We start from the raw sequence: 54,958 nt of genomic DNA, 5'->3' as shown, positions 1-54,958 counted from the left end.
GAGGCGGAATTATCGGTTCCGCGATTGCTTATCATTTGGCAAAGGAAAACAAAAGCACCGCATTGTTTGAAAGCGGAACAATGGGCGGCAGAACGACAAGAGCCGCTGCCGGAATGCTGGGCGCCCATGCCGAATGCGAGGAACGTGACGCGTTTTTTGATTTCGCTATGCACAGTCAGCGTCTGTACAAAGGTCTTGGAGAAGAGCTTTATGCATTATCCGGTGTGGATATCAGGCAGCATAACGGCGGTATGTTTAAGCTTGCATTTTCTGAAGAAGATGTGCTGCAGCTGAGACAGATGGACGATTTGGACTCTGTCAGCTGGTATTCAAAAGAAGAGGTGTTAGAAAAAGAGCCGTATGCGTCTGGTGACATCTTTGGTGCATCTTTTATTCAGGATGATGTGCATGTGGAGCCTTATTTTGTTTGCAAGGCATATGTGAAAGCAGCAAAAATGCTTGGGGCGGAGATTTTTGAGCATACGCCCGTCCTGCATGTCGAACGTGACGGTGAAGCCCTGTTCATCAAGACCCCTAGCGGAGACGTATGGGCTAATCATGTTGTCGTTGCCAGCGGGGTGTGGAGCGGAATGTTTTTTAAACAGCTTGGACTGAACAATGCTTTTCTCCCTGTAAAAGGGGAGTGCCTGTCCGTTTGGAATGATGATATCCCGCTGACAAAAACGCTTTACCATGATCACTGCTATATCGTACCGAGAAAAAGCGGAAGACTGGTTGTCGGCGCGACAATGAAGCCGGGGGACTGGAGTGAAACACCGGATCTTGGCGGATTGGAATCTGTTATGAAAAAAGCAAAAACGATGCTGCCGGCTATACAGAATATGAAGGTGGATCGTTTTTGGGCGGGACTCCGTCCGGGAACAAAGGATGGAAAACCGTACATCGGCAGACATCCTGAGGACAGCCGTATTTTATTTGCGGCTGGCCATTTCAGAAACGGGATCCTGCTTGCTCCCGCAACGGGCGCTTTGATCAGTGATCTCATCATGAATAAAGAGGTCAACCAAGACTGGCTGCACGCATTCCGAATTGATCGCAAGGAGGCGGTTCAGATATGATGCTACAGCTGAACGGTAAAGACGTGAAGTGGAAAAAAGACACAGGTACAATTCAAGACCTGCTGGCGTCGTATCAGCTTGAAAATAAAATCGTTATCGTGGAAAGAAATAAAGAAATAATCGGGAAAGAACGCTATCACGAGGTTGAGCTTTGTGATCGTGATGTCATTGAAATTGTCCATTTTGTAGGAGGCGGATGAGCATGTTAACAATTGGCGGAAAATCATTTCAATCAAGATTGCTGCTGGGCACGGGGAAATACCCATCGTTTGACATTCAAAAGGAAGCAGTAGCTGTTTCTGAGTCTGATATTTTAACATTTGCTGTAAGGAGAATGAACATTTTTGAAGCATCTCAGCCGAATTTTCTGGAACAGCTTGATTTATCCAAATATACGCTTTTGCCGAATACAGCGGGCGCCAGTACTGCTGAAGAAGCGGTTCGGATTGCAAGGCTGGCGAAAGCTTCAGGCCTTTGTGACATGATTAAAGTTGAAGTCATCGGATGCAGCCGTTCCTTGCTGCCTGACCCTGTTGAGACATTAAAAGCGTCTGAACAGCTTCTTGAAGAAGGCTTTATTGTGCTCCCGTACACGTCGGATGACGTTGTGCTGGCGAGAAAGCTGGAAGAGCTCGGCGTTCATGCCATCATGCCGGGTGCATCTCCGATTGGATCAGGACAAGGAATCTTAAATCCTTTGAATCTGTCGTTTATTATTGAACAGGCGAAAGTACCGGTCATCGTGGATGCGGGAATCGGCTCGCCTAAAGATGCGGCATACGCAATGGAGCTTGGAGCGGATGGCGTACTGCTCAATACGGCTGTATCTGGCGCTGACGATCCCGTGAAAATGGCTCGTGCCATGAAGCTCGCAGTGGAAGCAGGGCGCCTTTCTTATGAGGCGGGCCGAATCCCGCTTAAGCAATACGGAACGGCAAGCAGTCCGGGAGAAGGTCTTCCTGTATGACAGGCAGGTATTCAAGGCAGGAGCTGTTTGCTCCGATCGGCCCATCCGGCCAGAAAAAATTGAAAGAAGCGCGCGCCGTGATTATCGGCGCCGGCGCGCTCGGAACAGCCAGTGCAGAAATGCTGGTGAGAGCGGGAGTCGGCTCTGTGAAAATTGCCGACAGAGATTATGTTGAATGGAGCAACCTCCAGCGCCAGCAGCTTTATACAGAAGATGATGTCAAAAAAGAAATGCCGAAAGCAGCCGCTGCGGAGCGCCGTCTCCGTTCGATTAACAGCGATGTTGATGTGACCGGCCTTGTCATGGATGTGACAGCAGAAAATATCTTCGAGCTGATTAGGGATGCATCGATTATTGTGGATGCGGCTGATAATTTTGAAACCCGCCTGATCGTAAATGATGCTGCGGTAAAGGAAGGGATTCCTTTTCTTTACGGTGCCTGTGTAGGGAGCTACGGTCTTACCTTTACCGTGGTGCCGGGTTCTACTCCTTGCCTGCATTGCTTGCTCGATGCACTTCCGATTGGCGGAGCAACATGTGACACAGCTGGCATCATCAGTCCGGCTGTTTTGCAGGTAGCAGTCTTTCAGGTAACAGATGCACTGAAACTGCTGACGGGAGAGGAGTGCGAGCCGGTGCTGCGCTCCTTTGATTTGTGGAAAAACGAGCGGTCAGAAGTGAGAGCGGCCAGTCTCAAACATGACGCATGCCCAAGCTGCGGCACAAAGGATTTTCCGTTTTTGTCTTATGAAAATCAAACAAAAGCGGCTGTATTGTGCGGCAGGAACACGGTGCAGATCAGATCATCTATTACGAAAGAAGCGGATCTTGAAGCGCTTGCCGGTCAGCTGAGGCAGGCCGGGCTTGAAGTAGCTGCGAACCCGTATTTAATTTCCTGCCGCTCGGATGATATGAAAATGGTGCTGTTCCGGGACGGCAGAGCTTTGATCCATGGAACAAATGATATTGCCCGGGCAAAATCCATTTATCATAAATGGATTGGGTAATAAAAGGAGTGTAGTGTAATGAGTATATATAAAGCATTGACAATCGCCGGATCAGATTCAGGCGGCGGCGCAGGGATACAGGCTGATATTAAAACCTTTCAAGAGCTTGATGTATTCGGAATGTCTGCGATTACGGCGGTAACCGCTCAAAATACGCTTGGCGTTCACGGGGTGCATCCGCTGACTGTAGAGACGTTGAGACAGCAAATTGACGCTGTTGCTGAGGATTTGAGACCGGATGCAGTTAAGACGGGAATGCTCTGGAATGCCGACATGATTGAAGAAGTGGCAAGAAAAATTGACGAGTACGGATTCAATCGTGTAATTGTTGATCCGGTTATGATCGCAAAGGGCGGGGCATCCTTGCTGCGTGATGAGTCAGTTGCCACCTTAAAGGAGTTGCTCATTCCAAGAAGCTACGCGATTACGCCGAATGTCCCGGAAGCAGAAACGCTGACAGGAATGACAATCAGCTCGCTGGATGACCGGAAAAAAGCAGCGGAGCAGCTCGTCAAGATGGGTGCGCAGCATGTCATTATCAAAGGCGGGCACCAGCCTGAGGACAATCACATTACTGACCTTCTTTTTGATGGCAGCATGTTTATGCAAATCACCCATCCTTATATCAATACGAAGCATACGCATGGCACAGGCTGCACCTTTGCTGCGGCTTTAACGGCCCAAACGGCTAAAGGAGACAGCATCCATCAGGCATTTGAGGTTGCGGCCAACTTTGTCCGTGAAGCGGTGGAAAATACGCTCGGCATCGGATCGGGACACGGGCCGACAAACCATTTCGCTTTTAAACGAAACAGCTTAAATACAAGCCGATGAGATCACCAGCTGATGGTGATCTCTTTTGCGTTTGCTACGGTATGCGCTTTTCATCTGGACAAGGTTATGATATGATAGGAATTAAGATCAGGTACTAATACTATGTCTTTATTAAATATAGGAGGCTTTATACATATGAATTTTTCACTTGAAGGCCGTAACATTGTTGTGATGGGGGTAGCCAACAAACGCAGCATCGCCTGGGGCATTGCGCGTTCTTTACATGAAGCGGGTGCACGTTTGATTTTCACATACGCTGGTGAACGCCTGGAGAAATCCGTTCACGAGCTTGCCGGAACATTAGACCGCAACGATTCCATCATCCTCCCTTGCGATGTTACAAACGACGCAGAAATCGAAACTTGCTTCGCAAGCATTAAGGAGCAGGTCGGTGTAATCCACGGTATCGCGCATTGTATCGCGTTTGCCAACAAAGAAGAGCTTGTCGGCGAGTACTTAAACACAAATCGTGACGGCTTCCTTTTGGCTCATAACATCAGCTCATATTCTCTGACTGCTGTTGTCAAAGCGGCACGTCCGATGATGACTGAAGGCGGAAGCATTGTCACTTTGACGTACCTTGGCGGAGAGCTTGTGATGCCAAACTACAACGTCATGGGTGTAGCAAAAGCTTCTCTTGATGCAAGTGTGAAATATTTAGCTGCTGACTTAGGAAAAGAAAATATCCGCGTCAACAGCATTTCTGCCGGCCCGATCAGAACATTATCTGCTAAAGGCATCAGCGATTTCAACTCTATCTTAAAAGACATCGAAGAGCGTGCACCGCTTCGCCGCACGACAACACCTGAAGAAGTGGGCGATACAGCTGCGTTCTTGTTCAGCGATATGTCCCGCGGGATTACAGGTGAAAATCTTCACGTTGATTCTGGTTTCCATATCACTGCCCGCTAAGCAGGATCTATATCAAGCAATCCCGAATAGGGATTGCTTTTTTATTTCTTCTGATTTTCAGCTTTCTGTCATATAGATAGAATATGACACAATCGGAGGGATGAAGATGTCTAATAAGAAAAGAAACGCGGATAAAAAACCGCTCATGTATATTGTTCAGCCGGATTATGCAGAAACTACAAGGTCATCCATGCAGGAGATTGTCATCAAAAGAAAGGCCGACAAACCCGCTCCGCCAAAAGCTGAGGAAAAGCCGGCTCACCATGAGAAGCAGCAGGAGGAAGCCGTGGCACAGGATGTCCTGCAAGAAGACCAAAAGCCTGCAGCCGAACCAGTGAGTCAGCAAACACAAGAGGCGAGAGAGCCAGAGAACATAAAAAGCCAAGAGGAACAGAAGGCAGAGCCGCAGGCCGTAGAAGAAACCGTTGAACACGAGCCCCCGAAAGCAGAAAAAAAGGAAGAGCCTGCACTTGAGGCCCGGAAGCCTGAGAAAGAACCGGAAGCTGTCCATAGTGCTGATAAAGCGGAGGAAAAAGCACCGCCGGCACGAAAAGTGAAAAAACCGATGAGCAAGATGACGATCCACGAAAAAATTGATTTTTTAACAAAGCTGCCTCATAACATGCCGAGAGCGCTTTGTTTGATTGAAGCCAATGGAAGAACGTACAGGGGCGTGATTGTCGGAAGAAGAAATGATTCCGTCCTGCTTCGAACAACCGGAAACGGAGCCCCAACCGAACTGGCAATCGATGATATTACCTCTTTGCACCCGCTCGGTTTTTAACGAAAAAGAAAAAAGCTGCCCGGCTGATGTTGCCGGACAGCTTTTTTTACATAGAGAAAAGCCTGCAGGCCTGCAAGCTTTTCCAGCTTATGATTAATGATGATGTGTACGATTGATTAATCGAGGATTTAAGCAGTTGATTGCGCAGAAGCAGTCTAAGTCAACTTCAATACAGTAGTTCGTTTTTTCGAGTCGGAACACTTCACACACCGTATCTTTATCGGTGAAGTCCAAAATGTGTTTGTGTTCGTCAAATGCGATTAATAATGACAGTGTTGCACAGCTTCCATGCACTCTTTCGACCCTGAAAAATACTGTATTAAAGCAAGGGCCGTTATCGAGTTCGCCGACATTTCCGAAGGCGACTAATGGCGTTGATTTTGATGTAAATATTGCAAAAGGCACTGTGTCGCCTAACGAATGGCTTACAGATAAAAGCTTAGAGTGGCAGCCGGTCGGGCAGTCTTCTTCAACAGCGTTTTGCAGATCTTCAATATTTTCTACAGCTTCACGCACGCAGCTTGATGTTTTCTGGCTCATATTATCCCTCCTGCCTTATAAATTTGAGACTGGCGAAATGATGGAGAGTCAGCTGCCTCACGCTGGAAGCAGCTGAATGATTTGCACCTGTAATAGAGTTTGGAAGGGGATTCCTCTTTACAAGTGTTTATCCATTGTGATGATGCTTTTTATCTTTGTGAGGCGATGTTCTGTCAACTAGCTCTGGTGACAGGCACTGAATCGCGCAGAAGCATCCGAGATCCACTTCAATGCAGAAATCTGTTTTTTCTAGCCCGAAGAAATCCGGGTCGCAAGGGTGGCAAACACTTAAGGTATCGCCTTTGACATCGACCGGGCGTAAAATAGACAGTGTTGCACAGCAATCGCATAATTTTTCGACGCGGAAGAAAATGGATTCAAAGCATTGCATATCATCCACAAATCCCCCTACGTTTCCGAATGTGGAGAACAATCCGCCTTTTTTATCAAAAACGAGAAACGGAATTGTGTCTTTTCCAGCAATCGTAGGGTTTAAAAGGTTGGTATAGCAGCCAGTCGGACACTGTTCTTCAACTGCCTCCTGCTCTGCTAAAATCTTTTCCACTGCATCGCATACACAGTTCTCATGCCGGCCATGGGTTTTTCCGCAGCTCATTGATTTCAGCTCCTTCTTTATAGGGTATTTGACTTTAGTCCTTAACAACATATGTACCCGTGCCCCACTTGGTGTGGGTGAACGTCTATATATTCATCATATGCTTGGAAAATAAGAAAAAGCAGAGCGTTTTTAGCTCTGCTTTTAGGTCCTAGAGGACAAGAGTGATAACTAGGATGGCTACGAGTGTATTTGTTGCTGTAGAAATAAGGGTTGCGATATCGGCATCTACTGTTGTGACGTTTACGCCGCGGGAACATTCGATGAGAAGTTTTTGGCGGTTTACTTGTTTGTTAGCTGTAAGCTGTAACAAATCTTGTGCGACTAATTCGGCAATTACGCCGTCTGCAATTGATGTCAGAGTTGCCGTTACGACAGCGGCATTAAGTGCTGTTACAACTGATGTTACGGCTTGAACGTCTGTAGATGTAACATTGATGTCACAAGAATCTCTAATAATAATCGTTTCATCTGAAACTTGTTTGTTGAGATTTGCTTGAGCTAGATCTTGGTCGATGAAGGCGTTGTCGTTGCCAAAAAAACCATTGCCATTACAGCAAACGTCGCAATGACATTTTCTTTCGTGTTTTTCTTTATCTTTCTCTTTGTCATCTAACGGATGGTCACAGTCAGGATCAAGTGCAACCCAAGAATATGGTCTGCTTTCCATATCTATTCCTCCTTTTCTTTTACTGTTATTAAATGAGCGAGCCTCTTATTTTGACTGAGTCATATATCCTGATGAAGAACCCTATTTTTTATGATTGGCTAATTGTTATCGTTTTTCCGTCTTTGTCTGATCTGTTCAATGAGCTGCTCTCTGCGGCTTAACGGTTTTGTGTTCTTTTGCTCTTGTGCGGCTGCTTCTTCTTTTTTCTTCTTTTGGTTTTCTATTAGCGCTTGTGATTTAGCTTGTAAGTCTTTTACAAGATTTAAGAGCATTTCTTTTTCTTCGTCTGATACTTTTTTCATTTTGTCTTTTGTGACCCCATGTTTAGAAAATATATTTTGGACCAGCATTTTCGTCATTGGATCAACTTCTGGAAGCTTTGCAAGCTCTTCTTTGAATTTATCGTTATCTGACATTTGTTTTCACCTCGTCTTTTAAGTTTGTGAAAAGAAAGGGTTAAAGGACGTCAAGTTCACTAAGAATGCTGTTTAACACCTGAAGCAAGATTTGTACAAAGGTTATTATCTCGTCGGCAGACAAAGTAATTTTGATGTTGCGGCTGTTGATAATTTTAATGATGGTTCTTTTTTTGATTTGGGAGCTATCGAGAATAAGAATTTCACTTGCCACTGCGTCAGCCAAATCCTCGTCGGCGATGACGAGCTGAGTCGCCACGATAATCATGGTTGTCACAAAGGCTTGTATAGAAAGGGCAGCTGTTATATGTGACGTGTCAATTGTGATATTTTCGCAATCAATCACTTCGATCTGCTGTTCGAATTCGCTTGATAATTGCTCAAATATTGCAGGGTGCAGGGATTCGACTTTTTCTTCAAATGACATAACCTTCACTCCTTTCTTATCCATACTCTATATAATGCAAATGGGGTGCAGAGCGGAATAATAAAAATAACCAATTTTCTGCCGGACAAGATACAATTCATGAAGAATAGGGTTTTGGCATATATGTGAAGGGATCATGATTGGCAAAGGAGTGAACGAGTGGTTATAAATGGGCTGACAATTGTTCTTCTATCGCTTGCGGTCTTTCGGCTCGCCCGCCTGCTGGTGTTTGACACGATTATGGCGCCGCTTCGCAGTCTGTTTCATGAAGAGAAGGAAGAAAAGGATGCGGACGGGAACATTGAAACCTATATCGTGATTAAGGGAACCGGTGTCAGGGCGTTTATTGGTGAATTGCTGAGCTGCTATTGGTGCACAGGCGTGTGGTGTGCCGGCTTTTTGATTTTATGCCAGGCGGTGATCCCGCAAGCGGCGCAGTGGCTGATTTTACTTTTGGCGATCGCCGGCCTTGCCGGCATTATAGAAACGCTCGTATCAAAATGGCTGCAAGAATAAGGCGTTACCACCAGCAACTTTCTGTCAGAATACGCATAAAGTAGCATATATGACATAAGGAAAGGAAGGGGACAAAAATGAATCAGCATCATAAACCTTCCCAAAAATCTCCATATACAGATTCATCGTATCAATCAAAAAAGATAAAAAAGAAAGGCTGCGGGTGCGGAAATAAAAAGAAAAAGCCTCAATAGCCTGGCAAAGAAACCGGAGAACTCCGGTTTTTTGTTTTTTTAACGAGGCGGTCTCGCTCAGCATATATCATAAGCGGGGGGATAAAAGTGAATGAGTTTGAAAAATGGATAGAAGGAAGATATGAACCACATGAACAAAAGCAAAAAGAGCATGAAGACACGATGGGCAGTATCAGAAAAGACTTGGATGCATTTGATAAAGCCGGTCTGGAATTTGAAGATGAGATTGAAGAGCTGGCTGAAAAAACGGAGGCCTTACTTAAAAAACATCAAGCTCAATATGATCAATCGTAAATCCGCAAACGCCCTATGCGAATATCCAAGCCGATCCCAGCAGCTCACATAGTGTATAGAGAGTAAAGGAGGTGCTTATCTATGGGCTTTGGATACGGATTCGGCGGCGGCTACGGCGGCGGCTGTTATGGCGGTTATGCTGGCGGTTACGGCGGCGGCTATGGTTCAACATTTGTTTTGTTGGTCGTATTATTCATTCTCCTCATCATCGTAGGTGCATCTTTCTTTTAAGATGTATTGAGGAAGTACGGGTTATAACCCGTACTTCCTTGCCTTGTGTTTATTTTTAAAAATGTTGGAAAAGCACATTGTATTATGTGCATTCATACAATACCGTATTACTCCGCCAAAAGGAGGCGCATTATGGATAATCAATTTTTTAAGAACATCGAAAAGAAAACAGGTGTGAAGATGCAGGATGTAATGAATCTTGCCGGATCACTCCAAAACGCTAATTTTAAAGATGAAAATACAGTGCGCAGTGTGATTAACCGCGTAGCGCAGATGGCAAACAGACGCGTGCCAAAAGAATTAGAAGATAAAATTGTGGAATCTATTACAAGCGGAAAAGAAAAGCTTGATTTTGGCACGATTTCTAAAATGATGGATAATAAATAAGTGGATGGCCTGGCTGACTCACTGCAGCGGGCCTTTTTTTACAGTAAAAACCCGGCAGTAATCTGCCGGGCTGTTAATGATGCAAGGGCTGTCTTGCTTTCTGTAGCAGGGGATACAAAAATCTTGAGCGGTTGGCTGTTTTGCCGCGCCTGTTAGCAGGGCAAGACAAATATAAATGCTGTTTCGCCCGGGTCATGGCTACATATAAAAGGCGTCTTTCCTCCTCAAGAGCGGCCTCGTCTCCTTTTCTTGCCGTTTCTAATGAGAAATCGTGCGGAATCGAGCCATCTACAGTGCCTAACACGTAGACTGTTTTGAATTCAAGGCCTTTTGACCGGTGAATGGTCATCAGCTGAACGCCATGTTCATCCGTTCTGTTTTTCTCAGCGGCCCTCATATGGTCTACGTGGGCAAGAAAGTCAGGAATCGTTTTGAACTTCTTGGCGACAACCTTGATGTCGCGCAGGTCATCAGAGCCTTTTTCCAGCTTGTTGCCCTCATTGCCCCGCTTTTTTAAATACTCGGAGAAGCCCATTTTTCCTTCTGCAAAGGTGATGGCTTCTACGGGTTTCATTGTGCGGAGGCTTGCAAAAAACGGTACGATTTTCTTGATTTTGTCCAGCTGGAATGGCTTCAGATCAGGCAATTTGGCCAGCGCTTTGATCATGGTACAGTCCTCTGTAATCGAGAGCGCCTTCAGCGTATTCAAAGCGGACTGTTTTAAAAACAAGGCGGGAAGCAAGTGTTTAATCGCCTCGGTGTCATCCTCATTTTGGCTGGCGTACAAGTAGGCGAGAATCTGGCGGACGATCCGTCTGCTGTAAAACGATTGGACGCCGCGGTCAGCTGTATACGGAATTGACGATTGATGAAGCCTTTCATATATAGCACGGCCTCCGCTGTTTGTGCGGTAAAGAACCGCAAAGTCTTCTGGACTGGCTCCATTTTGAATTTTTTCTTTGATATCGGAAACGACCATTGTGGCTTCTTCCTCTTCATCATAAGGATAAAACAGCACAGGGACCTGAATGTCATCGCGGGCCGCTTCAAGCGTTTTGGCATATCTGTTTTTGTTCTTTTTCACAACGATATCAGCACTAGAGACGATCGGGTGCGTAGACCTGTAGTTCGCAGTTAAATAGATCGTCTTCGCTCCCGGATAATCCTTTTGAAAATCAAGAATGAAAGACGGATTGCTTCCGCGAAACGCGTAGATGGACTGGTCATCGTCTCCGACACAGCACAGGTTTTGCTCCGGGCTGGCGAGCATTTGCATGATTTTGTATTGAACCGGATTAATGTCCTGAAACTCATCAATTAAGATATACGTAAACCGAGATTGATATTGTTCCAGAAGGTCAGGCCGCTCGATAAACAATTCATAGCAGGCTGAAGCCATGTCATCAAAATCAAATTGGCTGTGTTCTTTTTTCTGGCGTTCATAATGTTCATATAAACGATAAACTTGTTTTTCCCACTCATCTTTTAGAGGGATGCGTTCATTTGGGACATAAGTGTTTTTCCAAAAACCGATCTGCTGCAGGGCTTGGTCAACTGGGAATTCTTTCTCATCGATGCCTTCTTCATAGAGTGCTTTTTTGATATATTGTTCCCGCTGCCACTCCATTTTCAGCAGATGCTCACCGTTCCATTTAGCAGAATTAGAGTGATACAAGATCTTATAAAACAGACTGTGGAATGTTCCTGTCACAATTCTTCTGACTTTTGCCGGCTGTAATCCGTACTGGTTCGCCATACGCTCTTTCATTTCAGCGACAGCTTTTGTTGTAAAGGTGACAAGCAGCATATTTTCAGGCGGTATGCCTAAGTGTTCGATCATGTGGGCGGCACGGGCTGTCAGTACCCGTGTTTTTCCGCTCCCCGCACCTGCAAGCACGAGGAGCGGGCCCTCTGTTTCCGTGACAGCTTTCAGCTGATCCGTGTTTAAACCGACAGACGGAAAAAGGCTCGTATCGGGTTCTATTGTTTTTGGCACAAATGGTGTTCCTGGTTTAATGCTTCTAGGACGGTGCCATTCTGTAACAGCTGGGGACGGGTCAGCGGCGATCGCTTTTCCCTTGGGTAAACGAATGACACCAGATTCCTGATCATCTTCTTTTTTCCCCTCTTTAGAGGGCTTCGGTTCGCACGCCTCCTCACATGCCGGAAAATCGCCTGGCTGGCGATGGATAAACTCTGGCGGATCGGCGATGTTAAGCCGTAACAAAACGGGCTTTCCGCAATGAGAACAAAATAAATGTCCTTTTATTCCCTCTTCAAAGAGGAATTGATAATGTTCTCTCGAATATGTATGTAAATGTATGATTCTATCATTCAGTCGGGCGCATTTCAAAAAGGGGTCCTCCCAATCAAAAGGTGTTCATTACAGACAATGACTATCATATCAAAAGAAATGTGTTTCAAAAAGTAAGTTTAAGGGAAAAGAGACAGCAGAGGGGTGGGTATTGTATGATATATGCAGGTCAAATTCAGAACCAGCAATACGCTCAATATGCTAATAGAACGATTGGACATAAGCAGGATTATGCCGGAACCGAAAAAATCAGCTATGTCCCGTTTCAGCGGGTATACAAAGAACTGGAAAAGCAGCAGGAGAATCAAACGGCAGCTGAAAGAAAAGTAAACGAGATGAAACGTAAGCGCTCTCTTTATAAGAGATTGCGAGAAAAAGGAATGGGCACATATATTAATCGATATGTATAAAAAACCGTTCATACCAGAGAACGGTTTTTTTATATGCAGTAAAAATCCGGATCTCAAAAGATCCGGATGCGTTCAGTCCTTCATCATTTGTAAGTGCGGAATGCCGGCATCGAGGAATTCTTTTTCAGAAAGCACGCGATACCCGTGTTTCTTGTAAAACGGCACAGCCTGTGTTTGCGCGTTTAAAATGAAACCGGAAGCGCCTCCGTCTGCCGCGGCTTTTTCGAGCGCTTTCATAATGATGCCGCCGACACCGGCTGAGCGGTGGCTTTTCAGTACGCAAATCCGCTCTAACTTGCCGTAGCCGTCCTTCATGCGCCATCTTCCGGCACCGACAGGCTTTTCACCGTCATACACGACGATATGCTCTGACTCATTTTCAAGTTCGTCAATTTCTTCTTCAGCAGGCACGTTTTGTTCTTTGACAAAGACTTCTTCTCTTACATAGAATGCATCTTTCAGTTGTTCTTCATTTTTTGCGATAACTGCTTTCAAACATTATTCTCCTCTGCCTAGCAAGAAGGTTTCATATACTGTCCACGATCCGTTTTCCAACTGGTAGAGCAAGTGGAAACGGTCAACGATTTCTTCATGCGACACTTCCTGCATTTTTAATTGTCCCAGCACATCTGAATGCTCATCGTCGGAAAGATTTTGGCCGACCGTCACATGCGGAACGAAATTATATTCCTGTTCTCCTGCCAACACACCGGTGTATAGCTTTTCATTGAGTGTTTTTAACTCTTCCGTCGGTTCTGCTTTGATGTAAATGACATTATTGACAGGCGCAAATGAGCTGTATTTTGTCATTTTGAGAACGAGTGGGTGGGACTCTTTTGCGATGTTTCTTAAATGTGATACGAGCTGATCCGCTTTCTCCTCCGCGCATTCAAAGGATGCTCTCAGCGTCAAATGAGGCGGGATTAGAGAGTAGCTTGGGTCATAGCGCTTTCTGTAAGAGTTTGCAAGGTCTTGGAGCTTTTTTGATGGAAATAAAACGATTCCGTATTTCATATTATGTCCCTCCTGGAAATAAAGTATGATAGAGTGTTAAAGCATTTTTTTCAGCGCCGGGGTGATGAGCGGCTGCCAGTATGTCCATTTGTGGTCTCCGTCAAATGGCTCGAAATCATAATCGGAAAGCTTTTTCTCCAGCAGCTGTTTCAGCTCCCGGTTCGGTTCTGTAAAGTCCAGAATGTTCCCGTCTGTCGTGTGGACGTCAGTTTCTTTTGTTCCGATTTGGTGATAAATAGAGAGGTGTTTGATATCGCCTGACTGTTTCACGGCTTCTAGTACATGTTTGTCAACATAGGGAGACTGCATGATGATGTTGCCAAACATATTCGGATAATCAAGCGCTGTCATAAGTGACACGGTCGCTCCGAGTGAATCACCGATCAGCGTTCGGCCGTAACCGATCTGATAGGTTGGATACTCATCATCTGCAAAAGGAACGAGCTCATGGGCGATGAACCGTTTATAAGCCGAAAATTTTGAACCCTCCGGATGATAAGTGTTTCTGCGCTCTTTTACATCCTTATAAGGAACACCGATAATAATGCTCCGGTCTATTTCGCGTTTCGACAGCAATTCCTCAACCTGTCTGCCGATCCTCCCCAGCCTGAAATAATCGTGGCCGTCCTGCGCGATAATAACATGGTATTTATAAAGCGGGGAGTAGTTGGACGGCAGGTAAACAAGCAAGGTCATTTCCTCGTTAAGCTCTTTTGAAAAGAATTTCTTTTCTTGCACTGTGCCGTTTTTCGGTGCCATAAAAACATTCCTCCAGGACATCACTATACTTTCTTGCATTTTCAATTATTGTACCATGAATTATTAGAAATTTCTCTCTTTAAACGGTTCGGCACACGAAGAAAAAAGTGTTGAAATAAACTGTGAATTGCGCTAATATAAAACAATCAGAAAATTGAAATCGATATTTCTTATCGTGAGAGGTGGAGGGACTGGCCCTTAGAAACCTCAGCAACCGGCTTGTTTTGCATGTGCAAAGCGCCAAGGTGCTAAATCCAGCAAGCGTTTTTTATGCTTGGAAGATAAGAAGAAGCGTTAAACCCCTTCTTCTTATGAAGAAGGGGTTTTTATTTTGAAAAGGGAAGGTGTCAGCTATATGTCACAGCACGTTGAAACGAAATTAGCCCAAATTGGGAACCGTAGCGATGAAGTCACGGGAACAGTGAGTGCTCCTATCTATTTATCAACAGCATACCGCCACAGAGGGATCGGAGAATCTACCGGATTTGATTATGTCCGCACAAAAAATCCGACACGCCAGCTTGTTGAGGACGCCATCGCTAACTTAGAAAACGGCGCGAGAGGGCTTGCTTTTAGTTCGGGAATGGCTGCTATCCAAACGATTATGGCGCTGTTTAAAAGCGGAGATGAACTGATCGTTTCATCGGACCTATATGGCGGCACGTACCGTTTATTTGAAAATGAATGGAAAAAATACGGATTGACTTTTCATTATGATGATTTCAGCGATGAGGACTGTTTACGCTCTAAGATTACGCCGAATACAAAAGCGGTGTTTGTGGAAACGCCGACAAACCCCCTCATGCAGGAGGCGGACATTGAACATATTGCCCGGATTACAAAGGAGCACGGTCTTCTGCTGATCGTAGATAATACATTTTATACACCGGTCTTGCAGCGGCCGCTTGAGCTGGGAGCTGACATTGTCATTCACAGCGCAACCAAGTATTTAGGCGGGCATAACGATCTGCTTGCTGGACTTGTCGTGGTGAAGGATGAGCGGCTCGGAGAGGAAATGTTTCAGCATCAAAATGCGATCGGTGCCGTCCTGCCGCCATTTGATTCGTGGCTTCTGATGAGAGGAATGAAGACGCTGAGCCTCAGAATGCGTCAGCATCAGGCAAACGCGCAGGAGCTTGCGGCGTTTTTAGAAGAGCAGGAAGAAATTTCGGATGTGCTGTATCCCGGAAAAGGCGGCATGCTGTCCTTTCGTCTGCAAAAAGAAGAATGGGTCAATCCGTTTTTAAAAGCACTGAAGACCATTTGTTTTGCAGAAAGCCTCGGCGGGGTGGAAAGCTTTATTACATACCCTGCGACCCAGACGCACATGGATATTCCTGAAGAGATCCGCATCGCAAACGGGGTGTGCAATCGGTTGCTGCGCTTTTCTGTCGGTATTGAACATGCGGAAGATTTAAAAGAGGATCTAAAACAGGCATTATGTCAGGTCAAAGAGGGAGCTGTTTCATTTGAGTAAACACAATTGGACGCTGGAAACCCAGCTCGTGCACAATCCATTTAAAACAGACGGCGGAACCGGGGCGGTCAGTGTACCGATTCAGCACGCCTCGACTTTTCACCAATCTTCATTTGAAGAGTTCGGGGCATATGATTACAGCCGCTCTGGCACGCCGACAAGAACAGCTCTCGAAGAAACAATTGCCGCATTGGAAGGCGGAACAAGAGGATTTGCTTTCAGTTCAGGCATGGCTGCCATCTCAACAGCATTTTTACTGCTGTCACAGGGTGATCACGTTCTTGTGACAGAAGATGTATACGGCGGAACCTTCCGTATGGTGACAGAGGTGCTGACCCGGTTTGGCATTGAGCATACGTTTGTCGACATGACGGATCGTAATGAAGTGGCGCGGAGCATCAAGCCGAACACAAAGGTCATTTATATGGAGACACCGTCAAATCCGACACTTGGGATTACGGATATTAAAGCGGTTGTTCAGCTTGCAAAAGAAAACGGCTGTCTGACCTTTCTGGACAATACATTCATGACACCGGCACTGCAGCGACCGCTTGACCTCGGCGTGGATATTGTACTTCACAGCGCGACAAAATTCTTAAGCGGACACAGCGATGTGCTCTCAGGTTTGGCTGCTGTCAAAGATAAAGAGCTTGGGAAGCAGCTGTATAAGCTGCAAAACGCGTTCGGCGCCGTCCTTGGCGTACAGGATTGCTGGCTTGTCCTGCGCGGATTAAAAACATTGCAGGTCCGTTTAGAGAAAGCGAGTCAAACAGCCCAGCGGCTTGCGGAATTTTTCCAGAAGCATCCGGCGGTGAAGCGCGTGTATTATCCGGGACTGGCTGATCATCCCGGCGCTGAAACCCATAAAAGCCAGTCAACGGGAGCGGGCGCCGTACTATCTTTTGAGCTTGAAAGCAAAGAGGCCGTTAAGAAGTTAGTCGAGAATGTGTCACTGCCGGTCTTCGCTGTCAGCCTTGGTGCCGTGGAATCGATTTTGTCCTATCCGGCAACGATGTCTCACGCGGCAATGCCTAAGGAAGAGCGTGAAAAACGCGGTATCACTGATGGCCTGCTCCGTCTGAGTGTGGGCGTCGAACATGCAGACGATTTAGAACACGATTTCGAACAAGCGCTGAAAGAAATTGCTCCAGTTGCGGTTCGTTAAAAAAGAAGCCGGGGATGGCCCGGCTTCTTTTATTATTGTTCGTCATCAGGATTCAGAATCGCGAGGACTTGATGATCCTCCCAAACGCCATTAATTTTTACATTTTTTCGGGCGATGCCTTCTTTATGAAATCCCGCTTTTTCTAAAACACGCATGGACCCGAGATTACGGGGCATCACACCGGCTTCAATCCGATGCAGTTTCAATTCGTGGAACGCATAATCAACAACCAATCTGACTGCCTCTGTCATAATGCCCTTTCCATTATGGGCTTTGTCTAAAAAATACCCGATGAACGCAGTTTGCAACGCGCCACGGATGATTTGAAAGAGCGAAACCGTCCCGATTAATCTATCGTCTGACGCTGTAAAGATGCCAAAATGATATTCTTCATCTTTCTCAAGTCTTTCCTGATACTCGGTTATCCGTTTTCTTTGCCCCTCAACCGTATAGTAATCGTCTGCGCGTATCATAGAAAACTGTTCGAAAAAATCCCGATTTTCGCTTTGCAGCCGCAGATTTTCTTCGGCATCCGTTACTTCTAAAGGTCTAACATAAATGGTTTTTCCTTTTAACATACAGTGATCTCTCCGTTCTCGTGTCAGCTTTCCTCTTACATTATTCTCAGGGAAATGCAAATATCCTTTTTATAAGAAGGAAGAAAACCAATTTCCAATAAAAGTGCCAACATAGTTGCCGATTAAGTAGCCGAGCGTACCGACAAGCATGATCGGGGCGACAAGCTCCCGCCATCCCTTGGCAATTGCCATCGCAGCCGCAGTCGTCGGTCCCCCGACAGTAGCGTTGACGGCGAGCAGAATTTCTTCAAGCCGCACGCGGAACAATTTTCCGGCAGCTAAGGAAACTGCTAAATTGCTGATCGCAATGATAAACACGAATAATAGAATAAGAGGCGCATTCGTGACGATTAAGCGGAGATCTGCAGGAATGCCGATCACCACAAAAAACAAATAAATCAAAAAGGTTCCAAGTTCCTGAGATCCATTGAGCCTTTCAAAAAAACGCGGGAAAAGAAAAATGATAAGAACAGTTAAAGACGTAAGCACCAGGTACTGATCGCCAAGCGTACCGGTCAGCAGGGGATGAGAAAAAATGCTTTTAAAATAACCGGAAACCTTCATACTAACCGCAACAAGTGCGAAAGCGGCACCGGCATTAAATGCGATATCCTTTAAGGAAATATCCTTCCGTTTCCAATAGCTTTCAGCACTGTTTCCGCTGTTTCCATCGGCTTTTACCTTCTCTTCAAACGGCATGGCATAATGCCGCTGAAACCATTTGAGTGCAGGAATGCTGATTAAAATAAAAAACAAAAGCGCCATCATAAAATTATCAGCCACAACGGTAGCCGACACATATTCACCAGGCGTCTCAAATTTTGCCGCCATCGCCGCAAAGTTGACCCCGCCGCCGATATAAGAGGCGCTGATCATCCCGCCGATTTTATCGAGATAGGGAATATGCTGTTTGAGTAGAAAAAAAGCCAGGATACTGCCAAGCACTGTTCCAACGGAGCTAATCAGAAAAATAAACAGCAAACGCCTGCTTTCCTTAAAAATTTGCCTAACATTGATCTGAAACAATAAAAGTGGTATCGCCAGTGGTACCACATAAGACCACACAGTGTCATACACAGGCGACTCAACAGGAAGCACTCCTACATTTGTAAACACCATAGCACCTGCAAGGGCAATAATAGCGCCCGACACAGCAGAAGCCCACTTAAAGCGCTGCTCCAGCCCGATACTCACTGCCGCCCACACCGCAATAAACCCCCATAATACCCAAACATCATCGGAAGAGATCAAAGAATGCAAAACCCCATCACCTCTATTGTTGGAAAATTAAGACATATTATAATAGCCGGGGAACGGAACAGCAAGTCCAAAAAAAGTTTTTCTAAAAAAGCAGTTGACGAATAGAAGGGAAGTTTATATAATAGAACTTGTCAGAAAGACAATAACATACCCAGCAACACATACATATCATGATTCCGTAGCTCAGCTGGGAGAGCGCTACCTTGACAGGGTAGAGGTCGCTGGTTCGAGCCCAGTCGGAATCATAGCTTAAACCCTTGCGTAGCAAGGGTTTTTTACTTTGCCTATTTATTGATTTTGTCATCATTCATCGAGTTGGGGACGGAAGTTTTTTTAAGCTGATTTTGAAGTGAATTCAAAATCAGCTCTGTTTCTATGCTAGGTTAAAGTTTCAATATTCTTTTCGATTTTTTGAATAACTTGTTCGAGCCATATGATTGGAGAAAACTAAGAACGTCCACTCCGTCAGCAGCTTCATCGATAAAATCATTCTTTTCTTCATCCGAATAATCGCTGTTAATAAAATCTTTCAATGCAACTATATCAGTTTCTTGCTCTTCTTTTGGAATCTCTTCTAGTATTCGTCCAGTGCTGATTCTGGAGAATCAATATCCTGATGAAAATAACCGCCAAGGAATCCAAATACAGAATCAGAAACTTCGATTTCTATCATTACTTATCACCACCAAGAAACTGGTAACTTTAAATCTGAGAGATGGTACGTATCTTATTCTATATAACTTTCTGCTATATCAATATCATTTGTCATTTCTAAATCAGGGTACTTTTCATCTAATTTTCTTAAACAATTAATAAGTTCTTTACTTTGCAAACTTTCAGCTAAATCTTCAAATACTTCACTGATCCAATATAAATCTTCTTTATTACAATTTTCTAGATAGCTAATTGAATTTTCCTCATTTTCTGAGAGTACTTCAATTATTTCATCCCAACTCTTTTGAATTTCATAGTCATCATTAAGATTAAGTTCTTTTCTTTTAATTAATATAGCTTCCATTTTTTTCTCTAAGTTCATATTGGTCCTCTTAACTAAGAAGGGCTATTATTTTCAGCTTGCTTTTCCTATTGTTACATCTCCATCATGGAAAAATTCAATAACATAACCAGATTCGCTGAACATGAAAGTATCTGAACCTACAGCAGTTACATCATCAATTACGTTTAAAGCGTTGTCTAAGCTGGTTTTTACAGCTGGATAATCACCATAAGCCCAGAGGAGAATAACATTTTTGTCATCTATTTTATTCTCAATTAACCATTCGTCGATATCTTCAGCATAATCAATAGATCTGTGAGTAGTTACTTCATCCCATTTAATTCTTCCCCATGATGTGAAGGGGAAGCTTTCGCCAAGTTGTTCATGATATTTGCGTGTCTCAGAAATAGTGAGGACTTCTTTGTTATCTCCAAGAGCTTCTAGACATTCTTCGTATAAAGTCATATTAACACTTCCTATTTATTTAAATGTTTTAAAAGGGATTTATAAGTATCTTCGTTTCCGTTAAAAGGTATATAATATTTCTTTGCCTTATCTCCTTTTCCATTTCTATAATCCTCAACATTTATATGAGGTCCCTTTTCGGGGTCATAATCTAATCTCCAAAGGACTTTATTATCTCCAGACATTCGGCCAGTAACTTTACCAAAGCCTGCGCTTTTAGATAAAGTACCTATAAAAGGTTTTGAATCTATTCCTAAATCACCAATTAGATTTAGCGCCTCATTTCTAGCTTGTTCATATGTATCTACCTTTGGAAGCGCGACTTCTCTTGATTTTTTGGAAAGGCCTTTTTTAACTGTCTTGTTGTTTGATGACTTACCATTGATTGATTTAAAGAATACACTATCTTTAGTGGAATCGGCTATTCTTTTTAGGAGCGGCGTATTTTTAACGTTAATAGTATTCCCGGCGTCTTGTAGAATCCCTTCTAATGCAGGAGTATATCGATTAACATAAGGTTTGACAGATGGATTGCCATTCTTAATCTTTTCACTAGCTGCTTTCCCAACTTTAGCAAGATCCTTCGAGCCTGTTGAGACAGATGACTTTCCACCTTTCAATAACAGAAGACTTCCGCCCAAATAAGTAACATAGTGCATCCGTGTATATGCATCCCCGTGAATCATTTTTTTATCCCAATTATCCTTCAATGTGTCAACCATACTTTGAAAGGCAGCTTGATAGTCGTATTCCAAAACGGTATCCAGCACTTTTTGAGGCTCCTTGTTTAAGTTGTCAATTGTCCAACCGATATTCCATCCGAATTGAATGGCTCCTTCACCGGTATCCTTGGCAAGATCGTATATACCAACAATCGCACCCTTGGCGCCATCACCTATGATTTGCAACACTTCTTTTCCGTTATCCATGAAAGCTTTACGCTGTTCAAGAAATGAAACAAATTCAAGCTGTTCAGGGGTAAGGTTCTCATAGCCGACCTTCTTGGCAATGTCTAAGTATTCATCTGGATCCGTCACTCCGTCAGCTAGCTTCTTTTTCAGCTCTTTGATTTCTCGTTCTTTCGCTTCATCTTTCTTGATCTTCAAATAAGCTTCAGTCTGTTTTTCAATATCGCCTTTTTTCTTATGTATGTCACTCTCTCTGTACGCTTTGGCGTTATAGTGAATCGGTGTGGCGTTTTTCCCTTTTCCTGTGGATTCCTCAAGCTTTTGAAAGTCCTTCTTGATGAATTGCTCGTTTGGCTCTGACTGAGCATATTCAGAAACAAGTGCTTCATCAACACTGCCTACTTTATTGACTGTTTTTTTGCGTTGGTTCTCCGCATCGGCAAGTTCGTCTTTAAAGGTTTCTGTCGAGAACAAATCAAGCGGAAGAATATCGTCGATATCATGTAAGATATCTTTCATCATTTTCTTTTGTTCAGACATTATGGATTTTGATTTTGTGTAGGCGTTAGCCAGCTCGTGTTCTAAGAAGAATTCTTCTATGTATGCATCAGACAAGCTGGCGTCCTCTAAAGTGCCTGAAATGCTTGTTAAGAAAGCAATTTTCATATCAAGTAAGTCAATCCAATTGTCAGCTACACCGGCATGATCTTGGTAAAATACTTTGATGTTGTCGGCACCTTTTCCAGAAAACTCACTGTCATCTAAATCAGCTACAGCTTTAAAAGCCTTTTTTAGATTGACCATCTGACTTCTTAATTCTTTGTATTCCTTTGCACGTCTATCTGCTTCTGAAAGCAGTGATTTGGCTTCAAATACTTTCATGATCATATCCTTTCGTTTGAATAGCTCCAACAAGATTTTACCATGGGAAAATGAAGAAATAGACAGCGATGTAATTCAAAAGTGTGAAATGAATAATTTGATCTGTGTCAATTTACCTATTCGGATTATTTGTTTGGAAACTAATGACGCAGTAAGACGATTCCAGCTGATGAATGGTTTAAATCCTAATGGCATTTATGGCCCGAAAACTAAAGCGAAGCTCGAATCCCTTCTTAAATAAAAAGCCCTTCCCGATTGGGAGGGCTTTTTCTCTTATTTAATAGAAACGTGATGTGTGTACCAGTTTCCGGTTGCAGTGAATCGTAATTCCATATGGCCGTGGCGGTTACCTCCATACTTTACAAACGTGTAATCAGAATTGGCGATTGCATCCTTAGCCGTTTTATCAATGTTTGCAATTTTCTTGGAAGTGATTTTACCATTAATTAGAAGCAGGCCGGAAGAAGTATCGACTGTATGATGAGTGAACTGAACTTTTGGAAGGTACATCTTAATAGAAAAACCCTTCTCTATAAGAGCAGGGTTTTATTTTTTATACATGCCTATTTTTTATCTAAACTTGCAACTACATCTTTAATATAGCTAGCAAACTCTTCGTTAGTTACCTTATTATGGCGGCCATCATAAGTTGCTGAGTTTCTGTTATATAGAGAATATTTCGGGAAAATTACAAACGAACCACCGTTAATCATTCTTGTCACAATACGAGTGGTATCTGGCATTTTTATTTCTCGGCCATCTTCATCATATCCTAAAAAACCTTCTTCCCATAATGAGCGGTCTTCATATTCTCCAGAGGTTAATTCAAGAACTTCTTCTCCGTTGAAATGCACAGACCAATGAAGTTCGCTCTCATCGATAAGCTGATGAGTATTAGTTTCTTCATCTTGCTGATCTTCATATACTTTACTACGGTTAAACGAGCTAGTATCTAGTCTAAAATACCACCATTCAGGATTTTCTCCAATTGGATGGAAAGATAATTTTGTAGGATTTACTATTAAAACATTACCGCTAAAGTTTAATTCTATACGTCCATCTTCAGAAGAAAAAACAGAATCTGTTAGATCATCCCCGCCACCTGCTGGCATAAAAGTATGATTATCAGCTTCACTACTCCCTATCTTATGTAATATTCGAACTATATGACTTCGGTCAGTAATTGTCATTTGAGAAGTAGGCACACCATCAAATATTTTAGAGATAAGGTCTTTCCATAAAACTAAGTGTTTTGCTTTTGTTTCTTGATACTTCTCTTCATATTCTTTCATAATTGCCCCCAAAGGTTTTATAAAATATTAATTGTTTTCTAAATAATGATAATTATTCCATAGGATGTGATTATTATCAAGATGTATTCTGTTAGTAAAGATTCTTTACGTTTGTAATATCAGACAATTTAATTAAATTTGTATCACCTTTTAAATCCTTCACATGAAACTTCTGTTTCACTTCGTTTATGAAATGGACATGTCCTGTTATTTCTTCTATAAAGCCATCTCTGTATACAGTGATGACCAGAAGCGAGTTAAATTCCATGGCTTCGCAAATAGTGCGTGCCATTTCCTCGAGCAGGTATTCATCGAGAATGGGTTTTTCGATTTTCTTAACTTCTCTCTCTTTCTGTTTAAAAGGGCAGCCCTTTGCTCAGGCAATATGAATTTTTGTTCCCATCTCTTGTCGTAAATTCCTTGACTCATTCTGATCATCTCCTTGGATAAATTATATGCGAACAAACGTTCCTTAATTAACGGAGAAAATAATGGAATATCAAGACTGTAGTGTAATCCTAATTAGAAAAAGAATCGGTAAGTTATAATGCTATTTGGGGACAGATGGGGACGAATTGGGGACCAACTTGTTCATTTTTAGTCAAAACAGAAGATTTTTTATCAGAAACATTTGTCAGAAAACCCTATAAAATAAGGTTTCGAAATGAAACATACGTTCGTATCAGAACATAATCGCTACCTTGACAGGGTAGCGATCGCTGGTTCGAGCCCAGTCGGAATTATAGCTTAAACCCTTGTGCAGCAAGGGTTTTTTACTTTGCTTTAATAAAGCAGGTTTATCAAATTCGCGAGTTGTTGGCGAACTTTTCTCTCCAAACAAACATAAGGTTTTTAAAATTTTCTGTTTCCATGGAACTTTTGTCATTTACACTTTCTGTATAAAGATGTTCTACGACCGTTTTATCTTTTTTTATATATGCAATGGTGGTGTTTAATTGAATCTCATATTCTACGGATCAAAAATCGCAAACGCGGTTAAACGGTTCCAACTGATGAATGGTTAAAAGCTAACGGTATTTATGGACCTAAGACTAAAGCGAAACTTGAAGCGAAATTATAAAAAATTAAACCCCTTCTGTTGTAGAAGGGGTTTAAAATTCATTTATCAATTTTCTTGTGGAGCAATCTTTGCCACTGGAGCACCACAGAGTAGGAAGAATGCAAATACTGCTGGTGGGGAAACTGCTAAACCTATAGTTCCTAGAAATCCTACAACAGTCAACCAATCTCCGTTTTGAATGGCTTTTTGAACTTGATTTAAAGCACCTTTACTTAAGTTAAGTGCATCTTCTAAACATCCTTGAACACTATTGATTTTGACATCGGTATAATTATATTCCTTATTCATATAATTAGCGAAAGCAATCATGCCCTCTTTTTGAGCTGGAGGATAAGGAGCTTTTTCAAGCTCGTCCTCATTGACTGTATATCCCGTCTCTTTGTCAAAAACTAAAATTTTAGTAAAGATGTACTCAACTTCTGCAACAGATTTTTCAATTTGTTCTTCAGTTAAGCCATCTAAACCGTCCTCCGGATTCAATTGTGTTGCTGAAGCTGCTGGTGCAATTGTGGCAATAGCAAGAAAGAAAATCGACGCCAGAAAAAACAATCTTTTCAACATGTGTGAACTCCCCCTTTTTTGAAATGGTAAAGCAATTCAATAGTAACATACATTTTTTCAAGAAAAAGGTAGTTTTATTTAGAATTAAACAAATTAGACATAATAAGTCAAATATCGACAGAAGATTGTTACCACAAGTGCAAAGCAAGAAACGAAAGTGCCCATGCAAATATCCCGAACATTACAAAGAATCTAAGAAAAGTTTCGTATTTTGTAAGTTTTCGTTCTTTTTTTGTTTTACCTAATCTCCAGTAAAGGGCATAGCCGGAGAATAATAAAATTATTTGTCCCAGTTGAGACACGGACTCTAAAAACTCTATACCATTCATTGATTTCACCTCTTATTTAATTATCGCAGACGGAAAAACCGTTTCCAACAGTTATATAAAAATTGAGCAATCCGTAATATGTCTAATGGTATATGAAATGATGTTTCCCTTATCCAGCAGACCATAAGTGTATAGTGGTAGCAGCGTTACTCGGGGTTAAGCGGGCATGTGCAAGCCAGCTTAATGTTAGAATATAATCGCTACCTTGTGACAGGGGGAGAGGCCCCTGGTTTGAGACCAGTCGAAATCATAGCTTAAACCCTTGCGTAACAAGGGTTTTTTATTTAGTTATATTTGTTAGCTTTGTGTCTACATAGGGACGAATTGAGGACGAAAATTTTTTTGCTGATTAAGAAGTGAATTCAAAATCAGCCCTATTTTTATGCTAGGTTTAATGGATTATAAGGTTTCAATATTCTTTTCTATTATTTGAATAACTTGTTCGAGCCATACTAATGGAGATACTCCGTAACTAAGAATGTCCACTCCGTCAGCAGCTTCATCTATAAAATCATTCTTGTCTTCATCCAAATAATCACTGTAAAATCTTTTAATGCTACTATATCAGTTTTTTGCTCTTCTTTTGGAATCTCTTCTAAGTATTCGTCCAGTGCTGACTCTGGAGTTTCTATATCTTGATGAAATATACCTCCTAGAAAATGAAATACAGGTTCAGATAAGTTTGTATCTATCATGATATCATCTCGTTGGCTAGCCAGTTAATATAAAGATACCTTTTCAATAAATTTTAGCAATTGTTAAAACAGTAATTGTATCTTCTCCCTTGGCTATTTCTCTTCTTAAATCTTCATTTCCTTTATAGGAGTATAAAGGCTTGTTCTTATCACAATTTAACCATTTTTCTATCTAACTGTAAATTAAGAGTACTATTAACAGCTCTTTCTGTAGTGCTTTATTTTTAAATGATGATGAACTGGAAATCTTCTTGTTACTCATTTTGCTTTTAGCTAGTCTTTGAATCAGTTCTTCGTCGGTTCCCATACCCCCACGACTAAGTCTTTAACACCAAATATAGTACCGTCAATCGCATTCATTACTCTACTATTACCCCTTAAATCGCTGCCTTAATGTCGGGGGTTGTTTTTATTTTTCAAGAAAATGTTATAATGAAAAGCCATAAAATGATGGGAGGGGAAATTTCGATGCATTACATAACGGCATGTTTAAAAATCATCAGTGATAAAGACCTTAATGAGATAATGAAGGAATTCAAAAAACTTGAGGAAGAAACGAACAAAGAAGAGGGTTGTATTACATTCCATGCTTATCCGCTTGAGCCATCAGAACGTAAAATAATGCTTTGGGAGATTTGGGAAAACGAAGAAGCTGTGAAAACCCATTTCACGAAAAAACACACAATAGACGTTCAAAAACAAGAATTAACGGAAGTAGAATGGTTAATGAAAAGCAATGTGAATGATTGAAAGGCTCTTTAAAAAGAGACATTCAACGACTTAGTATCAGCCACTTGTGACTAAGTAGTAAATTGTTGTCCAAATCTTATTTTTTCTATTTAATATTTTTTGAGACGAAAATGTTTTTTTAAGCTGATTTTAAAATGTATTCAAAGTCAGCTCTGTTTGATTTAATGGATTATATTCTTTGGATAGCTTGTTACCATCATAATGGAGATACTCCGTATAAATTGGAGGTTAAAATAATGAGTCATTCTCAAGAAAAAATCGCACTAATTACAGGAGCAAGCAGTCAAGGGGATATTGGTACGGCTATTTGTCGTAAGTTAGCCTCACAGGGTATACATATCTTCTTTACTCACTGGAATTCTAATACGGCCTGGATAGAAGAATTTCAACAAGAAATTTTACGTATGGGTGTCCGCTGTGAGGCAATGAAAATTGATTTATCAGATGCACATGCTGCATTCACAATACATGAAAAAATTTCAGATAAATTAGGATATCCTTCCATCCTTATTAATAATGCAGCTCATTCCGCAAGTGATAATTATGTATCGTTAGATGCTAAATCACTTGATGAGCATTATGCGGTTAATATGAGATCGAATTTTCTTCTTTGTGTTGAATTCGCCCGTCGGTTTAAAAAATCTAATTTAATATCAGGAAGAATCATCAATATGACATCAGGGCAGGATTTAGGTCCTTTGCCTGGGGAGTTAGCGTATGCAGCAACTAAAGGAGCTATTTCTGCATTTACTAGGTCGTTATCACAAGAACTTGCACCATTGGGCATCACTGTTAACGCCGTAAACCCAGGTCCAACAGATTCTACATGGATGACAGATGAAATAAGAAATTTTCTTTCACCTAAATTTCCAATGGGGCGTATTGGCACACCAGATGATGCAGCACGAATGATTGCTTTTCTTGCAAGTGATGAGGCTGAATGGATAACTGGACAAATTATTCATTCAGAAGGTGGATTTATTCGGGGCTAAGCTACTGAAACACAATATACACCAATGTATGATGTATTCCCAAAACTAAATCTAAACTTGAAGCGCAATTGAAATAAAATAAGGTCCCTTCTCTTTTTAGAGGGGGACCTTATTTTATTCATGCATGTTTTGCATCCAGAAAATCTGGCAGATAAGAGATTAATAAACCGTTACATATACTTTTCCGAATACTGCAGTACCTTTAAACAAAGTGATCGTGGCTTTCCCTTTTGATTTAGCCGTCACTAAACCATTTTGATCGACTTCAGCAACTTTTTGGTTATCAGTCCAATAACGAGTAGCTGAATTATTTTTAACAGAATAGGTTTCTCCAACTTTTAGAGGTAAATCATAGTCTTGAATCTTGATAACATGTGTAGGTGAAATAGAAATGTTCTTTACTTCAGTAGGTGTGGAGTTTATTTCATGAGCTGAAGCTACCCCGCTGACCGACAGAGCTAACGCAGAAATCGATAAAGCAGAAGCAACCGTTTTTTTGAAATTCATTTTGAAACACTCCTTTAAAGTTTTTTGTCTTGCACTATAACAATTCAATAAAAGTAATTATTTTCCTTGTAAATAAATGTTAATAATATGTGAACGATCAACTGATTTGAGCTAAGACTATTGTGTGCCCTGCACAGAGTTTGTATTTATGATTGAAAATTGCTGAGAGAGAATGGCCATCCTTAAAATGTTAATAAAACACATTTGATGGTTATTAGTTTGTTGAGCGTGTGGAAATTTTGTTACCTGCACTTTATCCCCGAAGATACCAAATCATTTTTCTTCATCATGTTCTTACTTTCGTACTCATACATTAGAAAATCTTCGTTCTAAATAGGTGAAGAATTGGAGTATTTTTATGAATTTCTGCTGAATATACATTACATAGCAAACTCAAAGAGTATAAAAATCGCATTTTTCCGGAAGCTTCGGTAAAAAACGAAACTTTTGTCTCTATGATTTTATTTTATAATGTAAACGGTTTCTTATATAGTATACTTATACTATCAATTTGCTCAAGTAGATACTGACAGGAAGGATAGAAAAACAGATGGAATACATAAATACAAGACAAAAAGAGATTTTGTATCTGTTGTTATCTGAACCTGATGACTATTTAGTTGTGCAAGATTTCGCAGATAGGGTACAGTGTTCTGAAAAAACAATCCGGAATGATTTGAAAGTGATCGAGGATTATCTCAATGAGCATTCTCATGCACAGCTTATTCGAAAACCAGGGTTGGGCGTTTATTTACATATAGAAGAACAGGAAAGGACCTGGCTAAGCCAACAATTACATACTGAACATTTTTCTTCTAGGCAGCGGAGCGATGAAGAAAGAATGCTGCACATTGCTTATGACTTATTAATGAATCCGAAGCCTGTTTCCGCAAAAGACATTGCCGCTCGGCATTTTGTCAATCGATCTTCCATTAAAAAGGATTTATACGCAGTAGAAGAGTGGCTGAAGCGTTTTGATCTCACACTGGTTTCTAGGCAGCGGCTTGGATTAAAGGTTGAAGGGAACGAAAGAAATAAAAGAAAGGCATTGGCAAGAATATCTGATTTGATCCACAATACAGCGTTTACCAGCCAATTTATTAAAAGTAAGTTTTTACATTATGAAGTAGACTTTGTGACGAAAGAAATCAAATCACTACAAAAAAAGCATTCCCTCTATTTCACAGACGAAACGTTTGAAAATTTGCTGCTGCATACATTGTTAATGGTCCGCCGCATCAAAATGAAGCAGCCGATTTCATTGTCCCCAAAAGAAATGGCGGCAGTAAGAAAGAAGAAAGAATATCAATGGACATTTGCTTGTTTACAGCGGCTTGAACCGGTTTTTGCAATCCGCTTCCCTGAAGAAGAAGCCGTGTACTTAACATTACATATATTGGGCGGTAAAGTTCGTTATCCATTGCAGACAGAAGAGAATTTTGAAAATGCTGTGCTTCCTAAGGTTGTAGGGCATTTAATCAATCGTGTTTCAGAGCTGAAAATGATGGATTTTCATAAGGATCAGGATTTGATCAATGGTTTGAACATTCATCTCAATACTGTGCTACAACGGCTGAGCTACGATCTTTCTGTAGCAAATCCTATGCTCAATGACATCAAAAAGATGTACCCTTATTTGTTCCACCTCATCATTGATGTTTTGGAAGACATCAATCAAACTTTTGATCTTCATATTCCTGAGGAAGAGGCAGCATATTTGACATTGCATTTTCAGGCAGCGATCGAACGGATGCAGGGCAGCAGCGAGACACATAAAAAGGCGGTTATCGTCTGCCACATGGGGATTGGGATGTCACAATTGCTGCGGACAAAAATTGAACGGAAATATCACCAAATCGCTGTAATGGCTTGTATTGCAAAGGCCGATTTAAAGGATTATATCAAAAAGCATGAGGATATTGATCTTGTCATATCCACCATTGCGCTGGAGAATATAACGGTTCCCCATATTGTTGTGTCTCCGCTTTTAGAGCCTGGCGAAGAGAAGAAATTAAGTGCGTTTATATGTCAGCTGGGCGAATCACACCGCCAAAAACAAAAAACGTTTCAGATGCTGAACAATACGACTCCTTTTTTGGTTTTTTTGCAGCAGGAGGCAGAGCACCGCTACAAGTTAATCGAACAGCTGGCGACAGCTTTGTTTGAGAAAGGCTATGTTGATAAGGACTATGCGGTTCATGCGGTGATGAGGGAAAAAATGTCGGCGACAAATATTGGGTCAGGCATTGCCATTCCTCATGCAAACGCTAAATTTATTAAACAATCAGCAATCGCGATTGCCACATTAAAGGAGCCGCTTGAATGGGGAAATGAAAAAGTTTCGCTCGTTTTTATGCTGGCTGTCAAACACGAGGATCAAACCATGACAAAGCAGCTGTTTAGCGAGCTTTCATATCTTAGCGAGCAGCCGGCCTTCGTCCAGAAGCTGACGAAAGAAGCCAATGTCATGACATTTTTATCTCATTTGGATTATTAAAAGCAGGGATTATTCCTTGCTTTTTTTTGTTATAGGGAAAAATGCCTTTATTACCGGAACCTATGGTAAAAAAAAGCGATTTTAATGAGCTGATTTCGGTATACAGTTGAGACAAGATCTTATAATTCACACTTTAAAGGAGGGTTCCTATGAAACTGTTAGCGATTACATCTTGTCCGAATGGAATCGCCCATACATATATGGCAGCGGAAAATCTGCAAAAAGCTGCTGACAGACTGGGCGTTAGCATCAAAGTTGAGACCCAGGGAGGGATTGGTGTCGAAAATAAGCTAACCGAAGAGGAAATTCGCGAAGCGGAAGCAATCATTATTGCTGCAGACCGTTCGGTAAACAAAGACCGGTTTATAGGCAAAAAACTGCTGTCTGTGGGGGTACAGGACGGTATCCGCAAACCGGAAGAATTGATTCAAAAAGCTCTTAACGGGGATATACCGGTCTATCGTTCCGCTACAAAATCGGAATCCGGTAATCATCAGGAGAAGAAACAAAATCCAATTTACCGTCATTTAATGAACGGCGTTTCATTTATGGTTCCTTTCATTGTTGTCGGCGGATTATTGATAGCGGTTGCATTAACGCTTGGAGGGGAGAAAACACCTAAAGGCTTAGTTATTCCGGATGATTCCTTCTGGAAAACGATTGAACAGATCGGCAGTGCTTCATTTTCATTTATGATTCCGATTTTAGCCGGCTATATCGCCTATAGCATCGCTGATAAACCGGGGCTTGTGCCAGGTATGATCGGCGGTTATATTGCGGCGACTGGAAGTTTTTATGACAGCGCAAGCGGCGCCGGATTCCTCGGGGGGATTATTGCCGGGTTTTTGGCCGGATACGCTGCACTTTGGATCAAAAAATTAAAAGTTCCAAAAGCCATCCAGCCGATTATGCCGATTATTATTATTCCGGTGTTTGCATCACTGATTGTAGGTTTAGCGTTTGTATTTTTGATAGGCGCGCCTGTAGCTCAAATTTTCGCCTCTTTAACAGTTTGGCTGGCGGGGATGAAAGGGTCGAGCTCGATCCTTCTGGCATTGATTTTAGGGGCGATGATCTCATTTGATATGGGCGGTCCTGTAAATAAGGTGGCGTTTCTGTTTGGATCGGCAATGATTGGAGAAGGAAATTATGAAATTATGGGACCAATTGCTGTCGCCATTTGTATCCCCCCGATTGGCCTTGGCGTTGCGACGTTTTTGGGAAAAAGAAAATTCGAGGCATCTCAAAGAGAAATGGGGAAAGCGGCATTTACGATGGGTCTCTTCGGCATTACTGAAGGAGCGATTCCATTTGCGGCGCAGGACCCTCTGCGCGTTATTCCAAGTATTATGGCAGGCTCAATGACAGGTTCTGTGATAGCCATGATTGGCAATGTGGGAGACAGAGTGGCGCACGGCGGACCTATCGTTGCAGTGCTTGGCGCAGTTGATCATGTCTTGATGTTTTTTATTGCTGTGATTGCAGGATCTCTTGTCACTGCTCTGTTCGTCAATGTACTAAAAAAGGATATTACGGCGTCTCCTGTGCTCAGTGAAACTGCACCGCCCTCCGCGCCAAATGAAGCTGCGGCAGCAAATGAAATAAAGCAGCCAATTCAAAGCCAAAAAGCTGAGATGTCGGAATTTAAAAAACTGACAGACATTATCAGCCCGGAATTAATTGAACCAAATTTATCGGGGGAAACGAGGGATGACATCATAGATGAATTGATTCAGAAATTGTCACGAAGAGGTGCGCTGCTTTCAGAGAGCGGGTTTAAACAAGCCATTTTGAATCGTGAACAACAGGGAACAACGGCGATTGGCATGAATATCGCGATTCCGCACGGAAAGTCTGAGGCGGTCAGGGAGCCGAGTGTTGCCTTTGGGATCAAACGATCAGGCGTTGATTGGAATAGCCTGGATGGATCAGAAGCTAAATTAATCTTTATGATTGCTGTACCGAAAGAGAGCGGGGGAAACCAGCATCTCAAAATACTGCAGATGCTATCTCGTAAGCTAATGGATGACAATTATAGGGAGCGGCTGCTCTCTGTGCAAACAACAGAAGAAGCCTACAAGCTGCTAGAAGAAATCGAATAAAGCGGGGGATTTTCATGACGACTGAACCGTTATTTTTCAAGCCTGTTTTCAAAGAAAGAATTTGGGGTGGGACCGCTTTAGCTGATTTTGGCTATACCATTCCGTCACAACGAACAGGAGAGTGCTGGGCTTTTGCCGCGCATCAAAATGGTCAAAGCGTTGTTCAAAACGGAATGTATAAGGGGTTCACGCTCAGCGAATTATGGGAACATCACAGACATTTATTCGGACAGCTTGAAGGGGATCGTTTCCCTCTGCTTACAAAAATATTAGATGCTGACCAGGACTTATCTGTTCAGGTGCATCCGAATGATGAATATGCCAACATACATGAAAACGGTGAGCTTGGAAAAACAGAATGCTGGTACATTATTGATTGCCAAAAAGATGCCGAGATTATTTATGGCCACAATGCAACAACAAAGGAAGAACTAACTACCATGATAGAGCATGGAGAATGGGATGAGCTCTTGCGCCGTGTAAAGGTAAAGCCGGGGGATTTTTTCTATGTGCCAAGCGGTACTGTTCATGCGATTGGAAAAGGAATTCTTGCTTTGGAGACGCAGCAGAACTCTGACACAACCTACAGATTATATGATTATGACCGAAAAGATGCAGAAGGCAAGCTGCGCGAGCTTCATCTGAAAAAGAGCATCGAAGTGATAGAGGTCCCGTCTATTCCAGAACGGCATACAGTTCACCATAAACAAATTGAGGATTTGCTTACAACGACATTGATTGAATGCGCTTACTTTTCGGTGGGGAAATGGAACTTATCAGGATCAGCAAGCTTAAAGCAGCAAAAACCATTCCTTCTTATCAGTGTGATTGAAGGGGAGGGCCGTATGATCTCTGGTGAGTATGTCTATCCCTTCAAAAAAGGAGATCATATGTTGCTGCCTCACGGTCTTGGAGAATTTAAACTCGAAGGGTATGCCGAATGTATTGTTTCCCATCTGTAACATGGCAGGGCTTGAGAAATAAATTTGCGAGTGAAGACTCCTATTCTCCAGCAATGATCTAACTAAAATAAGAGTTTAATAGTTGGAGAAGAAATGTTACACTCTTTTCTGTATATGGTAAAGAATGAAAAAACACGATTCGGTTGGTAGTCCGGATGCATGATTGATCATGTCAGTAACCTTCCCCTCCTCGGGATGTCCATCATTCTTTAATATCTTTTATGAGGAGGGAATCGTTATGAAATTAACGGTTTACTATGATGGTCAGTTTTGGGTAGGCGTTGTTGAAGTTGTGAACAATGGAAAGCTAAGAGCCTTTCGTCATCTTTTTGGCACAGAGCCGAGGGATTCTGAAGTATTAGAGTTTGTTCATAACCAACTTTTGAATATGATGGTCCAAGCTGAGCAGGAAGGAGTTCGTTTACAAGGCAGGCGTCAAAAAAAGATCAATCCAAAAAGATTGCAGCGCCAGGTTTCAAAAGAGTTGAAAAACGCCGGAGTAACTTCTAAAGCTCAAGAGGCGATAAAGCTAGAGCTTGAAGCAAGAAAGCAAAAGAAAAAACAAATAATGAAAGAACAACGAGAACATGTAAAAGAGCAAAGGTATATGCTCAAAAAGCAAAAAGCGAAAAAGAAGCACAGAGGTAAATAATCCAAACAAAAGCAGGCGCAGTGCCTGCTTTTGTAATTAAGGACTCTACTTTGTAACATATATCCAATGCATATAATCCGCTGATTTATGATCCAATATAAACCCTAACTTCTCCAAGGTTTTTTGTGAGCCTAGATTATCATGTTCGCATCTTGCGGTGATCCGGTTTACTGTTTCTTGGCTTAATGCCCAGTTTATTAGTTTTTGGGCGGCTTCCACACAATAACCTTTGCGGCGATGACTTTTATTTGTTGCAAAACCGATTTCAATCATGCCATTTTCGTCTGGGTCACCTAAAAATCCAGTTCCTCCAACAATTTCATGACTGTCCTTCTTTACAATAATCCATGAATCAAATCCTTTTGTTCCATTGTTTTTGACTAAAATCTCGCGGAAATAAGGTATCGCTTCAAAAAAATCAGAATTTGGCCATTCACCATTTGTTTCATAACCTAAGTCTTTGATAGCCTGATGATCTAGTTTAGACGCGGCGTCAAGAAGGGGAATATCAATCGTTTTTAATCGTAATCGATTCGTTTCAAGGAGAACCATATATCTAATCCTCTTTTCTTTTTACTGGGAATAATGATAACATATAACAATTTTCTCTGATACCTTGGCAGTAGAGAAAGATGGAAAAATTGAGGGGGATTGAAAGAGTGACAGGGGAGAGTTTGCCCAGACCAAAAACGGGTAGGAAAATGCTGATGTTAATGTGTCCCTACCCGTTTTTCTGTTCCTGAATGCAGGGTTTCTGATAACATGTTGTGCTACCTTTTCGCAATCAAATAAAGCGATATGGCTCTTTGGGTTTGAACAGGATTATGAATGATAATGACCCATTGGTTTCTTCGTCTTGGAAAGCTTGCTACCGCATACAATGGAGCAGTATCGCGCGGAGTGAACCCACCATTTATCACGTTGATATCTCTTCCTTCAAGATGACAAACTAAGTATTCACCTGGATTGATGACCTGTTGGTTCGTCCATGCGTAAGAATAAAAGCCGTCTCCAAGATCTTCGGTGGAAGATGGGGGGACAAAGCCATCTACAGTCAATGTGATTTCTCTTCTTCGCTGTCTTTCTGAAAAATCTGGACTTCTTTGAGGGTTATGAGTATGTGAAAAGTAAGGAATTAACGCAGGGCCATAAAAGTAATGATACAAAGCAACCACTCCTTTATTTTCCATTCATACAAATTGTATGTGGGAGTTATTTGTTCATTCCTGTTTTGTTCCATGTAGACTAATAATGGGCTATAGGCGTCCAAGGAAATCAATTTGTCCTTTCGTTGATTCAATGCTAGTAACCTTGAAAATGCAGGTTAGGATGATAGAATTTACTTATTACTGCAAGAAGTTAGATATACATCATTTTGATAGTGGGTGAAAACAATGGCGAAAAAAATGGCAAAAACAAATGCGGTTCGTCTGATAGAACAGCAGAACATCTCTTATGAGGTATTAGGGTATAAAACAGACGGCCAGCCGGTAGATGGCATCTCTGTTGCGGAAAAAATCGGTTATCCTTTGAAATATGTATATAAAACGTTGGTTGCAGCAGCAGGAACAAATCATTATTATGTCTTTGTTGTACCCGTTGCAGAAGAGTTAGATGTAAAAAAGGCAGCAAAGGTGACAGGGGAAAAGAAAATAGAAATGATTGCAATGAAGGAGCTGTTAGCGGTAACTGGCTATCTTCGCGGCGGCTGCTCGCCAATTGGCATGAAAAAATTGTTCCCGACCTATATTGATGCATCTGCAGAAACGCTTGATTTTATTATTGTCAGTGCAGGGAAAATCGGTATGCAGCTAAAGTTGGCGCCACAAGATTTAGCCAGATCATGTGATGCCGCATTTGCAGAAATTGTATAGATGCAGATATAGGGGAACGAAAAAGCTTAGTCATATCGACTAAGCTTTTTCCGCATCCCTTTCAAATATGATTTCAAAATAAGCAGCTGCCCCATACCCATCTATACTGGGAGCGAAAATCTGAACGAATCTCCAGCCTCTTTTCGCATAATCATGGATGATTTGCTGGTAGTCTTCTTTAGGCCTTCTTCTCATCGTACTCAGCTCAACTCTTACGAATTCATATTCTTTCATCGTTTGATCCCTCCTATTAAGGTATACGTAAAATGGAGCGAGAAGTTCCGAAAACCTAGGTTAAGGTCTGCCTCACTAAACACAGAAACATCTTGAAGAGTTAAGGGGCTATAAAAACGAATTTCACCGGGTCAGCAGTCCAAATGAATCTCTTGCTTATTGCATTTGACTGAGTATATAAGTAAAAAAAGAGCGGCCAGAACATATAAGAAGGAGATGATCATTAACGCACTCATAACAGGGTAGTGTTTAGCGGAGTAGATGAAAAAATCAAGCTGTGAAATTTGTTTGGGGCTGCTGACGGCATCAATTCCATTTAGCAGTTTTGAGAGTTTAGCAGTATAGTTCCAATCAAATCGATCTGAAACAAGCTCGCTTCCTTGATACCAATTAACAGCAGCTAAAAACAGAAATACCATAATAGAAAATCCAAGCTGAACAACTAAAAATATTCCCTTCACTTTTGTATGACCTCCAAATCTATGAATATGGGAAAATCAAACAATATATTACCACCGTATGGGTTATTCTTGCAATTTCACTTTCATACAACTCAAACGCAAGTCTATTTTTTTGTTTGTTTTTGGCTTATAATACCTGATGATGGAAAAAGAGTGCGGGTTTATAGATTAGAGAAACAAATGTATTTCTTAGCATTTTTTATTTGTGGAGAGAGTATAGAAGCATTCGATTAGATCTGCTTTTTCACAGAAACGCTTTTCATCTGTTTGCCTGAGCTTTACAATTGGCTGGCAAAAAAACAATGATTTCTTTCAATCAAAACATGCAACGATGCGACATATTTTATATCTTGATGACTTATCTCATTGCCTTTAAGTCATTCTATCGAGAAAGCGATGGTATTTTATGAACAAAGAAACCCTAAAAAACATACTCATGATTTTTTCAATATGCGCAACCCTCCGAGAAACCGATGGTATGCGCATAGCTGATAGCTGGATTTTGAGTGAGATTATACGATTTTTGATTTGCATGGCTGAGTTTTTTGCCATGACATTTCTATTAGATGCTGTTTTTCCAAACAAAAAAGAGTCACATTAATGTGTGGCTCTTTTTGCATCATCTGATCAGAAACATCATAAATGAATCGATCATCATGATGAAGAACAGCAAGCAAAAATAAATAAGCGAGTAGACAAACATATCCTTTGCCCACTTCACGTCATCGTCTGTTTTGAATCCTTTGATGCTTTTTTTGATCCATATGCCTCCGAGAACCAAGGCGGCTAAGAAATAAAATGGGCTTATATGGCCGGTGCCGAGAGAGAAAGGAAATAATAGCGTGACCGGCACCAGGACGGCAATATATTGCATCATTTTTATTTTTGTTACATGATTGCCTTTGACTACTGGCAAGAGCGGAACGCCAGCAGCGCGATATTCCTCTTTGCGTCTTATCCCAATCGCCCAAAAATGCGGCGGCTGCCACAGAAACATAATCGTGTACAACAGCACTGCTGTCATACTGAAGTCACCGGTTACGGCACAATACCCCATCAATGGCGGCGCAGCTCCTGGGAAGCTCCCGACAAATGTGCTCCACACAGACGTTCGTTTCACCCATACCGTATAGATGATCGCATAAAAAATAAAGGCGGCCAGTCCGAGAAAGGCCGTTAATGGATTGAGGGAATAAAGCATGGCAAGGCCTGCGATCCCTAAAACAGAGCCATATGTTAAGATCATGGCTGGCGGCATTTTCCCTGTGACCGAGGCCCTGCTGCGAGTGCGTGCCATTTTTGCGTCCATATGCCGATCAAAATAGTTGTTATAGACAGTGCCGGAAGCCATCACAAACGCGGTTCCCAACATTGCTGTTACCATTGTCATCAAAAAAGCCAAGCCGGTTAACGTTTTTTCTGCGCTTGCAAACGCGATCCAAAATCCGCCGAAGGCTGCTATCGAGTTTGATATGATAATGCCGGGTTTTGCAAGTTTGATAAAATCGTAAATGGTTACCCGGTTCGAAGCTTTTATGTATTTTGTTTCAGATATGGCTGCAGAATCTCTTGTATTCTCCAAAAATAGACGCCTCCCCCAAAACTGCATGCTTTTGTTATCGTAACAAGAGGGGGACAGAATAACAATTATTCCCCATATTTGTCATGATATTGTCATTTTTAAAACAAAAAAATGGGGAGCTGGACTGCCCCCATTTTGATATGCGGCGACTAGTAACCGTAACCTCCGCCATATCCTCCGCCATAACCGCCGCCGTAACCGTGCCAAGGGTAGTAAGGCGGTCGCGGGCGCGGGTAGTAATAAGGCGGGCGCGGATAAAACGGGTAGAACGGATAATACGGTCTTGGATAATAATAAGGCGGATAAAATGGCGGTCTCGGACGCGGATAATAATAAGGCTGTCTTTCATCATAAGGGGTAATTTGTTCAAATGACTGTTCATTCAAAGGGTAATCCAAGAGGAAAACCTCCCTAGCTTTTTTTATTCCTTTTACCATATTCCTGATGCTTAAGTTGGGTGTATGTACATTCATGAAATTCGGTTTTTTTTATGATGAAATTCCTTAAAAAGGATTGACATGAACTTCTAAATCTCATAGTATTACAAATGTGAAATAAATGTTACTACAATGTTACAAAAACATTTCTAAATAGATACAGTTCCAACTGATGAAGAGTAAATCGAAATGGCTACGAAAGAAGGAGTTTTTGTTGTTGGCAAAAAGAATCAAATGGTTTCATGTATTAATAGCAGTTGTATGTGTGGTGGGCCTTATCGGCTTTTTCCATAATCATTCATTGAAAAAAGAAACGGTCATGAATAAAGTAAGAACTGATTCTCAATATGGGAATGTTGAGATCGCAACGCTTGTGAATGACGGGAAAACTTTTAATTACGCGGTAAACTATCCTGTTTTCAAAAATGAAAAAATGGATTCGGCATTAAAAAGATTCGCAGAAAAAGAGGTTCGTCAATTTCAAAAGGAAACAAAGGACGTTGACCAAGAGCATACGACAAAACGCAACGAATTAAATGTTGATTATAAAATTGTCCATTATGCCAAACAGACAGTGGCGATTGTATTTAATGAATATAAATACATCGGCGGGGCACACGGGCAAACCGTGAAAAAAACGTTTAACTATGATTTTAGTAAACAAGCGTTTCTTTCCATTGATGATATTTTCAAAGAGGACGCTGACTACTTACATAAGCTTTCGTTAATCGCTTATCACGAGCTGAAAAAGAATAAGGACATTGCCGCGGACGATGCACTGTTAAAGGAAGGGACGGCTCCGAAAAAAGAAAATTTCAGCCGCTTTGCCATCAAGGAGGATTATATCGAACTTTACTTTGACACATATCAGGTTGCAGCAGGCTATCTTGGAGAGCAATCGATTGCCATTAAGAAAAGTCTTTTGAAAGACATTCTGAAAGAACAATATATTGATAAAGCAAAAAATAAAAATAAAATCAAAGAACAAAAGCCGAAGCATGAAGTGATTTCTTTACCCAAAGAGGAAACAGTTGATCCAAATCAAAAAGTCATTGCGCTTACTTTCGACGACGGCCCGAATCCTGCGACAACAAATCAGATTCTAGACTCCTTGAAGAAATATAAGGGTCATGCCACGTTTTTTGTTTTGGGGAGCAGAGTTCAATATTATCCGGAAACGCTAATAAGAATGCTGAAAGAAGGAAATGAGGTTGGGAACCATTCATGGAGCCATCCGCTTCTCACAAGGCTTTCAGTGAAAGAAGCGTTAAAGCAGATCAATGATACGCAAGACATCATTGAAAAAATAAGCGGATATCGTCCGACGCTTGTAAGACCCCCATACGGCGGCATTAATGATGAACTGCGGAGTCAAATGAAAATGGATGTTGCGTTATGGGATGTTGACCCGGAAGATTGGAAAGACCGTAACAAAAAAACAATTGTTGACCGTGTCATGAGTCAGGCGAGAGATGGAAGAACCATTTTAATTCACGATATTTACCGCACCTCTGCTGATGCGGCCGATGAAATTATGAAAAAGCTCACCGATCAAGGATATCAATTGGTGACGGTTTCTCAGCTTGAAGAGGTTAAAAAACAAAGAGAAGCGAAATAAATTACAAAAGGCTGTCCGTACGGACAGCCTTTTTTCTATTTAATAAGAGCCTGTGGTGGCCCAAACATTTAAGTTTGGTCCTGAATACTTGCCGAAAGCGTAAGAAGTCCTTGGATCTAAATCATATACCATCGGTGTATAGCAAGACTTTTGGCCGGCCACCGCTTTTCCATTGCCGCCTGCAGAATCACAATTATATCTCTTTCCGTCCGTGTTTCGGGTAATCTCCGCATTTGCTTCAAAGCCAGACGTCAATGTATTATTCATCGTGATTTTTGCCCAAGCCGTTTTACATGTACTGCTGAATTTAAGCTCGACTACTCCGATGACTTGATTGCTGGCATTCACTAAGTTTGAGGATTTTTTTGTAGAGCCGCTGGACGCACAATCATTGTAATAAGGGCTTTTTCCATCGTAGGCATGGGTTTCCGCATTGGCGGGTACACCTTTGACGGCAAAAACAAATACTACTGCAAATAACACCAATGAAGCCTTCGTAAACAGTCTTTTCATATCCTTTATGACCTCCTTAATATGGCAAACAATAAATCATACGGAGGAACAATCAAAACATGCATGCTTTTTTGTGAACAATAAAGGCGGCCGGGAGGATGGAGTTCTTGGCCGCCTTTGATGTGAGGTTAAACTTTTACATCAATGGTTTGTCCGAGAGTCGGATGCTGAATCATCTTTAAGGTTTGATCGGCATTTTGCTGGGCGGTATCCAGCATTTTTTTCGTTAAAGCGATATTAACATTCTGGGCAAGGGATGCTTGATGCATTGCAACCGATAAAGCAGGAATATCCATCGTTCCACCTCCTATGCCTTACCTATCGGCGGCTTTGTATCATTTTACAGTGAAAAATGGCTTAATTTCTCCTGTTGACCTTTACGCTGCGGCATATCGTATGTTTTTGACAAGGAGGGAATCAGGATGAATCTTGTCATGGAAAAGACCTTTGAGCAATACGAAAAGCTGTTTTCAATGGAAGAACAGAAAAGAGAAGATGAATTTCGGTATACGATGATGAGGCCGTTTGAAAAGATGTGGACCGCCATCCAAGTTCCGCTGAAAGCGAAGGAGCCAAACGGCTATGATGTGATCATGGCTGCGAAAATGCTGGGCTATTTGGATGTCCGTGATGCTGAAAGCGGCCAGAAAGCACTGCAAATACTGAAAGAATCACATGTTTCAGAGACAGCTGAATCTGCACTTCGGCAATGCATATTTTTTGCTGAGCGCGAACAGCTGCGGATGAATGCAGAGGAGATCAAATTCGGCCTTTATATCGCTGATCCAAATAAACTTCAGCTGCAAAAAGGCTACTGCGGGTTTGGCGGGATACCGGGCTTTATTCATGTATGGATTGATCCGAACCGTTATAACCTGCCAAGGATTCCTTCCATTATTGCTCATGAATTTCATCATAATGTGCGGTTTTCGTATATAGATTTTCATCATGGCTCTGTAAGTGTCGGGGATTATCTTGTGATTGAAGGATTGGCGGAATCATTCGCCAGAGAGCTGTTTGGTACGGAACGATTGGGCCCTTGGGTAACTCGTTTTGATCATGAGGACTTGCAATATTCCATTGATGTGATTAATGAGGTGCTGGATGTGAAAGGATTTTCGGAAGTCAGCCGTTATATGTTTGGTGATCCAATTGCTAACGATCAAGGCTTTAAGCCTGCTGGTTTATCGGCTTTTGCAGGTTATGCAGTTGGCTATCATGCCGTTCAGTCATTTATGAATCACCATCACATGACGATAAGCGAGGCCACACGTTTGGATGCGAAGACCATTCTTTCTCAATGCGGGCTGTTTTCTACATGAAAAAAGCGTCACATACAGCGGCGCTTTTTGATTCCCAAAACCAGCAGTTCTATGGCGGCACAGGCGGCAATTCCGATTGTATATGCTTCGATATCGCTCCATAAAAAACCGTACCCCAGTACAAGCCCGCCAAGAGAAGTATCCCTAATCTGGTCGATCCATTCGGCATGATAGAGCTGGCTGAATTCAATGACAAAACAGAAAGAAAGACTGATAATGCCCGTTATCATTGTCTTCAGCTTCCGAAATAGAAATCCGCATCCCGTAAAGATCATGGCGGCCCACAACGAGTCTCCCAGATAAGTATTGAGAGTATCAGGAAGAACACTGGAGAATGCTCTGGATCCAAGCCCCAGCCCAATGATCAGTACGGTGAAAACTGCATATATCCAACGATTTCGCTTCATTGCGAATTGATACCCCGTCTCTTTTTCATCTCCCTGTATTGTAAGGAATATAGCTTTTATTTGTCCACTAAAAAAGCGGCTGAATAGCCGCATAGGGTGTTTATTTTGCTTTTAGGTTTACATGGTCGGCTGTCTGATCTGTGCCTATTACAAAATGGAGTTCATAGCGGCCTGTATCATATACATAATCGATTTCATCGGTAAACGGGACGGTTAACACCCGATTTGCTGGTCCTAATTGCTTCTGCAGCACTTCCGGCGTAACTCCGCCTAAATTCAGCTGACGTTCCACACCGGTTCCAAAGTAGCGGATTTCTGAAATTGTCATGTCTTTATGATAGGAAAATCCGTAGCCCGGCTGTCCCATATTCCAGTGATATAAATCAAATCGATTGTCTCCCCCGACTGGTCTTTCCGGTTCCCCAAACGCAGCGTGGACATCCCCTTTTGTGCTTTTGTTAATGGTAAGGCCTTGCGCCTGCTGAGGCATTTCCCCTTTATAGGCGGTGTTATAGAGGTTTTTGACAAGCTCGGCGGCTGATTGATTCGTGTTTTCTGAGAGTGTGTTTGTTTGAGCTGCGGCCTTTGCCGGTGCTGAAAAGGACGCAGCCCCAAAGCCGGTAAAACAGCTTGTTACTGCTGCCGCAGCGGTTATAGCAGACATTGTCTTTTTCATGTTAATCCCTCCTAATTGATCTACCATTCCGTTTCCCCGTGTTTTTGCAACGAAACATGTGAGTGCGCTTTGTATGTTTTATTGAGTTGTTGTAAGGGAACTGAAATAGGTAATTCGGTATATAAAGCAAGAAAGGGGAATGGAGATGCCTGGCAAGAAAAAAATCACAATAAACGGCGTTGAAATGGAAGCGTCCGAGGAACAGACGGTGCTGCAGCTTTTGAATAACAGCTCGATTGAAGTGCCGCAAGTTTGCTATCATCCAAGCTTAGGGCCGATTGAGACATGTGATACGTGCATCGTCAGCATCAATGGTGAGCTGAAGAGGTCGTGCTCCGCTGAATTAAAGGATGGGGATATCATTGATACGCTCTCACCTGACGTGAAAAAAGCGCAGGTCATCGGGATGGACAAGATTTTATATAATCATGAGCTTTATTGTACAGTTTGCGATTACAACAATGGGGGATGCGAAATACATAATACGGTGAAGGAAATGAAAATCAATCACCAAAGCATTCCGTTTGATCACAAGCCATACCATAAGGATGAATCCCATCCGTTTTATCGGTATGATCCAGATCAATGTATTTTGTGCGGACGCTGTGTTGAAGCATGCCAGGACGTTCAGGTAACTGAAACGCTGACCATTGACTGGGAGCGGAAACGCCCGCGCGTCATTTGGGATAACGACGTGCCGATCAATGAGTCGTCATGTGTGTCATGCGGCCATTGTTCAACGGTCTGTCCGTGCAACGCGATGATGGAAAAAGGAATGGAAGGGGAAACCGGATATTTAACAGGCATCAATAACGAAACGCTGCGACCGATGATCGAGATCACGAAAGGCGTAGAGACAGGCTACGGCTCGATTCTCGCCATTTCTGATATGGAATCGGCCATGCGTGATGAACGAATCAAAAAAACGAAAACCGTCTGCACGTATTGCGGCGTCGGCTGCAGCTTTGATGTCTGGACAAAGGGCAGAGACATTCTGAAAGTAGAGCCGCAGGAGGAAGCGCCAGCCAACGGCATTTCTACTTGTGTGAAAGGCAAGTTCGGTTGGGATTTCGTCAACAGCGAAGAACGCCTGACAAAGCCGCTGATCCGGGAAGGCGATCATTTCCGTGAAGCAGAGTGGGAGGAGGCGTTATCGCTGATCGCCAGCAAGTTCACTGAATTAAAAGAGGCGTTTGGCCCGGATTCTCTCGCTTTTATTACATCTTCTAAATGTACAAATGAAGAATCCTATCTTATGCAAAAGCTGGCCAGAGGTGTCATTGGCACAAATAATGTGGACAACTGCTCTCGCTATTGCCAATCTCCTGCGACTGCCGGCCTGTTCCGGACAGTCGGCTATGGCGGTGATTCAGGATCAATTACAGATATCGCGCAAGCGGACCTTGTTTTGATTATCGGTTCGAACACGTCTGAGTCGCATCCAGTCTTATCCACTCGCATTAAACGGGCTCATAAGCTAAGAGGGCAGAAAGTGATCGTCGCGGATATCAGAAAACACGAAATGGCAGAACGCTCCGATTTATTTGTCCAGCCGCGTGCCGGATCGGATATCGTCTGGCTGAATGCGATCGCCAAATATTTAATAGAAAACGGCAAGGCCGATGAACGATTTTTGAGAGAAAGAGTGAACGGACGAAATGAATATGTAAAAAGCCTCGCGCCGTACACACTTGAATATGCTGAGGAGAAAACCGGGATTGATCGAGAAACCCTTATCCAAATGGCAGAGATGATCGGGCAAGCTGACAGTGTGTGCGCATTGTGGGCGATGGGCGTGACACAGCACATTGGAGGAAGCGACACGAGCACGGCGATCTCTAACCTGCTGCTTGTGACAGGAAACTACGGAAAACCGGGAGCAGGTTCTTACCCATTGCGCGGCCATAATAACGTGCAGGGAGCAAGTGACTTCGGGAGTATGCCTGACAGAATGCCAGGCTATGAAAAAGTGACGGATGAACGAGTCCGCCAAAAATACGAGCGTGTGTGGGGTGTGCCGCTGCCGAAGGAGCCGGGTATGACCAACCACGAAATGATTGAAAAAATCCATTCCGGAAAGTTGAAAGCGATGTATGTAAAAGGTGAAGAAATGGGCCTGGTGGATTCCAATATCAATCATGTACACGCCGCATATGAAAAGCTTGATTTCTTTGTGGTGCAGGACATTTTCCTTTCACGTACAGCGGAGTTTGCTGATGTGGTTCTTCCTGCGAGCCCAAGCCTTGAAAAAGAAGGAACTTTTACAAACACAGAACGCCGGATTCAGCGTTTGTATCAGGTGTTTGAACCGCTGGGCGAATCAAAGCCGGATTGGCAGATTATTATGGAGGTTGCCAATAAGCTTGGCGCCGGCTGGCACTATAAGCATCCTGCAGACATTATGGAGGAAGCAGCCAAGCTGTCGCCGATTTATGCCGGTGTCACCTATGAACGTCTTGAGGGCTATAATTCCCTGCAATGGCCTGTAAACGCTGATGGAAAGGATTCGCCTTTACTCTTTACAGAGCGCTTCCCTTTCCCGGACGGCAAGGCCATTCTCTACCCTGTCCAGTGGACAGAGCCTGAGGAATTCGGTGAGGAATATGATATCCATGTCAACAATGGGCGGCTCTTGGAGCACTTCCACGAAGGGAACCTGACTTACAAATCAAAAGGGATTTCGGAGAAAACACCGGAAGTGTTCCTAGAAATTTCTCCTGAGCTTGCGGCAGAACGAGGGATTCAGGACGGAACCCTCGTCAGACTCACATCGCCTTTCGGAAATGTCAAAGTGAAGTGCCTGATTACTGATCGAGTCAAAGGGAAGGAAGTATATCTGCCAATGAACGATTCAGGGGAAGCGGCGATCAACCTGTTAACAGGCAGCCATGCCGATAAGGATACCGATACGCCTGCTTACAAAGAAACATCGGCCAAGATGGAAATTTTGAAGCACGACGGAATCAGCCCGCTGCCTAAGATCAACCACCGCAACGGCAATCCGCAGCCGCAAATCGGTGTGCAGGTTCAAAAGAAATGGGCGCGGAAGGATTATATTTTCCCTGGTGACGCTGTGAAAAGGGGGATGGGCCATAATGGCTAAAGCGATTAAACGAATTCAAAAAATCGAGGTAACAGAAGAAGATCAGCGAAAGCGTGATTTGCGGGAAATTGAAGATGCTCTAGTTGATCACAAAGAAGCGATTCTCGAAACATTGCATATGCTGGGCCATATGAACGAGCGCGGGGTCCTGCCGTTGCTCCGCGGCCTTTTTGGCCAAGGGGATAAAGTTCTTGATATTCTGGTGAAAAAAGCAGATACAGAGGAAACGGCCAACACGCTGAAAAATCTGCTTCTTCTGTTTGGAACACTCGGCATGCTGGACGTGAAGCAGCTGGAGCCTCTCATTTTGAAAGTGAATGCGGGTGTGGCAAGCGCTGTAGAGCAGAAAAACAGCGAAGAAAAGACAGGTTATTTTGATATTATCCGCTCGCTAAAAGACCCGGAAATCAACAAATCAATTACACTGCTCTTTTCCTTTTTAAAAGGAATGGGACAAGATACAAAGGAGCTGGAACGCACGACGCAGCCTCCCGAGCACCAAAAACATCATCAGGAACCTCGAGAGAAAAGGGGAATGAATAAGCGAGATTGACCTCCCACCCGAGCGGCTTCAGCCAGCTCGGGTTTTTTGATGAAAAGGTCTAATGGACTAGTAAAAAATATTCAAATACTAGGAAGAAGTAAGATTGTGATGAATGAGATAGAAATAATCGTTACTTTCTTACCTGTTAAGAAAAGGAAAAATCTGATTATAATAGAAATCGATTACTTTAGATGGGGGAACAATCATGAAAAAAGTCTTATTACTATTATTTGTCTTGACGATCGGGTTAGCGCTTTCAGCGTGCAGCCAATCGAGCGATGCGTCAGAGAAGGAAAAACCGAAAGAGAAAAAATCGCAAGAAGAGCTTGAAAAGGAACTTGATAAGGAATTGAAAAAAGGCGGTGAGCCGAAGACCAAAAAAGATGATCAAATACATAAAATAGGAGAAACATTTAAAGCAGGACATACGAATTTTACAGTGAATAAAGTTGATAGAGTGCAAAAAGGTGAATATATGAATGTTGGCGGAGCTGTAAATGAGGAGACAAAAACAATAAAAGATGATGAGGAACGGCTTATTATAGAAGTTACGATGGAAAATATAGGGGAAGATTCAATAAGCTACAATTTTATCGGGTTTGATTTAAGAGATAAGAATGATCAATCAGTACGGCCTGTTTTTTCTATAGAAGAGAAGGGCAGAATCCTTATGGGAGGAACACTAGTATCGGGGAAAAAGGTTACAGGTGTACTCAGTTATGTCATCCCTAAAGGAGAACAGAAACATTACACACTGGTATATAATCCGTTTTTAGCTGATACAAATAGCAGTAATACAGAAGAGAGAGTAAAGGACGATATTGATTACTTGGTGAAGTTAGATTAGAAGCTAATTTACAGTTGCACGTTTTTCATCTGTGGAAAACGTGCATTTTTTATAGCGAAACTTGACTTGAAAGGATGAGTGATAAAAGTGCAAACCAAATGGCTGGAACGGGCACAGCGGATTCAAGCGATTGCACAGGCTGGGCTTGCTTTTTCCAAGGATGTGTACGACAGGGAGAGGTACGAAGAGCTAATGAAGCTCAGTGCAGAAATGATGGTGGATTACTCACAGATGGACATTGAAGTTATCACTGATTTATGGCAAGGCGAGAAGGGCTATCCGACACCGAAAGCGGATGTTCGCGGCGCAGTATTCCGAGAGAATCAGATTTTGCTTGTCCGGGAGAAGCATGATGAGCTGTGGTCGCTGCCGGGTGGATTTTGCGAGATTGGTTTATCGCCAGCTGAAAACGTCGTCAAGGAGATCAAAGAAGAGTCGGGGTACGATACAGAGCCGTCTCGATTGCTGGCCGTGCTAGACAGCCATAAACACTCTCATCCCCCTCAGCCTTATCACTATTATAAAATCTTCATCGCATGCAGCATGACGGGCGGGCAGGGGGAAACAGGGATCGAGACGAATCATGCCGCTTTTTTTCCGGAAGACAGACTCCCGCCGCTCTCTCCAAAACGAAACACACCCTCACAGCTTAGCATGCTGTTTGACTTTTTGCGCCATCCGGACAAGAAAACGATATTTGACTAAAAAAGAAAGAGCCTATGGGCTCTTTCTTTTTTATAATGTAATGTGTTTTTCGTTGGCGAGTTTCAGAAGGGTCAAAATAGAATCGGCTTGTTTATGGCCGAGTTTTTGCTTTAATTTGTTTTCTTCAACTAATCTGCTGCCATAAATTTTAACAGAGGCTTTGTCGACGACAGTATGCCAGTTTTCCTGTTTTTTTCCCTCAACAAGCGGTTTTTCATGTCTCTCAGAAAAAGAGAACACAAAGAGTACGAATGCAAGTGAAAGTAGGATTCCGACAACTTGTTTTTTGTAATCAGTCTGTGCTGCCACGTTGTTCTCTCCTTCATCTTTTACCTTCTATTTAATCATAGAACCAAATTATTTTACATAATGGGAAAGTCATTTTTGGAGTTAGTGCATTTGGTTGGAAACAGAGACGTTTTTTGAGCGGAGCGGTGCAATTGAATCCATATTGGATTTGCGTGCTTATGCCTAAGGTCACGTTGTGAGCCAAAACAGCAGTGCAGAATAGAAAAAAATTGAAAGATTATGGTAAGATAAACGAAATTCGAGGGGGAATATATGATGCCTGCATCGAACATCGTGATCGCCTGCCTGCTGTTATCAATTTAATTATTTGTGGTAGTCCCTCTCTTTTTCGAAAGCGGGAGGTGAAGTGGAACATTAATTGCTGAATTCTTTCAAGGGGAGTGACCGTACATGAATGTGTTAAACCGCCGGCAAGCCTTGCAGCGAGCGCTGCTCAATGGGAAAAACAAACAGGATGCGTATCATCCGTTTCCATGGTACGAATCGATGAGAAAGGATGCGCCTGTTTCCTTTGATGAAGAAAACCAAGTGTGGAGCGTTTTTCTTTATGATGATGTCAAAAAAGTTGTTGGGGATAAAGAGCTGTTTTCCAGTTACATGCCGCAGCAGACAAGCTCTATTGGAAATTCCATCATTAACATGGACCCGCCGAAGCATACAAAAATCCGTTCAGTCGTGAATAAAGCCTTTACTCCGCGCGTGATGAAGCAATGGGAACCGAGAATTCAAGAAATCACAGATGAACTGATTCAAAAATGTCAGGGGCGTAGTGAATTTGACCTTGTTCACGATTTTTCATACCCGCTTCCGGTTATTGTGATATCTGAGCTGCTGGGAGTGCCTTCAGCGCATATGGAACAGTTTAAAGCATGGTCTGATCTTCTGGTCAGTACACCGAAGGATAAAAGTGAAGAAGCTGAAAAAGCCTTTTTGGAAGAACGAGATAAGTGTGAGGAAGAACTGGCCGCGTTTTTTGCCGGCATCATAGAAGAAAAGCGAAACAAACCGGCACAGGATATTATTTCTATTTTAGTTGAAGCGGAAGAAACAGGCGAGAAGCTGTCCGGTGAAGAGCTGATTCCGTTTTGCACGCTGCTGCTGGTGGCCGGAAATGAAACCACTACAAACCTGATTTCAAATGCGATGTACAGCATATTAGAAATGCCAGGCGTTTACGAGGAACTGCGCAGCCATCCTGAACTGATGCCTCAGGCAGTGGAGGAAGCCTTGCGTTTCAGAGCGCCGGCCCCGGTGTTGAGGCGCATTGCCAAGCGGGATACGAAGATCGGGGGGCACCTGATTAAAGAAGGTGATATGGTTTTGGCGTTTGTGGCATCGGCAAATCGTGATGAAGCGAAGTTTGACAGGCCGCACATGTTTGATATCCGACGCCATCCCAATCCGCATATTGCGTTTGGCCATGGCATCCATTTTTGCCTTGGGGCTCCGCTTGCCCGTCTTGAAGCAAATATCGCGTTAACGTCTTTGATTTCTGCTTTTCCTCATATGGAGTGCGTCAGTATCACTCCGATTGAAAACAGTGTGATATACGGATTAAAGAGCTTCCGTGTGAAAATGTAATAGATAAGGAGACTGGAGATTCATGAAAAAGTACCATATTTCGATGATCAATATCCCGGCGTACGGACATGTCAATCCTACGCTTGCTTTAGTAGAGAAGCTTTGTGAGAAAGGGCACCGTGTCACGTACGCGACGACTGAGGAGTTTGCGCCCGCTGTTCAGCAAGCCGGTGGAGAAGCATTGCTCTATCATACATCCTTGAATATTGATCCTAAGCAAATCAGGGAGATGATGGAAAAGAATGACGCGCCACTCAGCCTTTTGAAAGAATCACTCAGCATTCTGCCGCAGCTTGAGGAGTTATATAAGGATGATCAGCCTGATCTGATCATCTATGACTTTGTTGCGCTGGCTGGTAAATTGTTTGCTGAAAAGCTTAATGTTCCGGTCATTAAGCTCTGTTCGTCATATGCCCAAAATGAATCCTTTCAGTTAGGAAATGAAGACATGCTGAAAAAAATAAGAGAAGCAGAGGCTGAATTTAAAGCCTACTTGGAGCAAGAGAAGTTGCCGGCTGTTTCATTTGAACAGTTAGCTGTGCCAGAAGCATTAAATATTGTCTTTATGCCGAAGTCTTTTCAGATTCATCATGAGACGTTCGATGACCGTTTCTGTTTTGTCGGCCCCTCTCTCGGAGAACGGAAGGAAAAAGAAAGCCTGTTGATTGACAAGGATGATCGCCCGCTTATGCTGATTTCTTTGGGTACGGCGTTTAACGCATGGCCAGAATTTTACAAGATGTGCATCAAGGCATTTCGGGATTCTTCATGGCAAGTGATCATGTCGGTTGGGAAAACGATTGATCCAGAAAGCTTGGAGGATATTCCTGCTAACTTTACTATTCGCCAAAGTGTGCCGCAGCTTGAGGTGTTAGAGAAAGCTGATTTGTTCATCTCTCATGGCGGGATGAACAGTACGATGGAAGCGATGAACGCAGGTGTGCCGCTTGTCGTCATTCCGCAAATGTATGAGCAAGAGCTCACTGCAAATCGGGTTGATGAATTAGGCCTTGGCGTTTATTTGCCGAAAGAGGAAGTGACTGTTTCCAGCCTGCAGGAAGCGGTTCAGGCTGTATCCAGTGATCAAGAGCTGCTCACCCGCGTCAAGAATATGCAAAAGGATGTAAAAGAAGCTGGCGGAGCGGAGCGTGCGGCAGCTGAGATTGAAGCGTTTATGAAAAAATCCGCTGTCCCGCAGTAAAAACATAAAAACCGAAATCAATTTGATTTCGGTTTTCTGTTTAAATATTTTTTTTCATCCCGCATCTCCGGCATTCTCTAAGAAATTTTCCGCCTTTTACAGAGCTTTTGAACAGTGTGTAATCACAGTTGTCGCAGCGCCCGCTGCGGGCGTCCGGATATTCATTGAATTCGTAAACGATCGATGTATCGTAGCCTTTTGTTTCATATTCTTCTTTTTTTGTTTCCATGTCGTCCCTCCGTTACAAGACGTGTCTGCTGTTTATCTTACAGCAAGCTTCCGGCGTATTCAATGGATTTTAGAGGTTTGGGTTTATCTTGATTTCTCCCTTGGTTTGCGCCAAAATAGCTTTAATAAGCTTGTATACATAAAAAGCCTATGCAAAGAGGAGAGGAAACGGGTATGGGAAAAGGGTTAGTTGGAAAACGTGTGGCAATCGGTGGCTCACGAAAAACGGAAGAAATCAGTACAATCATTGAAAAACAGGGCGGAATACCTGTCATCCGGCCTCTCCAAGGTACAGTTTACTTAGCAGAGAAGCAGGTGGAGCCGGATTTGCGGACGTTTGCGGAAGAAAAAGCTGACTGGGTCATTTTCACGACAGGCATCGGGTTGGAGACTCTTGTCGATATGGCAGAGAAAATTGGACTGAAAGATGAGTTTCTGCAGGCCATTCGCCAAGCGAAAGCGGCATGCCGGGGATACAAAACGCTGTCTGCGTTGAAAAAGCTTGGAATCACACCGGAAGCTTCGGATGAAGACGGGACAACAAGAGGCTTAATCCGTTCTTTGGAGCCTCACGACTTTTCAGGAAAAACAGTCATGGTGCAGCTTCATGGCGAAAAAGCGCCGGCTCTCATGGCATTTCTTGAAGAAAAAGGCGCGTCTGTCCTGCCGATTCTGCCTTATCAGCACATCCCGCCGGAGGAGGAAACGGTGGAGCGGTTATGCCGAGAGCTGATGAACGATGAGATCGATGCCGTTTGTTTTACAACGGCCATTCAGGTTCGTTCCCTGTTTGATTTTGCCAAGGGGCGAGGTTATATCAATGAAGTGAAGAAGGTATTCGAAGAACGCGCCATCGCAGCTGCTGTCGGAAAAGTGACTGCTGAAGCACTGCGGGAAGAGGGCATTACGAGACTGCTTGCGCCAGAGATTGAGCGGATGGGTGCGATGATTGTTGAGCTGGCCAAGTATTATGAAGAAAAGGAATAACAAGTACAAAAAGCCGCTTTTCCCTCGGAAAGCGGCTTTTGTTGTCATTCATTCTGCTTCAGCTGCTGATGAACGGTGAATAATGATGGGTATGTCAGCACGCTTAAGATTACACAAGTCAGCGCGGCTGAGGCCATCGTTGTAAACACGATTAAGAGTTGAAAGCGTACTGCCTGAATCGGGTCCGCGCCGGCTAGAATCTGGCCTGTCATCATGCCGGGAAGCTGGACAAGACCCAGTGTTTTCTGGCTTTCGAGCGTCGGGATCATACTCATTTTCATCGCTGAAGTAAGAATGCGCTGTATGGATTGCTTCGGTGTGCCGCCAAGTGACAATATTAATTGAATTTCTTCTTTGCGAACGCCGACTTCTGAGTTAAGCCGGTTTAGAAACAAACTCGAGAGCACCATCGAATTTCCGATGACCATCCCGCTGATCGGAATGACATATCGTGCCGTAAGCGGAATGATATGAAGAGACAGCAGAATTCCCTGCGTCACAATTTCTACGATTGCTAACGCGGCAAACACCCTCCAAAACGAACCGATAGTATTTTTCTTTCGCTTGATGACATTTTGCGCCGCCACCGCGAGCATTAACAGCACCATCAGCAGGATAAAAACAGGGTGGTCTCCGCGAAAAATCAGCGACAAAACATAACCGATGATAAGCAGCTGCACCGCGGCCCGGATGGTGGCGATGATCATGTCTTTTTCTACACCGGCTTTAAAGGATTTTGATAAAAACAAGGCGATCAAAACAAAGATCATCGTTAAAGAGAGAGAAAGGTAATCCATTACCGAGTGCCTCCCTTCAAAAATTCTTTCGCTGCTTCATGCTGCGGAGCGGAGAAAAATGTTTCGGTTTCTGCGATTTCAAGCAGCCGGCCATCTGCCATAAACCAAATGGTATCGGCTACTCGTTTTGCCTGCTCCATATTATGAGTGACCCACATGACTGTCCATTTTTTCTCTTGATGCTGACGTTTGATCAGTTCTTCAATCTCAAGAGCAGAAACCGGGTCCAAGGCCGACGTGATTTCGTCCAACAATAGAATGGAGGAAGGATTTGAGAGCGTTCTGGCCAGTGACAGTCTTTGCCGCTGCCCGCCCGATAAGTCTCTGGCGCTTCTGTCTAACAGCTCTGACGGCAGCCCTGTAAGAGAAGCCAGCTTTTCAGGAGAGTACAGCTGGGATTGATGCAGCCTTTGTACAAGACTTAAATTGTCACGCACTGTCCCGTCGAGCACGGGAGCCGATTGAAACGCGAGGGCTGCCGTTCTCCTCAGCTCATTGACATTCCATTCTCTTACTTCCTTTCCATATATTTTGATTCCGCCGCTGTCAGGCGTTCTCATTAAATTACACATAGAAAGGAGGGTGCTTTTGCCTGAGCCGGAAGGGCCTAAAACGGCTACGATTGCACCCTGTTGAATGTCTCCGGTGACATCCTGCAGCACATCATAGGTTTGTCCATCTTGTTTATAGCTTTTTCTGACTGATCTGAAGGAGATGGCTGGTATGTTTTGTGTTTGATCGTTTGCTTCCATTACAATAATCACCTTTCAATATAAGTAGGCTGACATTATATTTAACTATAACGTGAAACAGATTCCTTTTGGTAGCACAAATAAAGGAGAACAGGCTTTCACCCATTCTCCTGCAGATGCTACGCAGTCAGATTTGACTGTGCTTTCTTTTTCGGTTTTCTCGGCTGTGAAGCGAAGGTATGTAACATCATCCCCGCTATTATAATGAACAAACCGGCAAATGATAATAGAGATGGGAAAACGCCTGACAGCAGAAC

Annotated in this window: 66 protein-coding genes, 1 tRNA gene, 4 pseudogenes and 1 riboswitch (2 of these 72 running past the window's edge); of the genes and pseudogenes, 33 read left to right on the top strand and 38 right to left on the bottom strand. The window is 42.8% G+C overall.

Going from position 1 to position 54,958, the window contains the following annotated elements; all coding sequences use genetic code 11:
* The 7 genes from thiO to cotO form a co-directional block, all read left to right on the top strand.
* Window positions 1-1,079: the 3' portion of a glycine oxidase ThiO gene (gene thiO, locus SB658_RS09035; protein WP_144500823.1), read on the top strand. Its footprint begins 31 nt before the window's first position; 1,079 of the gene's 1,110 nt are visible here — the last part of the coding sequence; its start codon lies beyond the left edge, outside the window; the stop codon is at window positions 1,077-1,079.
* The gene (thiS, locus tag SB658_RS09030) at window positions 1,079-1,279 is read left to right on the top strand and encodes a sulfur carrier protein ThiS (RefSeq protein ID WP_010886482.1); all 201 of its coding nucleotides are present in this window, start codon (window positions 1,079-1,081) and stop codon (window positions 1,277-1,279) included. The genes thiO and thiS overlap by 1 nt, the downstream gene beginning before the upstream one ends.
* Complete coding sequence (gene thiG / locus SB658_RS09025; protein WP_010886483.1) at window positions 1,276-2,046, top strand: thiazole synthase; 771 nt, start codon at window positions 1,276-1,278, stop codon at window positions 2,044-2,046. The genes thiS and thiG overlap by 4 nt, the downstream gene beginning before the upstream one ends.
* A complete protein-coding gene (gene thiF, locus SB658_RS09020; RefSeq protein ID WP_003245868.1) occupies window positions 2,043-3,053 on the top strand; it encodes a thiazole biosynthesis adenylyltransferase ThiF in 1,011 nt (336 codons plus the stop codon). The genes thiG and thiF overlap by 4 nt, the downstream gene beginning before the upstream one ends.
* A gap of 18 nt (window positions 3,054-3,071) precedes the next feature.
* Window positions 3,072-3,887, top strand: coding sequence for a bifunctional hydroxymethylpyrimidine kinase/phosphomethylpyrimidine kinase (gene thiD / locus SB658_RS09015; RefSeq protein ID WP_003245050.1), 816 nt, complete (start codon window positions 3,072-3,074; stop codon window positions 3,885-3,887).
* Between the two features lie 135 nt (window positions 3,888-4,022).
* On the top strand, window positions 4,023-4,799 hold the full coding sequence (gene fabI, locus SB658_RS09010) for an enoyl-ACP reductase FabI (RefSeq protein WP_003232896.1): 777 nt from the start codon (window positions 4,023-4,025) through the stop codon (window positions 4,797-4,799).
* Window positions 4,800-4,899: 100 nt separating this feature from the next.
* On the top strand, window positions 4,900-5,583 hold the full coding sequence (gene cotO, locus SB658_RS09005; RefSeq protein ID WP_074794198.1) for a spore coat protein CotO: 684 nt from the start codon (window positions 4,900-4,902) through the stop codon (window positions 5,581-5,583).
* Between the two features lie 93 nt (window positions 5,584-5,676).
* Here the strand turns inward: cotO and cotZ are convergent, their stop codons facing one another.
* The 5 genes from cotZ to cotV all read right to left on the bottom strand — a co-directional run bounded on the left by cotZ (window position 5,677) and on the right by cotV (window position 8,252).
* Window positions 5,677-6,123 (bottom strand): spore coat protein CotZ, encoded by a 447-nt coding sequence (gene cotZ / locus SB658_RS09000; RefSeq protein ID WP_003244982.1) that lies wholly within the window; start codon window positions 6,121-6,123, stop codon window positions 5,677-5,679.
* A 127-nt stretch (window positions 6,124-6,250) separates the two neighbouring features.
* Window positions 6,251-6,739, bottom strand: a complete 489-nt coding sequence (gene cotY / locus SB658_RS08995; protein WP_003239243.1) for a spore coat protein CotY — start codon at window positions 6,737-6,739, stop codon at window positions 6,251-6,253.
* A gap of 151 nt (window positions 6,740-6,890) precedes the next feature.
* Window positions 6,891-7,409: a spore coat protein CotX gene (cotX, locus tag SB658_RS08990; protein WP_003244668.1), complete on the bottom strand. Its 519-nt coding sequence runs from the start codon at window positions 7,407-7,409 to the stop codon at window positions 6,891-6,893.
* A 98-nt stretch (window positions 7,410-7,507) separates the two neighbouring features.
* A complete protein-coding gene (gene cotW / locus SB658_RS08985) occupies window positions 7,508-7,825 on the bottom strand; it encodes a spore coat protein CotW (protein ID WP_003245818.1) in 318 nt (105 codons plus the stop codon).
* A 40-nt stretch (window positions 7,826-7,865) separates the two neighbouring features.
* Complete coding sequence (gene cotV, locus SB658_RS08980; RefSeq protein WP_003244871.1) at window positions 7,866-8,252, bottom strand: spore coat protein CotV; 387 nt, start codon at window positions 8,250-8,252, stop codon at window positions 7,866-7,868.
* A gap of 159 nt (window positions 8,253-8,411) precedes the next feature.
* On the opposite strand from cotV, the gene yjcA reads away from it, so the two are divergent.
* The 4 genes from yjcA (at window position 8,412) to spoVIF (ending at window position 9,874) form a co-directional block, all read left to right on the top strand.
* The gene (gene yjcA / locus SB658_RS08975; RefSeq protein ID WP_003244844.1) at window positions 8,412-8,768 is read left to right on the top strand and encodes a sporulation protein YjcA; all 357 of its coding nucleotides are present in this window, start codon (window positions 8,412-8,414) and stop codon (window positions 8,766-8,768) included.
* Between the two features lie 281 nt (window positions 8,769-9,049).
* Window positions 9,050-9,256, top strand: coding sequence for a hypothetical protein (locus tag SB658_RS08970; protein WP_003244769.1), 207 nt, complete (start codon window positions 9,050-9,052; stop codon window positions 9,254-9,256).
* An 81-nt stretch (window positions 9,257-9,337) separates the two neighbouring features.
* The gene (yjcZ, locus tag SB658_RS08965) at window positions 9,338-9,487 is read left to right on the top strand and encodes a sporulation protein YjcZ (protein ID WP_003232872.1); all 150 of its coding nucleotides are present in this window, start codon (window positions 9,338-9,340) and stop codon (window positions 9,485-9,487) included.
* A 132-nt stretch (window positions 9,488-9,619) separates the two neighbouring features.
* Window positions 9,620-9,874 (top strand): sporulation-specific transcription regulator SpoVIF, encoded by a 255-nt coding sequence (spoVIF, locus tag SB658_RS08960; protein WP_003232870.1) that lies wholly within the window; start codon window positions 9,620-9,622, stop codon window positions 9,872-9,874.
* Window positions 9,875-9,947: 73 nt separating this feature from the next.
* On the opposite strand, the gene SB658_RS08955 is transcribed toward spoVIF, so the two are convergent.
* Window positions 9,948-12,227, bottom strand: coding sequence for an ATP-dependent helicase (locus tag SB658_RS08955; protein ID WP_064671245.1), 2,280 nt, complete (start codon window positions 12,225-12,227; stop codon window positions 9,948-9,950).
* A 116-nt stretch (window positions 12,228-12,343) separates the two neighbouring features.
* Between SB658_RS08955 and SB658_RS08950 the strand changes: the two genes are divergently transcribed.
* Window positions 12,344-12,598 carry a hypothetical protein gene (locus tag SB658_RS08950; RefSeq protein WP_003232866.1) on the top strand — a complete coding sequence of 85 codons (255 nt, stop codon included), beginning with the start codon at window positions 12,344-12,346 and terminating at the stop codon, window positions 12,596-12,598.
* 72 nt (window positions 12,599-12,670) lie between these two features.
* On the opposite strand, the gene SB658_RS08945 is transcribed toward SB658_RS08950, so the two are convergent.
* Genes SB658_RS08945 through SB658_RS08935 form a run of 3 tightly spaced genes read right to left on the bottom strand, consistent with a single transcriptional unit; the run spans window position 12,671 to window position 14,371 of the window.
* On the bottom strand, window positions 12,671-13,093 hold the full coding sequence (locus tag SB658_RS08945) for a GNAT family N-acetyltransferase (protein WP_003245407.1): 423 nt from the start codon (window positions 13,091-13,093) through the stop codon (window positions 12,671-12,673).
* Window positions 13,094-13,096: 3 nt separating this feature from the next.
* A complete protein-coding gene (locus SB658_RS08940) occupies window positions 13,097-13,612 on the bottom strand; it encodes a YjcG family protein (protein ID WP_003232861.1) in 516 nt (171 codons plus the stop codon).
* 36 nt (window positions 13,613-13,648) lie between these two features.
* The gene (locus SB658_RS08935; protein WP_029726266.1) at window positions 13,649-14,371 is read right to left on the bottom strand and encodes an esterase family protein; all 723 of its coding nucleotides are present in this window, start codon (window positions 14,369-14,371) and stop codon (window positions 13,649-13,651) included.
* Between the two features lie 167 nt (window positions 14,372-14,538).
* Window positions 14,539-14,659, top strand: a riboswitch (SAM riboswitch).
* A 67-nt stretch (window positions 14,660-14,726) separates the two neighbouring features.
* Here SB658_RS08935 and metI point away from each other — a divergent pair.
* On the top strand, window positions 14,727-15,848 hold the full coding sequence (gene metI / locus SB658_RS08930; protein ID WP_003232857.1) for a cystathionine gamma-synthase/O-acetylhomoserine thiolyase: 1,122 nt from the start codon (window positions 14,727-14,729) through the stop codon (window positions 15,846-15,848).
* Complete coding sequence (gene metC, locus SB658_RS08925; protein ID WP_017695700.1) at window positions 15,841-17,013, top strand: cystathionine beta-lyase; 1,173 nt, start codon at window positions 15,841-15,843, stop codon at window positions 17,011-17,013. Before metI ends, metC begins: the two co-directional genes overlap by 8 nt.
* Before the next feature lie 32 nt (window positions 17,014-17,045).
* On the opposite strand, the gene SB658_RS08920 is transcribed toward metC, so the two are convergent.
* Window positions 17,046-17,591 carry a GNAT family N-acetyltransferase gene (locus SB658_RS08920; protein ID WP_003232852.1) on the bottom strand — a complete coding sequence of 182 codons (546 nt, stop codon included), beginning with the start codon at window positions 17,589-17,591 and terminating at the stop codon, window positions 17,046-17,048.
* Between the two features lie 69 nt (window positions 17,592-17,660).
* Window positions 17,661-18,851 carry a DUF819 family protein gene (locus SB658_RS08915; RefSeq protein WP_029726265.1) on the bottom strand — a complete coding sequence of 397 codons (1,191 nt, stop codon included), beginning with the start codon at window positions 18,849-18,851 and terminating at the stop codon, window positions 17,661-17,663.
* A 172-nt stretch (window positions 18,852-19,023) separates the two neighbouring features.
* On the opposite strand from SB658_RS08915, the gene SB658_RS08910 reads away from it, so the two are divergent.
* Window positions 19,024-19,096, top strand: a tRNA-Val gene (locus tag SB658_RS08910).
* Window positions 19,097-19,229: 133 nt separating this feature from the next.
* On the opposite strand, the pseudogene SB658_RS08905 reads toward SB658_RS08910, so the two are convergent.
* The 4 genes and pseudogenes from SB658_RS08905 to SB658_RS08890 all read right to left on the bottom strand — a co-directional run bounded on the left by SB658_RS08905 (window position 19,230) and on the right by SB658_RS08890 (window position 22,103).
* Window positions 19,230-19,524 (bottom strand): annotated as a pseudogene (locus SB658_RS08905) (contact-dependent growth inhibition system immunity protein).
* A 54-nt stretch (window positions 19,525-19,578) separates the two neighbouring features.
* Window positions 19,579-19,887, bottom strand: a complete 309-nt coding sequence (locus tag SB658_RS08900; protein ID WP_003232848.1) for a hypothetical protein — start codon at window positions 19,885-19,887, stop codon at window positions 19,579-19,581.
* A 33-nt stretch (window positions 19,888-19,920) separates the two neighbouring features.
* Window positions 19,921-20,313, bottom strand: a complete 393-nt coding sequence (locus SB658_RS08895; protein ID WP_003232847.1) for a CDI toxin immunity protein — start codon at window positions 20,311-20,313, stop codon at window positions 19,921-19,923.
* Window positions 20,314-20,324: 11 nt separating this feature from the next.
* A complete protein-coding gene (locus SB658_RS08890; RefSeq protein ID WP_410601493.1) occupies window positions 20,325-22,103 on the bottom strand; it encodes a T7SS effector LXG polymorphic toxin in 1,779 nt (592 codons plus the stop codon).
* 136 nt (window positions 22,104-22,239) lie between these two features.
* On the opposite strand from SB658_RS08890, the pseudogene SB658_RS08885 reads away from it, so the two are divergent.
* Window positions 22,240-22,344 (top strand): annotated as a pseudogene (locus tag SB658_RS08885) (peptidoglycan-binding domain-containing protein); the annotation flags it as partial.
* A 32-nt stretch (window positions 22,345-22,376) separates the two neighbouring features.
* On the opposite strand, the gene SB658_RS08880 reads toward SB658_RS08885, so the two are convergent.
* The 4 genes from SB658_RS08880 to SB658_RS08865 all read right to left on the bottom strand — a co-directional run bounded on the left by SB658_RS08880 (window position 22,377) and on the right by SB658_RS08865 (window position 24,281).
* Window positions 22,377-22,613, bottom strand: a complete 237-nt coding sequence (locus tag SB658_RS08880) for a hypothetical protein (protein WP_003232845.1) — start codon at window positions 22,611-22,613, stop codon at window positions 22,377-22,379.
* 53 nt (window positions 22,614-22,666) lie between these two features.
* Window positions 22,667-23,395: a hypothetical protein gene (locus SB658_RS08875; RefSeq protein ID WP_003232844.1), complete on the bottom strand. Its 729-nt coding sequence runs from the start codon at window positions 23,393-23,395 to the stop codon at window positions 22,667-22,669.
* A 91-nt stretch (window positions 23,396-23,486) separates the two neighbouring features.
* Window positions 23,487-23,699: a YolD-like family protein gene (locus SB658_RS08870; protein WP_373605220.1), complete on the bottom strand. Its 213-nt coding sequence runs from the start codon at window positions 23,697-23,699 to the stop codon at window positions 23,487-23,489.
* A 378-nt stretch (window positions 23,700-24,077) separates the two neighbouring features.
* Window positions 24,078-24,281 carry a hypothetical protein gene (locus SB658_RS08865; protein WP_128422176.1) on the bottom strand — a complete coding sequence of 68 codons (204 nt, stop codon included), beginning with the start codon at window positions 24,279-24,281 and terminating at the stop codon, window positions 24,078-24,080.
* A gap of 85 nt (window positions 24,282-24,366) precedes the next feature.
* Between SB658_RS08865 and SB658_RS08860 the strand changes: the two are divergent.
* A pseudogene (locus tag SB658_RS08860) lies at window positions 24,367-24,476 on the top strand (peptidoglycan-binding domain-containing protein); the annotation flags it as partial.
* Window positions 24,477-24,521: 45 nt separating this feature from the next.
* On the opposite strand, the gene SB658_RS08855 reads toward SB658_RS08860, so the two are convergent.
* The 3 genes and pseudogenes from SB658_RS08855 to SB658_RS08845 all read right to left on the bottom strand — a co-directional run bounded on the left by SB658_RS08855 (window position 24,522) and on the right by SB658_RS08845 (window position 26,061).
* A complete protein-coding gene (locus tag SB658_RS08855) occupies window positions 24,522-25,037 on the bottom strand; it encodes a hypothetical protein (protein WP_014476481.1) in 516 nt (171 codons plus the stop codon).
* A gap of 128 nt (window positions 25,038-25,165) precedes the next feature.
* Complete coding sequence (locus SB658_RS08850; RefSeq protein WP_015715692.1) at window positions 25,166-25,366, bottom strand: hypothetical protein; 201 nt, start codon at window positions 25,364-25,366, stop codon at window positions 25,166-25,168.
* 399 nt (window positions 25,367-25,765) lie between these two features.
* A pseudogene (locus tag SB658_RS08845) lies at window positions 25,766-26,061 on the bottom strand (contact-dependent growth inhibition system immunity protein).
* Window positions 26,062-26,493: 432 nt separating this feature from the next.
* Here SB658_RS08845 and SB658_RS08840 point away from each other — a divergent pair.
* Together SB658_RS08840 and SB658_RS08835 are read left to right on the top strand one after the other, a co-directional pair.
* Window positions 26,494-26,811, top strand: coding sequence for a putative quinol monooxygenase (locus tag SB658_RS08840; protein WP_072692634.1), 318 nt, complete (start codon window positions 26,494-26,496; stop codon window positions 26,809-26,811).
* A 236-nt stretch (window positions 26,812-27,047) separates the two neighbouring features.
* Complete coding sequence (locus SB658_RS08835) at window positions 27,048-27,803, top strand: SDR family oxidoreductase (protein ID WP_038427603.1); 756 nt, start codon at window positions 27,048-27,050, stop codon at window positions 27,801-27,803.
* 159 nt (window positions 27,804-27,962) lie between these two features.
* Here SB658_RS08835 and SB658_RS08830 read toward each other — a convergent pair whose 3' ends face one another.
* Window positions 27,963-28,310, bottom strand: a complete 348-nt coding sequence (locus SB658_RS08830) for an Ig-like domain-containing protein (protein WP_015715694.1) — start codon at window positions 28,308-28,310, stop codon at window positions 27,963-27,965.
* Window positions 28,311-28,860: 550 nt separating this feature from the next.
* Here SB658_RS08830 and manR point away from each other — a divergent pair.
* The 4 genes from manR (at window position 28,861) to SB658_RS08810 (ending at window position 34,523) form a co-directional block, all read left to right on the top strand.
* Window positions 28,861-30,807, top strand: a complete 1,947-nt coding sequence (gene manR, locus SB658_RS08825) for a mannose transport/utilization transcriptional regulator ManR (RefSeq protein WP_015715695.1) — start codon at window positions 28,861-28,863, stop codon at window positions 30,805-30,807.
* A gap of 149 nt (window positions 30,808-30,956) precedes the next feature.
* Complete coding sequence (manP, locus tag SB658_RS08820) at window positions 30,957-32,909, top strand: PTS mannose transporter subunit IIABC (protein ID WP_038427604.1); 1,953 nt, start codon at window positions 30,957-30,959, stop codon at window positions 32,907-32,909.
* 14 nt (window positions 32,910-32,923) lie between these two features.
* Complete coding sequence (gene manA, locus SB658_RS08815) at window positions 32,924-33,871, top strand: mannose-6-phosphate isomerase, class I (RefSeq protein WP_015715697.1); 948 nt, start codon at window positions 32,924-32,926, stop codon at window positions 33,869-33,871.
* Window positions 33,872-34,040: 169 nt separating this feature from the next.
* Window positions 34,041-34,523, top strand: a complete 483-nt coding sequence (locus SB658_RS08810; RefSeq protein WP_128471965.1) for a YjdF family protein — start codon at window positions 34,041-34,043, stop codon at window positions 34,521-34,523.
* 45 nt (window positions 34,524-34,568) lie between these two features.
* On the opposite strand, the gene SB658_RS08805 is transcribed toward SB658_RS08810, so the two are convergent.
* Together SB658_RS08805 and SB658_RS08800 are read right to left on the bottom strand one after the other, a co-directional pair.
* A complete protein-coding gene (locus SB658_RS08805; RefSeq protein WP_029726260.1) occupies window positions 34,569-35,075 on the bottom strand; it encodes a GNAT family N-acetyltransferase in 507 nt (168 codons plus the stop codon).
* A gap of 218 nt (window positions 35,076-35,293) precedes the next feature.
* On the bottom strand, window positions 35,294-35,689 hold the full coding sequence (locus SB658_RS08800; RefSeq protein WP_009967031.1) for a hypothetical protein: 396 nt from the start codon (window positions 35,687-35,689) through the stop codon (window positions 35,294-35,296).
* A 228-nt stretch (window positions 35,690-35,917) separates the two neighbouring features.
* Here SB658_RS08800 and ybaK point away from each other — a divergent pair, with 228 nt between their 5' ends.
* Complete coding sequence (gene ybaK / locus SB658_RS08795; protein WP_029317643.1) at window positions 35,918-36,397, top strand: Cys-tRNA(Pro) deacylase; 480 nt, start codon at window positions 35,918-35,920, stop codon at window positions 36,395-36,397.
* A gap of 39 nt (window positions 36,398-36,436) precedes the next feature.
* Here the strand turns inward: ybaK and SB658_RS08790 are convergent, their stop codons facing one another.
* The 4 genes from SB658_RS08790 to cotT form a co-directional block, all read right to left on the bottom strand.
* A complete protein-coding gene (locus SB658_RS08790; protein ID WP_003232825.1) occupies window positions 36,437-36,631 on the bottom strand; it encodes a DUF4177 domain-containing protein in 195 nt (64 codons plus the stop codon).
* 131 nt (window positions 36,632-36,762) lie between these two features.
* A complete protein-coding gene (locus SB658_RS08785; RefSeq protein WP_003232822.1) occupies window positions 36,763-37,092 on the bottom strand; it encodes a YjdJ family protein in 330 nt (109 codons plus the stop codon).
* Between the two features lie 619 nt (window positions 37,093-37,711).
* The gene (cyoE, locus tag SB658_RS08780) at window positions 37,712-38,701 is read right to left on the bottom strand and encodes a heme o synthase (protein WP_010886488.1); all 990 of its coding nucleotides are present in this window, start codon (window positions 38,699-38,701) and stop codon (window positions 37,712-37,714) included.
* 122 nt (window positions 38,702-38,823) lie between these two features.
* Window positions 38,824-39,072 (bottom strand): spore coat protein CotT, encoded by a 249-nt coding sequence (gene cotT / locus SB658_RS08775; RefSeq protein WP_015715704.1) that lies wholly within the window; start codon window positions 39,070-39,072, stop codon window positions 38,824-38,826.
* Window positions 39,073-39,325: 253 nt separating this feature from the next.
* Here cotT and pdaC point away from each other — a divergent pair, with 253 nt between their 5' ends.
* Window positions 39,326-40,729, top strand: coding sequence for a peptidoglycan-N-acetylmuramic acid deacetylase PdaC (gene pdaC, locus SB658_RS08770; RefSeq protein WP_046160296.1), 1,404 nt, complete (start codon window positions 39,326-39,328; stop codon window positions 40,727-40,729).
* 39 nt (window positions 40,730-40,768) lie between these two features.
* Here pdaC and SB658_RS08765 read toward each other — a convergent pair whose 3' ends face one another.
* Both SB658_RS08765 and SB658_RS08760 read right to left on the bottom strand, forming a co-directional pair.
* Window positions 40,769-41,242, bottom strand: coding sequence for a YjfA family protein (locus SB658_RS08765; protein WP_014663593.1), 474 nt, complete (start codon window positions 41,240-41,242; stop codon window positions 40,769-40,771).
* A gap of 128 nt (window positions 41,243-41,370) precedes the next feature.
* A complete protein-coding gene (locus tag SB658_RS08760; RefSeq protein ID WP_015252312.1) occupies window positions 41,371-41,538 on the bottom strand; it encodes a YjfB family protein in 168 nt (55 codons plus the stop codon).
* A gap of 126 nt (window positions 41,539-41,664) precedes the next feature.
* Here SB658_RS08760 and SB658_RS08755 point away from each other — a divergent pair, with 126 nt between their 5' ends.
* A complete protein-coding gene (locus SB658_RS08755) occupies window positions 41,665-42,564 on the top strand; it encodes a DUF2268 domain-containing putative Zn-dependent protease (RefSeq protein WP_144500826.1) in 900 nt (299 codons plus the stop codon).
* A gap of 8 nt (window positions 42,565-42,572) precedes the next feature.
* On the opposite strand, the gene SB658_RS08750 is transcribed toward SB658_RS08755, so the two are convergent.
* On the bottom strand, window positions 42,573-42,971 hold the full coding sequence (locus SB658_RS08750) for a ribosomal maturation YjgA family protein (RefSeq protein ID WP_017697549.1): 399 nt from the start codon (window positions 42,969-42,971) through the stop codon (window positions 42,573-42,575).
* 100 nt (window positions 42,972-43,071) lie between these two features.
* On the bottom strand, window positions 43,072-43,647 hold the full coding sequence (locus tag SB658_RS08745) for a YjgB family protein (RefSeq protein ID WP_014476503.1): 576 nt from the start codon (window positions 43,645-43,647) through the stop codon (window positions 43,072-43,074).
* Between the two features lie 145 nt (window positions 43,648-43,792).
* Between SB658_RS08745 and fdhF the strand changes: the two genes are divergently transcribed.
* From fdhF to SB658_RS08725, 4 genes are all read left to right on the top strand, one after another.
* On the top strand, window positions 43,793-46,750 hold the full coding sequence (gene fdhF, locus SB658_RS08740; protein ID WP_144500827.1) for a formate dehydrogenase subunit alpha: 2,958 nt from the start codon (window positions 43,793-43,795) through the stop codon (window positions 46,748-46,750).
* Window positions 46,743-47,303, top strand: coding sequence for a helical membrane plugin domain-containing protein (locus SB658_RS08735; RefSeq protein ID WP_029726254.1), 561 nt, complete (start codon window positions 46,743-46,745; stop codon window positions 47,301-47,303). Before fdhF ends, SB658_RS08735 begins: the two co-directional genes overlap by 8 nt.
* A 196-nt stretch (window positions 47,304-47,499) precedes the next feature.
* Window positions 47,500-48,141, top strand: a complete 642-nt coding sequence (locus SB658_RS08730; RefSeq protein WP_003244850.1) for a DUF4352 domain-containing protein — start codon at window positions 47,500-47,502, stop codon at window positions 48,139-48,141.
* 78 nt (window positions 48,142-48,219) lie between these two features.
* Window positions 48,220-48,846 carry an NUDIX hydrolase gene (locus SB658_RS08725; protein WP_144500828.1) on the top strand — a complete coding sequence of 209 codons (627 nt, stop codon included), beginning with the start codon at window positions 48,220-48,222 and terminating at the stop codon, window positions 48,844-48,846.
* Window positions 48,847-48,876: 30 nt separating this feature from the next.
* Here SB658_RS08725 and SB658_RS08720 read toward each other — a convergent pair whose 3' ends face one another.
* The gene (locus SB658_RS08720) at window positions 48,877-49,155 is read right to left on the bottom strand and encodes a hypothetical protein (protein ID WP_003232791.1); all 279 of its coding nucleotides are present in this window, start codon (window positions 49,153-49,155) and stop codon (window positions 48,877-48,879) included.
* A 390-nt stretch (window positions 49,156-49,545) separates the two neighbouring features.
* On the opposite strand from SB658_RS08720, the gene yjiB reads away from it, so the two are divergent.
* Together yjiB and SB658_RS08710 are read left to right on the top strand one after the other, a co-directional pair.
* Window positions 49,546-50,736 carry a monooxygenase YjiB gene (yjiB, locus tag SB658_RS08715; protein ID WP_144500829.1) on the top strand — a complete coding sequence of 397 codons (1,191 nt, stop codon included), beginning with the start codon at window positions 49,546-49,548 and terminating at the stop codon, window positions 50,734-50,736.
* A gap of 22 nt (window positions 50,737-50,758) precedes the next feature.
* Entirely contained in the window at window positions 50,759-51,937 is a 1,179-nt protein-coding gene (locus SB658_RS08710; RefSeq protein ID WP_144500830.1) for a glycosyltransferase, read from the top strand.
* A 40-nt stretch (window positions 51,938-51,977) separates the two neighbouring features.
* On the opposite strand, the gene SB658_RS08705 is transcribed toward SB658_RS08710, so the two are convergent.
* The gene (locus tag SB658_RS08705; protein WP_003232781.1) at window positions 51,978-52,166 is read right to left on the bottom strand and encodes a DUF8096 family protein; all 189 of its coding nucleotides are present in this window, start codon (window positions 52,164-52,166) and stop codon (window positions 51,978-51,980) included.
* A gap of 173 nt (window positions 52,167-52,339) precedes the next feature.
* Between SB658_RS08705 and SB658_RS08700 the strand changes: the two genes are divergently transcribed.
* Window positions 52,340-53,152, top strand: coding sequence for a uroporphyrinogen-III synthase (locus tag SB658_RS08700; protein WP_144500831.1), 813 nt, complete (start codon window positions 52,340-52,342; stop codon window positions 53,150-53,152).
* Window positions 53,153-53,196: 44 nt separating this feature from the next.
* On the opposite strand, the gene SB658_RS08695 is transcribed toward SB658_RS08700, so the two are convergent.
* The 3 genes from SB658_RS08695 to SB658_RS08685 form a co-directional block, all read right to left on the bottom strand.
* Complete coding sequence (locus SB658_RS08695; RefSeq protein ID WP_003232776.1) at window positions 53,197-53,949, bottom strand: ABC transporter permease; 753 nt, start codon at window positions 53,947-53,949, stop codon at window positions 53,197-53,199.
* Complete coding sequence (locus SB658_RS08690) at window positions 53,949-54,701, bottom strand: ABC transporter ATP-binding protein (RefSeq protein ID WP_113712990.1); 753 nt, start codon at window positions 54,699-54,701, stop codon at window positions 53,949-53,951. Before SB658_RS08690 ends, SB658_RS08695 begins: the two co-directional genes overlap by 1 nt.
* Before the next feature lie 119 nt (window positions 54,702-54,820).
* Window positions 54,821-54,958 carry the final stretch of a DMT family transporter gene (locus SB658_RS08685; protein WP_033884360.1) on the bottom strand. The gene runs 837 nt beyond the window's last position, so only the last 138 of its 975 coding nucleotides appear in the window; its start codon lies off the right edge, out of view — the gene reads right to left on this strand; its stop codon occupies window positions 54,821-54,823.

It is taken from the genome of Bacillus sp. SIMBA_008 (assembly GCF_046535495.1).
GTDB lineage: Bacteria > Bacillota > Bacilli > Bacillales > Bacillaceae > Bacillus > Bacillus subtilis.
This window is presented reverse-complemented; position numbering and strand designations above follow the sequence as displayed.

Bases quoted from the DNA above. Each gene is read 5' to 3' on its own strand.
- thiS (WP_010886482.1), top strand. From the start codon at position 1,079: ATGCTACAGCTGAACGGTAAAGACGTGAAGTGGAAAAAAGACACAGGT.
- thiG (WP_010886483.1), top strand. From the start codon at position 1,276: ATGAGCATGTTAACAATTGGCGGAAAATCATTTCAATCAAGATTGCTG.
- thiF (WP_003245868.1), top strand. From the start codon at position 2,043: ATGACAGGCAGGTATTCAAGGCAGGAGCTGTTTGCTCCGATCGGCCCA.
- thiD (WP_003245050.1), top strand. From the start codon at position 3,072: ATGAGTATATATAAAGCATTGACAATCGCCGGATCAGATTCAGGCGGC.
- fabI (WP_003232896.1), top strand. From the start codon at position 4,023: ATGAATTTTTCACTTGAAGGCCGTAACATTGTTGTGATGGGGGTAGCC.
- cotO (WP_074794198.1), top strand. From the start codon at position 4,900: ATGAAGATGTCTAATAAGAAAAGAAACGCGGATAAAAAACCGCTCATG.
- cotZ (WP_003244982.1), bottom strand. From the start codon at position 6,123: ATGAGCCAGAAAACATCAAGCTGCGTGCGTGAAGCTGTAGAAAATATT.
- cotY (WP_003239243.1), bottom strand. From the start codon at position 6,739: ATGAGCTGCGGAAAAACCCATGGCCGGCATGAGAACTGTGTATGCGAT.
- cotX (WP_003244668.1), bottom strand. From the start codon at position 7,409: ATGGAAAGCAGACCATATTCTTGGGTTGCACTTGATCCTGACTGTGAC.
- cotW (WP_003245818.1), bottom strand. From the start codon at position 7,825: ATGTCAGATAACGATAAATTCAAAGAAGAGCTTGCAAAGCTTCCAGAA.
- cotV (WP_003244871.1), bottom strand. From the start codon at position 8,252: ATGTCATTTGAAGAAAAAGTCGAATCCCTGCACCCTGCAATATTTGAG.
- yjcZ (WP_003232872.1), top strand. From the start codon at position 9,338: ATGGGCTTTGGATACGGATTCGGCGGCGGCTACGGCGGCGGCTGTTAT.
- spoVIF (WP_003232870.1), top strand. From the start codon at position 9,620: ATGGATAATCAATTTTTTAAGAACATCGAAAAGAAAACAGGTGTGAAG.
- SB658_RS08950 (WP_003232866.1), top strand. From the start codon at position 12,344: ATGATATATGCAGGTCAAATTCAGAACCAGCAATACGCTCAATATGCT.
- SB658_RS08940 (WP_003232861.1), bottom strand. From the start codon at position 13,612: ATGAAATACGGAATCGTTTTATTTCCATCAAAAAAGCTCCAAGACCTT.
- SB658_RS08935 (WP_029726266.1), bottom strand. From the start codon at position 14,371: ATGGCACCGAAAAACGGCACAGTGCAAGAAAAGAAATTCTTTTCAAAA.
- metI (WP_003232857.1), top strand. From the start codon at position 14,727: ATGTCACAGCACGTTGAAACGAAATTAGCCCAAATTGGGAACCGTAGC.
- SB658_RS08920 (WP_003232852.1), bottom strand. From the start codon at position 17,591: ATGTTAAAAGGAAAAACCATTTATGTTAGACCTTTAGAAGTAACGGAT.
- SB658_RS08900 (WP_003232848.1), bottom strand. From the start codon at position 19,887: ATGAACTTAGAGAAAAAAATGGAAGCTATATTAATTAAAAGAAAAGAA.
- SB658_RS08895 (WP_003232847.1), bottom strand. From the start codon at position 20,313: ATGACTTTATACGAAGAATGTCTAGAAGCTCTTGGAGATAACAAAGAA.
- SB658_RS08890 (WP_410601493.1), bottom strand. From the start codon at position 22,103: ATGAAAGTATTTGAAGCCAAATCACTGCTTTCAGAAGCAGATAGACGT.
- SB658_RS08880 (WP_003232845.1), bottom strand. From the start codon at position 22,613: ATGTACCTTCCAAAAGTTCAGTTCACTCATCATACAGTCGATACTTCT.
- SB658_RS08875 (WP_003232844.1), bottom strand. From the start codon at position 23,395: ATGAAAGAATATGAAGAGAAGTATCAAGAAACAAAAGCAAAACACTTA.
- SB658_RS08865 (WP_128422176.1), bottom strand. From the start codon at position 24,281: ATGACAAAAGTTCCATGGAAACAGAAAATTTTAAAAACCTTATGTTTG.
- SB658_RS08855 (WP_014476481.1), bottom strand. From the start codon at position 25,037: ATGTTGAAAAGATTGTTTTTTCTGGCGTCGATTTTCTTTCTTGCTATT.
- SB658_RS08850 (WP_015715692.1), bottom strand. From the start codon at position 25,366: ATGAATGGTATAGAGTTTTTAGAGTCCGTGTCTCAACTGGGACAAATA.
- SB658_RS08840 (WP_072692634.1), top strand. From the start codon at position 26,494: ATGAAAAGCCATAAAATGATGGGAGGGGAAATTTCGATGCATTACATA.
- SB658_RS08835 (WP_038427603.1), top strand. From the start codon at position 27,048: ATGAGTCATTCTCAAGAAAAAATCGCACTAATTACAGGAGCAAGCAGT.
- SB658_RS08830 (WP_015715694.1), bottom strand. From the start codon at position 28,310: ATGAATTTCAAAAAAACGGTTGCTTCTGCTTTATCGATTTCTGCGTTA.
- manR (WP_015715695.1), top strand. From the start codon at position 28,861: ATGGAATACATAAATACAAGACAAAAAGAGATTTTGTATCTGTTGTTA.
- manP (WP_038427604.1), top strand. From the start codon at position 30,957: ATGAAACTGTTAGCGATTACATCTTGTCCGAATGGAATCGCCCATACA.
- manA (WP_015715697.1), top strand. From the start codon at position 32,924: ATGACGACTGAACCGTTATTTTTCAAGCCTGTTTTCAAAGAAAGAATT.
- SB658_RS08810 (WP_128471965.1), top strand. From the start codon at position 34,041: ATGTCAGTAACCTTCCCCTCCTCGGGATGTCCATCATTCTTTAATATC.
- SB658_RS08805 (WP_029726260.1), bottom strand. From the start codon at position 35,075: ATGGTTCTCCTTGAAACGAATCGATTACGATTAAAAACGATTGATATT.
- ybaK (WP_029317643.1), top strand. From the start codon at position 35,918: ATGGCGAAAAAAATGGCAAAAACAAATGCGGTTCGTCTGATAGAACAG.
- SB658_RS08790 (WP_003232825.1), bottom strand. From the start codon at position 36,631: ATGAAAGAATATGAATTCGTAAGAGTTGAGCTGAGTACGATGAGAAGA.
- cyoE (WP_010886488.1), bottom strand. From the start codon at position 38,701: ATGCAGTTTTGGGGGAGGCGTCTATTTTTGGAGAATACAAGAGATTCT.
- SB658_RS08765 (WP_014663593.1), bottom strand. From the start codon at position 41,242: ATGAAAAGACTGTTTACGAAGGCTTCATTGGTGTTATTTGCAGTAGTA.
- SB658_RS08760 (WP_015252312.1), bottom strand. From the start codon at position 41,538: ATGGATATTCCTGCTTTATCGGTTGCAATGCATCAAGCATCCCTTGCC.
- SB658_RS08755 (WP_144500826.1), top strand. From the start codon at position 41,665: ATGAATCTTGTCATGGAAAAGACCTTTGAGCAATACGAAAAGCTGTTT.
- SB658_RS08750 (WP_017697549.1), bottom strand. From the start codon at position 42,971: ATGAAGCGAAATCGTTGGATATATGCAGTTTTCACCGTACTGATCATT.
- SB658_RS08745 (WP_014476503.1), bottom strand. From the start codon at position 43,647: ATGAAAAAGACAATGTCTGCTATAACCGCTGCGGCAGCAGTAACAAGC.
- fdhF (WP_144500827.1), top strand. From the start codon at position 43,793: ATGCCTGGCAAGAAAAAAATCACAATAAACGGCGTTGAAATGGAAGCG.
- SB658_RS08735 (WP_029726254.1), top strand. From the start codon at position 46,743: ATGGCTAAAGCGATTAAACGAATTCAAAAAATCGAGGTAACAGAAGAA.
- SB658_RS08730 (WP_003244850.1), top strand. From the start codon at position 47,500: ATGAAAAAAGTCTTATTACTATTATTTGTCTTGACGATCGGGTTAGCG.
- yjiB (WP_144500829.1), top strand. From the start codon at position 49,546: ATGAATGTGTTAAACCGCCGGCAAGCCTTGCAGCGAGCGCTGCTCAAT.
- SB658_RS08710 (WP_144500830.1), top strand. From the start codon at position 50,759: ATGAAAAAGTACCATATTTCGATGATCAATATCCCGGCGTACGGACAT.
- SB658_RS08705 (WP_003232781.1), bottom strand. From the start codon at position 52,166: ATGGAAACAAAAAAAGAAGAATATGAAACAAAAGGCTACGATACATCG.
- SB658_RS08700 (WP_144500831.1), top strand. From the start codon at position 52,340: ATGGGAAAAGGGTTAGTTGGAAAACGTGTGGCAATCGGTGGCTCACGA.
- SB658_RS08695 (WP_003232776.1), bottom strand. From the start codon at position 53,949: ATGGATTACCTTTCTCTCTCTTTAACGATGATCTTTGTTTTGATCGCC.
- SB658_RS08690 (WP_113712990.1), bottom strand. From the start codon at position 54,701: ATGGAAGCAAACGATCAAACACAAAACATACCAGCCATCTCCTTCAGA.